Source organism: Mesorhizobium sp. LMG17149 (assembly GCF_024518695.1).
Classification (GTDB): Bacteria; Pseudomonadota; Alphaproteobacteria; order Rhizobiales; family Rhizobiaceae; genus Mesorhizobium.
The window spans coordinates 278514-336184 of the sequence record NZ_JANIFL010000006.1; the positions used below are offsets into that span (position 1 = coordinate 278514).

Annotated in this window: 48 protein-coding genes (2 of these 48 cut by a window edge); 23 read left to right on the forward strand and 25 right to left on the reverse strand. The window is 63.8% G+C overall.

The features are described from left to right. From NP945_RS16215 to NP945_RS16240, 6 genes are all read left to right on the forward strand, one after another. A protein-coding gene (locus NP945_RS16215) for an ABC transporter permease (protein WP_256746918.1) crosses the window boundary here: on the forward strand, positions 1-61 show its end. It extends 926 nt beyond the left edge of the window; the window shows 61 of its 987 coding nt (coding positions 927-987); the start codon falls outside the window, past its left edge; the stop codon is at positions 59-61. Between the two features lie 124 nt (positions 62-185). After that, positions 186-1211 carry a sugar ABC transporter substrate-binding protein gene (locus tag NP945_RS16220; protein WP_127271251.1) on the forward strand — a complete coding sequence of 342 codons (1026 nt, stop codon included), beginning with the start codon at positions 186-188 and terminating at the stop codon, positions 1209-1211. 82 nt (positions 1212-1293) lie between these two features. After that, entirely contained in the window at positions 1294-3417 is a 2124-nt protein-coding gene (locus tag NP945_RS16225; protein WP_256746919.1) for an SMP-30/gluconolactonase/LRE family protein, read from the forward strand. Then, positions 3414-4463 (forward strand): hypothetical protein, encoded by a 1050-nt coding sequence (locus NP945_RS16230; protein WP_256746920.1) that lies wholly within the window; start codon positions 3414-3416, stop codon positions 4461-4463. The genes NP945_RS16225 and NP945_RS16230 overlap by 4 nt, the downstream gene beginning before the upstream one ends. Next, a complete protein-coding gene (locus NP945_RS16235; RefSeq protein WP_256746921.1) occupies positions 4463-5959 on the forward strand; it encodes a sugar ABC transporter ATP-binding protein in 1497 nt (498 codons plus the stop codon). Before NP945_RS16230 ends, NP945_RS16235 begins: the two co-directional genes overlap by 1 nt. A 376-nt stretch (positions 5960-6335) precedes the next feature. Then, positions 6336-6743 (forward strand): carboxymuconolactone decarboxylase family protein, encoded by a 408-nt coding sequence (locus tag NP945_RS16240; protein WP_127321473.1) that lies wholly within the window; start codon positions 6336-6338, stop codon positions 6741-6743. Between the two features lie 4 nt (positions 6744-6747). Here the strand turns inward: NP945_RS16240 and NP945_RS16245 are convergent, their stop codons facing one another. The 12 genes from NP945_RS16245 to NP945_RS16300 all read right to left on the reverse strand — a co-directional run bounded on the left by NP945_RS16245 (position 6748) and on the right by NP945_RS16300 (position 17808). Continuing rightward, complete coding sequence (locus NP945_RS16245; protein WP_256746922.1) at positions 6748-7635, reverse strand: amidohydrolase; 888 nt, start codon at positions 7633-7635, stop codon at positions 6748-6750. After that, entirely contained in the window at positions 7635-8771 is a 1137-nt protein-coding gene (locus tag NP945_RS16250) for a VWA domain-containing protein (RefSeq protein WP_256746923.1), read from the reverse strand. Before NP945_RS16250 ends, NP945_RS16245 begins: the two co-directional genes overlap by 1 nt. A 199-nt stretch (positions 8772-8970) precedes the next feature. Further along, complete coding sequence (locus tag NP945_RS16255; RefSeq protein ID WP_256746924.1) at positions 8971-9852, reverse strand: MoxR family ATPase; 882 nt, start codon at positions 9850-9852, stop codon at positions 8971-8973. 8 nt (positions 9853-9860) lie between these two features. Continuing rightward, positions 9861-10865, reverse strand: a complete 1005-nt coding sequence (locus NP945_RS16260) for a xanthine dehydrogenase family protein molybdopterin-binding subunit (protein WP_023756899.1) — start codon at positions 10863-10865, stop codon at positions 9861-9863. 1 nt (position 10866) lies between these two features. Next, entirely contained in the window at positions 10867-12234 is a 1368-nt protein-coding gene (locus tag NP945_RS16265; protein WP_256746925.1) for a xanthine dehydrogenase family protein molybdopterin-binding subunit, read from the reverse strand. 13 nt (positions 12235-12247) lie between these two features. Beyond that, positions 12248-12730, reverse strand: coding sequence for a (2Fe-2S)-binding protein (locus tag NP945_RS16270; protein WP_256746926.1), 483 nt, complete (start codon positions 12728-12730; stop codon positions 12248-12250). Between the two features lie 60 nt (positions 12731-12790). Continuing rightward, on the reverse strand, positions 12791-13585 hold the full coding sequence (locus tag NP945_RS16275) for a xanthine dehydrogenase family protein subunit M (protein WP_127266793.1): 795 nt from the start codon (positions 13583-13585) through the stop codon (positions 12791-12793). 12 nt (positions 13586-13597) lie between these two features. Next, complete coding sequence (locus NP945_RS16280; RefSeq protein ID WP_127321791.1) at positions 13598-14041, reverse strand: SRPBCC family protein; 444 nt, start codon at positions 14039-14041, stop codon at positions 13598-13600. A gap of 130 nt (positions 14042-14171) precedes the next feature. Next, positions 14172-14999 (reverse strand): AraC family transcriptional regulator, encoded by an 828-nt coding sequence (locus NP945_RS16285; RefSeq protein ID WP_256746927.1) that lies wholly within the window; start codon positions 14997-14999, stop codon positions 14172-14174. Between the two features lie 175 nt (positions 15000-15174). Beyond that, a complete protein-coding gene (locus NP945_RS16290; protein ID WP_256746928.1) occupies positions 15175-15942 on the reverse strand; it encodes an SDR family oxidoreductase in 768 nt (255 codons plus the stop codon). Positions 15943-16029: 87 nt separating this feature from the next. Continuing rightward, positions 16030-17028, reverse strand: a complete 999-nt coding sequence (locus NP945_RS16295) for an ABC transporter permease (RefSeq protein ID WP_127266789.1) — start codon at positions 17026-17028, stop codon at positions 16030-16032. Between the two features lie 39 nt (positions 17029-17067). Then, the gene (locus NP945_RS16300) at positions 17068-17808 is read right to left on the reverse strand and encodes an ATP-binding cassette domain-containing protein (protein ID WP_013530854.1); all 741 of its coding nucleotides are present in this window, start codon (positions 17806-17808) and stop codon (positions 17068-17070) included. A 464-nt stretch (positions 17809-18272) separates the two neighbouring features. On the opposite strand from NP945_RS16300, the gene NP945_RS16305 reads away from it, so the two are divergent. Continuing rightward, complete coding sequence (locus NP945_RS16305) at positions 18273-19262, forward strand: sugar-binding protein (RefSeq protein ID WP_023813244.1); 990 nt, start codon at positions 18273-18275, stop codon at positions 19260-19262. Between the two features lie 198 nt (positions 19263-19460). Next, positions 19461-20243 (forward strand): FadR/GntR family transcriptional regulator, encoded by a 783-nt coding sequence (locus NP945_RS16310; protein WP_256746929.1) that lies wholly within the window; start codon positions 19461-19463, stop codon positions 20241-20243. 24 nt (positions 20244-20267) lie between these two features. Here the strand turns inward: NP945_RS16310 and NP945_RS16315 are convergent, their stop codons facing one another. Continuing rightward, on the reverse strand, positions 20268-21206 hold the full coding sequence (locus tag NP945_RS16315; RefSeq protein WP_127331723.1) for an NAD(P)-dependent oxidoreductase: 939 nt from the start codon (positions 21204-21206) through the stop codon (positions 20268-20270). Positions 21207-21325: 119 nt separating this feature from the next. Between NP945_RS16315 and NP945_RS16320 the strand changes: the two genes are divergently transcribed. Together NP945_RS16320 and NP945_RS16325 are read left to right on the forward strand one after the other, a co-directional pair. Then, complete coding sequence (locus NP945_RS16320) at positions 21326-22222, forward strand: NAD(P)-dependent oxidoreductase (protein WP_256746930.1); 897 nt, start codon at positions 21326-21328, stop codon at positions 22220-22222. 102 nt (positions 22223-22324) lie between these two features. Continuing rightward, the gene (locus NP945_RS16325) at positions 22325-23101 is read left to right on the forward strand and encodes a FadR/GntR family transcriptional regulator (RefSeq protein ID WP_127271478.1); all 777 of its coding nucleotides are present in this window, start codon (positions 22325-22327) and stop codon (positions 23099-23101) included. Positions 23102-23113: 12 nt separating this feature from the next. On the opposite strand, the gene NP945_RS16330 is transcribed toward NP945_RS16325, so the two are convergent. Continuing rightward, complete coding sequence (locus NP945_RS16330) at positions 23114-23404, reverse strand: DUF3175 domain-containing protein (protein ID WP_024501537.1); 291 nt, start codon at positions 23402-23404, stop codon at positions 23114-23116. Positions 23405-23575: 171 nt separating this feature from the next. Here NP945_RS16330 and NP945_RS16335 point away from each other — a divergent pair, with 171 nt between their 5' ends. The 7 genes from NP945_RS16335 to NP945_RS16365 all read left to right on the forward strand — a co-directional run bounded on the left by NP945_RS16335 (position 23576) and on the right by NP945_RS16365 (position 31576). Beyond that, the gene (locus tag NP945_RS16335) at positions 23576-24805 is read left to right on the forward strand and encodes an MFS transporter (protein ID WP_256746931.1); all 1230 of its coding nucleotides are present in this window, start codon (positions 23576-23578) and stop codon (positions 24803-24805) included. Positions 24806-24982: 177 nt separating this feature from the next. Then, the gene (locus NP945_RS16340) at positions 24983-26011 is read left to right on the forward strand and encodes a LacI family DNA-binding transcriptional regulator (RefSeq protein ID WP_128364006.1); all 1029 of its coding nucleotides are present in this window, start codon (positions 24983-24985) and stop codon (positions 26009-26011) included. A 302-nt stretch (positions 26012-26313) separates the two neighbouring features. Then, positions 26314-27441: a sugar ABC transporter substrate-binding protein gene (locus tag NP945_RS16345; RefSeq protein ID WP_127273383.1), complete on the forward strand. Its 1128-nt coding sequence runs from the start codon at positions 26314-26316 to the stop codon at positions 27439-27441. A gap of 79 nt (positions 27442-27520) precedes the next feature. Beyond that, positions 27521-29068: a sugar ABC transporter ATP-binding protein gene (locus NP945_RS16350; protein ID WP_256746932.1), complete on the forward strand. Its 1548-nt coding sequence runs from the start codon at positions 27521-27523 to the stop codon at positions 29066-29068. Then, complete coding sequence (locus tag NP945_RS16355) at positions 29065-30045, forward strand: ABC transporter permease (RefSeq protein WP_256746933.1); 981 nt, start codon at positions 29065-29067, stop codon at positions 30043-30045. Before NP945_RS16350 ends, NP945_RS16355 begins: the two co-directional genes overlap by 4 nt. Then, positions 30042-31028 carry an ABC transporter permease gene (locus tag NP945_RS16360; protein ID WP_127295464.1) on the forward strand — a complete coding sequence of 329 codons (987 nt, stop codon included), beginning with the start codon at positions 30042-30044 and terminating at the stop codon, positions 31026-31028. The genes NP945_RS16355 and NP945_RS16360 overlap by 4 nt, the downstream gene beginning before the upstream one ends. A gap of 2 nt (positions 31029-31030) precedes the next feature. Further along, a complete protein-coding gene (locus NP945_RS16365) occupies positions 31031-31576 on the forward strand; it encodes a gluconokinase (RefSeq protein ID WP_256746934.1) in 546 nt (181 codons plus the stop codon). Here the strand turns inward: NP945_RS16365 and NP945_RS16370 are convergent. Both NP945_RS16370 and NP945_RS16375 read right to left on the reverse strand, forming a co-directional pair. Further along, complete coding sequence (locus NP945_RS16370) at positions 31571-32722, reverse strand: hypothetical protein (protein WP_256746935.1); 1152 nt, start codon at positions 32720-32722, stop codon at positions 31571-31573. The two genes, NP945_RS16365 and NP945_RS16370, sit on opposite strands and share 6 nt — an antisense overlap. 172 nt (positions 32723-32894) lie before the next feature. Further along, on the reverse strand, positions 32895-33800 hold the full coding sequence (locus tag NP945_RS16375; RefSeq protein ID WP_256746936.1) for a LysR family transcriptional regulator: 906 nt from the start codon (positions 33798-33800) through the stop codon (positions 32895-32897). A 119-nt stretch (positions 33801-33919) separates the two neighbouring features. Between NP945_RS16375 and NP945_RS16380 the strand changes: the two genes are divergently transcribed. Continuing rightward, the gene (locus tag NP945_RS16380) at positions 33920-34342 is read left to right on the forward strand and encodes a DoxX family protein (protein ID WP_256746937.1); all 423 of its coding nucleotides are present in this window, start codon (positions 33920-33922) and stop codon (positions 34340-34342) included. A 43-nt stretch (positions 34343-34385) separates the two neighbouring features. Continuing rightward, the gene (locus tag NP945_RS16385) at positions 34386-35255 is read left to right on the forward strand and encodes an NmrA family NAD(P)-binding protein (RefSeq protein WP_256746938.1); all 870 of its coding nucleotides are present in this window, start codon (positions 34386-34388) and stop codon (positions 35253-35255) included. A gap of 116 nt (positions 35256-35371) precedes the next feature. On the opposite strand, the gene NP945_RS16390 is transcribed toward NP945_RS16385, so the two are convergent. Both NP945_RS16390 and NP945_RS16395 read right to left on the reverse strand, forming a co-directional pair. Next, positions 35372-35821, reverse strand: coding sequence for an Rrf2 family transcriptional regulator (locus NP945_RS16390; RefSeq protein ID WP_013530871.1), 450 nt, complete (start codon positions 35819-35821; stop codon positions 35372-35374). Positions 35822-36077: 256 nt separating this feature from the next. Then, the gene (locus NP945_RS16395; protein WP_127322203.1) at positions 36078-37064 is read right to left on the reverse strand and encodes a sulfate ABC transporter substrate-binding protein; all 987 of its coding nucleotides are present in this window, start codon (positions 37062-37064) and stop codon (positions 36078-36080) included. 228 nt (positions 37065-37292) lie between these two features. On the opposite strand from NP945_RS16395, the gene NP945_RS16400 reads away from it, so the two are divergent. Both NP945_RS16400 and NP945_RS16405 read left to right on the forward strand, forming a co-directional pair. Next, positions 37293-37565 carry an antitoxin gene (locus NP945_RS16400; RefSeq protein ID WP_127271402.1) on the forward strand — a complete coding sequence of 91 codons (273 nt, stop codon included), beginning with the start codon at positions 37293-37295 and terminating at the stop codon, positions 37563-37565. Further along, entirely contained in the window at positions 37566-37964 is a 399-nt protein-coding gene (locus tag NP945_RS16405; RefSeq protein WP_127271404.1) for a type II toxin-antitoxin system VapC family toxin, read from the forward strand. It abuts the gene before it with no gap. A 15-nt stretch (positions 37965-37979) separates the two neighbouring features. On the opposite strand, the gene NP945_RS16410 is transcribed toward NP945_RS16405, so the two are convergent. The 7 genes from NP945_RS16410 to NP945_RS16440 form a co-directional block, all read right to left on the reverse strand. Further along, positions 37980-39020 (reverse strand): sulfate/molybdate ABC transporter ATP-binding protein, encoded by a 1041-nt coding sequence (locus NP945_RS16410; protein ID WP_127331745.1) that lies wholly within the window; start codon positions 39018-39020, stop codon positions 37980-37982. Positions 39021-39033: 13 nt separating this feature from the next. Then, complete coding sequence (cysW, locus tag NP945_RS16415; protein ID WP_127270916.1) at positions 39034-39918, reverse strand: sulfate ABC transporter permease subunit CysW; 885 nt, start codon at positions 39916-39918, stop codon at positions 39034-39036. After that, positions 39911-40762, reverse strand: a complete 852-nt coding sequence (gene cysT / locus NP945_RS16420; RefSeq protein WP_013530875.1) for a sulfate ABC transporter permease subunit CysT — start codon at positions 40760-40762, stop codon at positions 39911-39913. The genes cysW and cysT overlap by 8 nt, the downstream gene beginning before the upstream one ends. 21 nt (positions 40763-40783) lie before the next feature. Then, positions 40784-41809 (reverse strand): sulfate ABC transporter substrate-binding protein, encoded by a 1026-nt coding sequence (locus NP945_RS16425; protein ID WP_127271865.1) that lies wholly within the window; start codon positions 41807-41809, stop codon positions 40784-40786. A 220-nt stretch (positions 41810-42029) separates the two neighbouring features. After that, complete coding sequence (locus tag NP945_RS16430; RefSeq protein WP_256747050.1) at positions 42030-42782, reverse strand: M15 family metallopeptidase; 753 nt, start codon at positions 42780-42782, stop codon at positions 42030-42032. 60 nt (positions 42783-42842) lie between these two features. After that, complete coding sequence (pbpC, locus tag NP945_RS16435; protein WP_256746939.1) at positions 42843-44933, reverse strand: penicillin-binding protein 1C; 2091 nt, start codon at positions 44931-44933, stop codon at positions 42843-42845. Positions 44934-45145: 212 nt separating this feature from the next. Beyond that, positions 45146-50644, reverse strand: coding sequence for an alpha-2-macroglobulin family protein (locus NP945_RS16440; RefSeq protein WP_256746940.1), 5499 nt, complete (start codon positions 50642-50644; stop codon positions 45146-45148). Positions 50645-50916: 272 nt separating this feature from the next. Between NP945_RS16440 and NP945_RS16445 the strand changes: the two genes are divergently transcribed. After that, entirely contained in the window at positions 50917-52845 is a 1929-nt protein-coding gene (locus NP945_RS16445) for an autotransporter assembly complex family protein (RefSeq protein ID WP_256746941.1), read from the forward strand. A gap of 3 nt (positions 52846-52848) precedes the next feature. Beyond that, positions 52849-57671, forward strand: the 5' portion of a protein-coding gene (locus NP945_RS16450; RefSeq protein WP_256746942.1) for a translocation/assembly module TamB domain-containing protein. The gene runs 1231 nt beyond the window's last position; only the first 4823 of its 6054 coding nucleotides appear in the window; its start codon is at positions 52849-52851; its stop codon lies beyond the right edge, outside the window.

Consider the following 57671-nt stretch of genomic DNA (forward strand, 5'->3'; position numbering starts at 1 on the left):
CATCGTCGACGGCATCATCAACCCACGTGACGAACAGACCGCCCAGCAGGGCGACATCTAGAGCATGATCCCGAAAAGTGGAAACCGGTTTTCGGAAAAGATCATGCTCAAACAAGAGAGTACCTGAACTGCGGCGGACGGTTGGGGCCGGCCGCTGATAACAAAACCAAACCAGAGGATGTGACATGAAACTGATCAGAACACTCATGGCAGCGGCCACGGCGCTTGCCGTTACCGCCTTCGTGGCGCCAACCTTTGCCGCCGACGATCCTGGCCCGGCGGCTTACGCACAGGCGCTCAAGGGCAAGCGCGTCATGCTGGTGCCGATGGCGATGGGTTTCGACCTGGCACAGGGCTGGACGCATTTCCTGAAGAAGGAAGTCGAAGCCTGGGGCGGCACCTTCGAGACACGCGATCCGAACTGGGTCGTCGACGCCGGCGCGCAAGCGATCACCGACGCGATCTCGTCGGACACCAGGCCGGATGTGCTGATCATCCATTCGCCGGACCTCAATTCCTATGCCAAGCTGATGAAGAAGGCGCAAGCCGCCGGCACCTATGTGATTTTGGTCGACAATCCGGCCAATTTCCCGGCCGACGCCTTTGTCGGCAGCGACTGGGACCGGCTCGGCCAGCTCGAGGCCGAAGCGGCGATCAAGGGCTGCGGCCCGAACTCCTCCAAGAAGCTCGGTTTGGTGCAAGGCGACCAGGCCAATTCGTCGAGCCTCTACCAATATGCCGGCATCATGAAGGTGCTGGACAAGAACCCCGACTTCAAGGTGGTGGCCAAGCCGGATTCCAACTGGGACGCGACCACCTCGCGCAACGTGACGACGACGATGCTGCAGCAGAATCCCGACATCTGCGCCATCATCGATTTCTGGGACGGCGATGCCACCGGCGCGGCTGCCGCGATCCGCGACGCCAAGCTCGACGGCAAGGTGTTCCTGGTCACCACGGGCGGTGGCGAGAAGGCGGCCGATTGCGACAAGCTGCAGGACGGCACCTATGGCGCTGTGGTGATGACCGATCTTGCCCGCCAGTCGGGCGACATGAACGCCATCATCAAGTTCCTGCTGCAGAGCGGCCAGCCGGCCGGCACCTCGCACACCTACATCTACACGCTGGAGAAGGCGACGACCAAGGCTGACCTGAAGCCCGATAGCTGCTGGGACTTGAAGGCCCTGCAGGCCGAAGCGGCGGCGAAGTAAGCCAAGCCTCTTCAATCGATATCGATGAGGTGGTCGGATTGCCTGGCCACCTCTTTGTCTTTTCTCTTGCAGCAGTGACCTGATGTCCTTTCGCGAACGCCTCCAGTCCTGGCGCTACAATCTCGTGCCCGACCATGTCGTCGGCGAGATCCTGACCAAGCGCTGGACCGACAACGCCATTCCGTTCCTGGCGCTGGTGGCGACGCTGGCAACCTTCGGCTCGCTCATCCCGGGCTTCTTCAAGCTGACGGCGCTGCAGGATTCGACCCGTCAGCTCGGCGAGTTCTCGCTGATCGTCACCGGCATGACGGTGGTCATGCTGGGCGGCGGCATCGACCTGTCGGTCGGTTCGATCTTCGCGCTCTCCTGTTTTTCCGCGGTCTATGTCTTCTTCATCCTCGATCAGTCCGTGTGGCTGGCGCTTGCCGCATCGATCGCCACAGGATTGCTGTTCGGTGCGATCAACGGCTATCTGGTCGGCTATTTGAGGCTGCGCGCCTTTCTCACCACGCTGGTCACCTTCATCTTCGGCCGCGCGCTGTTCGACATCCTGGTCACCACTTATGCCGCCGATGTGCAACTTTCCGGCGCCACCTCGGACGTGCTGGATTTCATCGGCGACGGCACCTTCTGGGGGCTGTCGGTCTCGGTGTGGCTGGCGATCATCCTGGCCATCGTCACCCATATCGCGCTGACCCGTTCACGGCCGGGCTGGCACGTGCTGGCGGTCGGCGGCTCCAGGCGCTCGGCCCACAATGCCGGCATCCGCGTGCGCCGCACGGTGTTCATGACCTATGTCTTCTCCGGCTTCTGCGCCTCGATCGGCGGCTTCCTCATCGCTTGCCGGCTGAGCGGGGCAGGGCCGGGCACGGGCCTCAACCTCGAGATCATGGCGCTGACGGCGGCGGTGGTCGGCGGCGTCAGCCTTGGCGGCGGCCGCGGCTCGGTGATCAAGGGGCTGATGGGCGCCATCATTGTGCTGACCATGACCAACGGGCTGATCCGGCTGGGCTATGGCACCGGCACCAACCAGATGGTGCTGGGCATCATGCTGGCGGTCGCGGTGACCATCGACATCCGCTGGCTGAAGAACCGCCACAAGGTGCTGAACGAGGTTTATGTCGCGCCGGTCTATCTCAAGATGGGCGAGACACAGTCGGCCGCACCTGGTTCGGGCACACCCTACGAGCTCGACAACCGGTTGTCCGCCGCCGACCATATCGGGCTTGGCGAGCTGGAGGGGCCAGAAGACGTCATCCTCGACCGCGACGACAATCTCTATTGCGGCACGCGTCATGGCGAGATCGTCCGTTTCTTCGCGCCAGACTATGTCAAATCGGAAGTGTTTGCCCATATAGGCGGCTTCCCGCTCGGTCTCGCCTTCGACAAATCGGGCAATCTGATCAGCTGCGTCGGCGCCATGGGGCTCTATTCGGTCTCGCCGGATCGGGAGGTCAAACGCCTGTCGGCGGAGACATCGCGTTCGTGGACCTCGATCGTCGACGATGCGCGTTTGCGTGACCCCAATGACTGCGACATCGCACCCGACGGGCGCATCTATTTCACCGACTCGACCAAGCGTTACGACGCACATGACTGGGCGCTGGATTCGATCGAGAACCGCGCCACCGGCCGGCTGCTGGTCTACGATCCGAAGGATGGTTCGACGAAGACGCTGCTCGACGGTTACCGCTACACCAACGGTGTGTGCATGGCGCATGACGGCAAGTCGCTGTTCTTCGCCGAAAGCTGGGCCTGCCGCGTGCATCGCTACTGGCTGGAGGGGCCGAAGGCCGGCACCGCCGAATGCGTCATCCGCGACATGCCGGGCTATCCCGACAACATCAACCGCGCCTCCGATGGCAATTACTGGATGGCGTGGCTCGGCATGCGCACGCCGAGTTTCGACCTGTCGCTGCGCCATCCCGACATGCGCAAGCGCATGACGCGCCGGCTGCCGCAGGATGAATGGCTGTTCCCCAACATCAACACCGGCGGCGTGGTCAAGTTCAACGAGAAGGGCGGCATTGTCGAGGCGATGGGCGACCTCACCGGTGGCGCGCACCCGATGGTCACCTCGATGCGCGAGCACAAGGGATATCTGTTCGTCGGCGGCATCCTCAACAACCGCATCGGCCGCTACAAGATCGCAGGCGCCGACCCGAACTGGACCAGTCCCGCGTCCTATTGGGGGGCGAAGCCATGATCCTCGATCCGGTGCTTGGCCTGTTTCGCGGCAAGGCGGTCACCATCCCGCCGCTCGACGGCGCTTTTCGCCCCAATACGCGGCTGGATGATGCGCCGGCTTTCGCCGAGATGACGGAACCGGACAATCTGCTCGTCGCCGGTGACAGGCTGCTGGCCTCCAGCGGCAACGCCATCCATTCGATTGCGGCTGGAGCGGAACCTGTCGTGGTCGAGACTTTTCCGTCTGCCGTCACCGCGCTGGCGCTGTCGCCATCCGGTGAACTGACGGTCGGGCTGGAAAGCGGAAAGCTGCTGATTGGCGGCAGCGACGTTTCGCTGCCGGCTGACCTCAGCTGCATCACCGCACTTGCCTATGCGGATGACGGCACGTTGTGGCTGGCCAATGGCTCGGCCGAGCACGCGCCGTCGCAATGGGCCGCCGATCTGATGAAGAAGGGTGCCTCCGGTTCGCTGTGGAAGCGAGACGCCGCGGACGGTGATTTCCGCAAAGTCGCCGGCGAGATTGCCTTTCCCTATGGCCTGCATCCAGTCGGCAGCGATGTGCTAGTCAGCGAAAGCTGGCGTCATCAGTTGGTGCGTTTCGATGGCGCGACGGGCAGCCGCTCGACGGTTCTGACGCATCTGCCCGGCTATCCCGCGCGGCTGTCGCCGTCCGCCGATGGTGGGGCGTGGCTGACCCTGTTTGCGCCGCGCAACCGGCTGATCGAATTCGTGCTGCAGGAAACGCATTACCGTCAGGACATGCTGAGCCAGGTGCCGCCTGCCTACTGGATCGCGCCAGCGCTGGCCTCCAGCCGCAGCTTCCTCGAGCCGCTGCAATGCGGCGGCATCCGCACCATGGGCATCCACAAGCCGTGGTCGCCGAGCCGCTCCTACGGGCTGGTGGTCAGGCTTGACCAGAAGATGCAGCCGCAATTCAGCCTGCACAGCCGCGCCAACGGCACGCGCCATGGCATCTGCAGCGTTACGGCAAAGGACGGTCTTCTGTTCATCGCCTCCAGGGGCGGCGACTGCATCCTTTCCGTCGCCACGGGAGGTTTCTGATGGAACCGATTGTCCGTCTGGAGAATGTCACCAAGAACTACCGCGGCGTGCCCGCGGTGAAGAATGTCAGCTTCGACCTGCGCAAAGGCGAAATCCACGCGCTGCTCGGTGAGAACGGCGCGGGAAAATCGACGCTGACCAAGATCATCGCCGGTGTGGTCGACGCCACCTCGGGCAAGATGTTCCACAAGGGGCAAGAGATCGCCTACGCCTCGCCGCATGCAGCGCTTGAAGCCGGCATCGCCATGGTGTTCCAGGAGACGAGCCTGGTGCCGTCGATGACTGTGGCGCAGAACCTCTATCTCGGCACCGAAAAGTTCCTCAACCGGCTGCGCGGCACGTATATTTCGGCGCAGCAATTCCTGCAATCGCTGAACTTTCCCGTCGACCCGAACGCGATGGTGGCGACGCTGGGTGCTGCCAAGCGGCAGATGGTCGAGATCGCGCGCGCGGTGCACCACAATGCCGAGATCATCATCTTCGACGAGCCGACGGCGACGCTGACGCCGGAAGAAAAGCGGCACTTCTTCGCGCTGATCCGGCGGCTGAAGGCGAGCGGCGTGTCGATCGTCTTCATCAGCCACGCGCTGGAAGAGGCGCTCGATATCGCCGACCGCATCACCATCCTGCGCGACGGCGAGCTGGTCATCACCGGCGACACCTCCGCTTTCGACCGCGACAGGATCGTTTCCGCCATGGTCGGGCGCACGCTGTCGGGACAGATCTACCGGCAGCGCGACGAAGCGAAGCTGCGCAAGGCGGGCAAGAAGGTGCTGTCGGTGCAGGACATCTCGATGAGCAATGTCGTGCGCAACAATTCCTTCTCGATCTTCGAGGGCCAGATCACCGGTGTGTTCGGGCTGATTGGCTCCGGCCGCACCGAAACCTTCAAGATCGTCTCCGGCATCTACAAGCGGGACTTTCTGCGCGGCGGCGCCATCGAGCTCGATGACAGGCCGGTGCGCTATCTCGTGCCGAGCGAGGCGGTGGCCGACGGCATCGTCTATGTCACCGAGGACCGCAAGAGCGAAGGCATCTTCGAGACGATGGGCATTGCCGAGAACCTGTTCGGCGGGCTGCTGGCGGCGGGGCGCGAAAAGGCCTGGGTGATCAACGCGCAGGAAATGCGCGCGCTGTCAGCCGAATGGACGAAGACGTTGAACATCAAGGCGATCAACGACAATGCGCGCGTCGTCGAACTGTCCGGCGGCAACCAGCAGAAGGTGGTGATCGGCAAGGGGCTGGTGCAGCAGCCGCGCATCGTCATCTTCGACGAGCCGACGCGCGGCGTCGATGTCGGCGCGATCGCCGAGATCCATCAGATCATCAACCGGCTGGCCGACGAGGGCCTGGCCGTCGTCGTCATCTCGTCCTACCTGCCGGAGATCATGAACCTGTCCGACCGCATCCTGGTCTGCCGCCAGGGCCGCATCGTCGAGGAGTTTTCGCCGGCCGAGGCCACGGAGGAGAAGATCATGTACGCGGCCGTGCATTAGGTTTTTGGCTGGTGGTCGGTGGTCCGCATACGTTGGTAATTGGGCGAAGGCCTCTACCTCTTCGTCATCCACGGGCGGAGCAAGGAGCGCAGCGACGCGGCGCAGACCCGAGGATCCATGCCGCGACTCGGAAGCGCCGCGACCGGGCAGAATTCTGCTCCGTTGCACTCCGCGGCTGACGTAACGGAATGGATCCTCGGGTCTCCGCGACGGCGCTTCGCGCCTGCTTCGCCCGTGGATGACGAAGTTTAGATGCCTCGGCTAATTTCCAACGCTATTGCGGGCCAAAAACTGAGTCAAAGAAGCCGGTTAGCCGCCTTTGCTCGAAACTTGATTCAACGAACCAGTTCATCGATCGAAGCGAAAGGACCACACCATGGCCACAGCAAGACTCCTGACCGATGCCGAGGTCGAAAAGATCCCCGCCGTGAAAGCCGTGTTCGACGACATCCGCGCGACGCGCAAATCTGATTTCGTCAACAATTTCTGGCGCGGGCTGGCCAATGATCCTCCGGCGCTGAAGCGGATCTGGGAACAGTTGAAGGTGGTGATGGTCGCCGACAGCGCCATCGATCCGCTGACCAAGGAGATGATCTACATTGCTGTCTCGACCGCCAATGGCTGCTCCTACTGCGTCCACTCGCACACGGCGGCGGCCCGCGCCAAAGGCATGACCGATGCGCAGCATGGCGAGCTGGTGTCGATCATCGGCCTCGCCGGCCAGACCAACCATCTGGTGACGGCGATGCAGATCCCGGTCGATCCGCAGTTCGAGGTTAAGTGAAGCGTCACACCGGCCGGTAAACCTTCTCCGCCGTGTGCCAGAAAATATCCGCCTCCGCCGCCGCACCATGCCTGGCCACCGCATCGCGGTGCGTCTTGATCAGCTCGGCGTGGCTGGTCCAAAGCTTCTCGATCGGAAAGTTCGAGCCGAACATCAGATGGTCGGCGCCCAATATGTCGATCGCATTGTCGACGATATAGGCGATCAGAGCCGGGTCGTTGCGGTGGACGAAGGTGCCGAGGCCGGAGAGCTTGGCGTAGAAGTTGGGGGCGGCTGCAAGCGTGCGCAGGCCTGCCTTCCAGGCTTCGGTGGTTTCCGGCTCCATGCCGGTCAGCATACCGGCATGGGTGAGGATGAAATTCGTCTCCGGGTTTTCGCCGACCAGCGTCAGGCCGTCCTTCATCTGAGCGGGGAAGAGCTGCAGGTCGAAGGAGAGGCCATAGTCCTTGAGCCGCGCCACATTGGCGCGCACCTTGGGGTCGATCACCTGGTCGGCGGAGGCGGCGAAGCGGAAGGCCGGGGTCTCGTGCCAATGCAGTTGCATGCGCACGCCGCGCAGCAGCTTGTATTTCATCAAGCGATCGATCTGCGGTCTGATATCCTCGACTGTCATGTCGGTGTAGCCGACAATGGCATGCGGCCAGCCGGTTTCGTCGGATGTCTTCTGCAGGAAGGCGACTTCCTTCTCGAAATCCTCCTTGGCCCAGTTGGTCTGGACATAGACGGCCTTTTCGACGCCTGAATCCCTCTGGTCCTCGAGAAATTCCTCGATCGGGTAGTCGCGCCGGATCGGCTCGTAGGGACCGAAGATGCGCGGCACCATCGGCCCGACCAGCCAGGGCTGGTCCTTTTGGCGCCAGATGTGGAAATGCGCGTCGATGGCTTTCTGCATCACGAAACCCTCTTCCAGATTGTCGCCGCCGCTGAAGCAGGGCGGGCGAGCGACAGGATGAAATCGGTGAGGCTTTTCACCGACGAGCCATCGACGAGGTCGTCCAGGTCAGGCAGGATGGCACGAAGTGCAGCCGTTGCCGGCCGGAAGCGCGGGTCGCCGGCTAGCGGTGTGGCCAGCGACAGCCGGAAAGCGCGGGCGCTCAGCCGTCGCATGGCTGTCTCCAACTCGCCATGATCGCCGCGCTCCAGCGCGTCGGACAGGATCACGACCGTGGCACCGCGTGCAAACGACGAAAAGCGCGGCACCGAGAGGAAGGCGAGCAGCGTCGGTCCCATGCGGGTGCCGCCGTCCCAGTCGTCGACCTGGGCAGCGGCGCGCGCCATCGCCTGGTCGCGGTCGCGGATGCGCAATGCCGTGGTGATGCGCGTCAGCCGCGTGCCGAAGGTGAATATCTCGGCGCGGTCGGCACCTTGCACGGCCGCATGTGCCAGCTTGAGATAGTCCGCTGTGTGCAGCTTCATCGAGCCGGAAACGTCGATCAGCAGCAGCAGCTTGCGCGGTACGGTCTGGCGGCGGCGCAGCAGCGGCGAGGGCACGTCGCCATCGGCGCTGACGATTTCCCTGAGCGATCGGCGCAGATCGAGCTTACCGCGCGAGTGGGTGCGTATCGTACGGAAGGAGCGCCGGGCTGGTAAAGCGGTCGAGAGTTTGCGACGAAAGGCGGTCAGCCTGTCATCGTCGCGCTGGAAGTCGCGGACACTCAACTGCTCCAGGGCCGAAGAGAGGTCGCCGCCCTCTTGGCTTTGTTCGGCCTCGAGCCGTTCGTCGTCGGCGCCACCATCATCCTTGATGCGAGTTTCCTCGTCGGCGTCGCCTTCGACCACGGCGGACGTATTGCCATAAAAATGGCTCTGGAAATGCGCCTCGAATTCGTCGCGGCGGTCGGGCGGCGGCGCCAGCGTGGCAAGGGCCGCCTCGCGGATGTCGGCCATCGAGCGCGGGCCGAGCAGGGTCACCGCCTGCATGAAGCCGGAGACCTGCTCGGGGGCGATGGCGAAACCATAGCGGCGCAGCAAGCGGCCGAAGCTGAGGAAGGGCGCAGCGGCGCGAGGCAAGCTTGTTTCCCGCATCATTGCGTGGCGCCCCCCTCTGTCCTGCCGGACATCTCCCCCTCAAGGGGGGAGATTGGCAGGTTCGACGCTTCGCTCTGTTCGGCGACGTGAGCGATTAGCGAAAGCGGGGATGACATCCGATCTCCCCCCTTGAGGGGGAGATGCCCGGCAGGGCAGAGGGGGGCGCTCTCCCGCCAGCATTGCAAAATGACCTCCCGCGTCACGCCAGCGCCTCCTCGACGATCCGGCCAAGCTCCGGTGCGATGTGGGAAAGGTCTTCCTCGTCCTTGATCAGCACGCCGATGGCGCGGCGAAAGGCTTCAGGCCACGGGCTGCCGCCTTTCTCCAAGATGGTCGCCGCGTTGGCCCATTCGACGGCCTCGGCGATGCCGGGCGGCTTGGCCAGCGGCCGGGCGCGAATGGTCTGCACGGCTGTCGCCACGGCGCGCGCCGTTGCTTCAGCCACATTGCCGGCGCGCAGCATGATGATGGCGGCCTCGCGCTCGGCGCCGGGATAGCCGATCCAATGATAGACGCATCGGCGGCGCAGCGCTTCGGCGAGCTCGCGGGTGCGGTTCGAGGTCAGGATGACGATCGGCTGCGCCGTGGCGCGGATGGTGCCGCGCTCGGGAATGCTGATCTGGAAATCGGACAGGAATTCCAAAAGCAGCGCTTCAAATTCGTGGTCGGAACGATCGATCTCGTCGACCAGCAGCACGCGTTGTTCCGGCGCCTTCAGCACCTGCAGCAGCGGCCGGGCGATCAGGAAACGGTCTTCATAGATGTCGATCTCATGCTCGCCGGCATGGCGGATGGCAAGCAATTGGCGCTGGTAGTTCCATTCGTAGAGCGCGTGCGCGGCGTCGATGCCTTCATAACATTGCAGCCGCACCAGATCGCGGCCCAGCAGCTCGGCGATCGCTTTGGCCGCCTCGGTCTTGCCGACGCCCGGTGCGCCTTCAAGCAGCAGCGGCTTGCCCAGCCGGATTGCCAGGAAGATGGCGGTCGAAAGGCTTTCATCGGCCAGATAGCGCGAGGCGGCCAGATGCTGCGCCACCGCCTCCGGCGAGGTCGCTGATGTCTCGGCGCTTGTCCCGGTCATTTCGGCCCTCAGTTCGCCGCTTGCGCCTTCAGCGCGCGCAGGATGCGCTCCGGCGTGATCGGCAGCGTGTCGATGCGCACGCCGACGGCGTCGAAGACGGCATTGGCGACCGCCGGGATCTGTGGGTTGGCGCACATTTCGCCCGGCCCTTTGGCGCCGTATGGTCCGTCCGCCGATGGCCGCTCCAGCACGATGATCTCGGTCTCGGCGAGGTCGCCGGGACCCGGCATCAGATACTGGTTGAAGTCGGTGCCGCCATGGTCGCGGTTGGGATAATAGGGCTCGGTCGTCTCGTAGAGCGCATGGCTAATGCCCATCCACGAACCGCCGACCAGCTGCTGTTCGACCATTTTCGGGTTCAGCGCGCGGCCGATCTCGAAGACGTTCTTCACCGTCAGTACGGTGACCTCGCCGGTTTCGTCGTCGACCTCGACCTCGGCCACGGTGCAGGCATGCGCGTAGCAGGTCGACGGCTTCATCGCGCCGGTTTCTTTCTCGGGATAAGAGCGCGGGATCAGGAACATGCCGCGGCCCGAGATCGAGCGGCCGCGCTTGAAATGCGCCGACAGCGCGACATCGAAGATCGAGATCGACTTTTGCGGCGCGCCCTTGACCAGTATGTTGCCCTGGCCGTCGGTCTCGAGGTCGGATGCATTCACCTCCAACTCCTCGGCCGCCACTTCCAGCATCACCTGGCGGGCTTCCCTTGCCGCCTGGATGACGGCGTTGCCGGCGCGGTGCGTGCCGCGCGAGGCGAAGGTGCCCATGCAGTGCGGGCCGGTGTCGGTGTCGGCGGTGTCGACGACGACACGGTCGGTCGGCACGCCGATCGTCTCGGCGCAGATCTGCGCCATGATCTGCTTCATGCCCTGGCCGAGATCGACCGATGACAGCGTCACCATGAAATTGCCTGTCGGCGTCGAATGCACCAGCGCCTGCGTCGGGTCGCCGCCGAGGTTCATGCCTGTGGGATAGTTGATGGCGGCAACGCCGCGTCCGCGCCTGATCGCCATCTCAAGCTCCCTTCACGTAGGACGACATCGCCATGTATTTATCCGCCACCGGCCAGTTGGCGGCGCGCGAGGCTTCCTGCATGCACTCGATCAGCGCCGCGCCCTCGGTCGGCTGGCGGTGCGCCTTCATGTCGCCGTCGCGATAGGCGTTGATGAAGCGGAATTCGAGCGGGTCCATGCCGATCAGCCGCGCCAGCTTGTCCATCTGCACCTCCAGCGCGAAATCGCCGATGGTGACGCCGAAGCCGCGCATGGCGGAGGAGGGCGTGCGGTTGGTGTAGACGCAGTAGGTGTCGATCCAGACGTTCGGGATGGTGTAGGGGCCGGGATAGTGCCCCGCGCCCTTCTGCGCGCCATAGGGCGAGTGGCGCGAATAGGCGCCGGCATCGGTGTAGCCAGTGACCTTGCGCGCGACGATGCGGCCGTCCTTCATGACACCGTCCTTGATGACGACCTTTTCAGCGGCGCGTGGCGACGAGATCTGCATCTCCTCCTCGCGGCTGTAGATAAAACAGACTGGTCGTCCTGTTAATTTTGCGCCGAGGATTGCGATCGGCTCGACGATGACGTCGACCTTGCCGCCAAAACCGCCGCCGACGGTGCCGCCGACGAAATGCAGTTTGCTGCCCGGCATCTGCAGGATGATCGAGGTGTTGTCGAGCGTGAAGAACATCGCCTGCGTGTTGGTGTAGCAGGTGAAGCGGTCATTGCCCTCGGGTGCCACCACGCAGCCGGTGGTCTCGGTCGGCGCATGTTCGATCGGCGAGGACTGGTAGCTCTCCTCCAATATGTGGTCGGCGCCGGCGAAGCCCGCCTCGACGTCGCCGAAGCGCACCTTGCGGCACTCGCCGCTGTCGTAGAGATAATAATTCTGGCCGTGATATTCGTTGACCAGCGGTGCGCCGGGCTTCAGCGCCTCTTCCATATCGAAGACGGCCGGCAGCACCTCATAGTCGACCTTGACCTTGGCTGCGGCCTCTTGCGCGGCACGCTCGGTTTCGGCCAGCACCGCCACTACGGCCTCGCCCTTCCAGCGCACCTTGCCGTCGGCAAGCACCGTCTCGTCCTCCGGCCCGACCTGGATCAGGATCAGGATGGTGTAGACATTGTGCGGCACATCCTTGGCGGTCAGAATTTTCACCACACCCGGATGCTTTTCCGCTTCCGAGGTGTCGATCGAGCGGATGCGGGCATGGTGATGCGGGCTGCGCACCATCTTCAGGTGCAGCATGCCGGGGAAATTGCGGTCGGCGAAAAAGGCGGTCTTGCCGGTGACATGGCCGGGTGAATCGGAGCGCGGCCGAGGTTGGCCGATCTCGTGCAGATCATCTTTGCGGACATCGGCGAAGTAGTTCTTGCGCAGTTCCATTCTTTTGGACCCCTCAGGCCGCGTTCTGCGAATTGGCGCGGGCGGCAGTCAGCACCGCCTTGATGATCGGTTCGTAGCCGGTGCAACGGCAGATGTTGCCCGATAGCGCCTCGACCACCTCGTCGCGGCTGGGGTTGGGCGTATGATCGAGCAGCACCTTGGCCGCCATGATCATGCCCGGCGTGCAGAAGCCGCATTGCGTGGCGAAGGTGTCGAGGAAGGCGCGCTGCAGCGGGTGCAGCACGCCGCTTTCCGAAAGCCCTGAAGTCGTGCTGATGACGGCGCCATCACAGGTCTCGGCCAGCGTCAGGCAGGAGAGCCTGAGTTCGCCGTCTATGATCACCGAACAGGCGCCGCAGGTGCCTTGATGGCAGCCGCCTTTCGGCGAGGTGTCGCCGATCTTGTCGCGCAGGGCGTGCAGCAGCGTTGTGCCGCTGTCGATGAATTCGGCCTTTTCCGAGCCGTTGAGCGTGAATTGAACCGGAACTTTTGCCATGTTTTCCTCCCAGCGCGCCTGCCCGAACCGGCGGACAGACGCGCGCCCCCGAACGAAATATTATGCGAGCAGCAACCGGCCGAGATGAACCGGCAGGACTTCGGCGCGATACCAGGCGCTGGCGATCGGGTCGGTGATGGGCGAGATGCCATCACCGGCCGCGGCCAAGGCCGGCGCGATGCCGTCAGCGGTCAGCGTTCGGCCGATCAGCGCTTTTTCCGCCGCCCTGGCGCGCATTGGCCGATCCGCCATGCAGCCGAGCGCGATCCGCGCCGAGGTCACGGTGCCATCCGACGACAGTTCCAGAACAGCGGCTATGCTGAGCACAGAGACGCCCTTGGGCTTGACCCTCGACACTTTCAGGAAGCGGAAACTGTCGGCCTTCGGAAGCGTGAAGCTTACGGAAGTGACGACGGCGCGGCTGCCGTCCCGATTGGCCAGAAAAGTCTCGATCGGCGTTTGCCCGTCATCGGTGCCGACCGTCGCATCGAGCGCCAGCAGGGCAACGGCGAAATCGCCATAGGGGGCCGGGGCAAAAAGATTGCCGCCGATGGTCGCCATGTTGCGGATGGCCGGGCCGCCGACGGCGCGAGCGGCCTTGGCGAGCGTGCCGAGCTCCGGATGACTGGCGATCGCCGCCATTGTCACCGAAGCGCCGATGCGGACTTTGCCGCCGGCAACAGCGATGGTGGACAAAGACGGCTCGGTCGACCTGACAAGGCCGGAAACCGAAACATCGCCTTCATTGGCCGCGCGGACGACCAGCGTGCCGCCGCCGAGATAGCGTGTGCCCTGGGCTTTCAGTGCCGCGTTCGCGTCTTTCACCGTTGCAAAGGTCTGCAGTGCCAGCGCCATGGTTGGCTCCTGTCAGCTCTGGCCGGCGAAATGGCTTTTCAGGGCGTTGAAGCCGCCCTGAAAGACATTCGCGCCCATGCCCTCGGCCAGCTTGTCTGCCTCCTCGGGCGCGGCGTCGAAGCTGGCGGTCCATTCGGCGTAGGTGCGGTCGCCATCGGTCACACGCCGCAGCTGCAGGGTCGCCTTGTGATTGGTCAGCGGTTGCGGCGTCTCGAGGATGGAGTAGCTGACCAGGAAATTCTGATCGGAGAAGTCGAGCAGCTTTTCGCGCAGGCGGGCGCCGCTGGCGAGCTGGAAATTGCGCACGCAGCCGATCGTGGTGGCATCCTTGCCGTCTTCAATGTGGCTTTCCACCATGCGCGGATGCCAGCCCGGCAGCCCGTTGAAGTCGCGTATGCGCGCCCAGACCTTTTCGACCGGCGCGTCGATGACGCTGGAGATGGTGACTTTGGCCATTTAAATGTTCCCTTGCAAAAGCGATCCGGTGCAAGGGTAGGGCGGCCATTTCAGCGGCGCTTATCAATGCGTCTTGAGCGTGTATCAAGGAGTCTGAAAAACAGTCGACCTTGACTAAACGAGGACAGGCTCAGGCAATCGCCCGCGCGGCCTCGCGGTAGAGCGTCGGCGGCACGCCGACATGGTCGCGGAAAAAACGCGAGAAATTGCCCTGCGTGGTGAAGCCGAGATTGCAGGCGACCGAGATCAGCGGCTCCCGCGACCATTGCAGCTGCCGCACCGCTTCCTCCATGCGCAGCGTGTTCCAGTAGACATTGGGCGTCAGATTGGTCTGTTCCTTGAACAAAGCGAAGAAATGCGGTCGCGACAGGCCGACGCTGCGCGCCACGTCGTCGAAGCAGATGCGCTCGCAGACATTGGCCTTCATCAGCTGGATTGCCTTGCGAACACGGAAATCCTGCATGGTGTTGATGCGGACACGGGCCTCCTGCGGCGCCGAGGCGTCGGCGGCGTCGAGCACGCTATCGATGAAACGCTCGATCTCGTAGTTGGCGATATCGTCGACGCTCTCATTGTCGCTGAGGTGGTCGAGCAGATTGGCGGCGGCCTGATGCAGCCACGGTTCCAGCGTGATCGCGGCTTGTGAAAACAGCGGTGCCGACGAAGGCAGGTCGCGGCGGCGCCGCGCCCAGTCGGGATCGATGTAGAAGGCGAGAAACAGACCGGGCGTCCCGTTTTGCGACAGAACATGGCTGTGCGGCTGGAAGGAGTTGATGCCGGCGGCCGTTCCAGGTCCAAGCCGGACGGTCTCGCGGCCGATGGTCATTTCGCCGGCCGTACCTTCCAGCCAGATGATCAGATGGGCCTCGATATGGGCATGGGTGACGAAGTCGCTTGCGACATTCAGGATAGATACATGTCCGAACCGGCCCCAGTAGAGCCTGATCGCTTCCGTCATGGGTATATCCTCCCGCAGACGACTAGCCTCCCTTCGTCTGCAACAGGGATTGTGCGGCTGAGTTCGGGGCCGCGTCAAGACGCGCGGGGGCGGCGAGGGCGAATGACGGCCGATGCGGCCGGATTTTCAGACTGAGCGATAGGTTTCCTCTCCTCCCACAAGGGAAGAACGCCCCTCAAACCGAAGCCGTCATGCCGCCATCGACATACAGTGTATGGCCGTTGACGAAAGACGATGCGTCGGACGCAAGGAACACGGCGGCGCCGATCAGCTCGTCGACAGCGCCCCAGCGTCCGGCGGGCGTGCGCTTTTCCAGCCAGGCGGAGAATTCCGGATTGTCGACCAGCGCCTGGTTCATCTCGGTGCGGAAATAGCCGGGCGCGATCGCATTGATCTGCAGGCCGTATCTCGCCCAGTCGGCGCACATGCCCCTTGTCAGGTTGCGGATCGCGCCCTTGGTCGCGGTGTATGGTGCGATGTTCGGCCTTGCCAGTTCGCTCTGCACCGAGCCGATGTTGATGATCTTGCCCTTGCCGCGCGGGATCATGTGGCGGGCGACCGCCTTGCCGGCATGGAAGGCGCCCGACACATTGGTCTTGAACAGGCGCTCCCATTGCTCCTCGGGAAAGTCCTCGAGCGGGGCGCGGAACTGCACGCCGGCATTGTTGATGAGGATATCGACGGCGCCGATCTCGGCCTCGATCCTGTCAATGTCCGCCGCGACGGCGCGAGAGTCGGTGACGTCGAAGGTCGAGGCATGCGCCTTGAAGCCGGCATTGCGCAGCTTTTCGACGGCGCTGTCGATCCTGGCAGCGTCGCGGCCGTTCAGCACCACGCTTGCCCCATGTTCAGCCATGCCCCGAGCCAGCGCGAAGCCGATGCCCTGGCCGGAGCCAGTCACCAGCGCCAGCCGCCCCTCGAGGCTGAACAGGGAGTTGGCCATCAAACCGTCTTTTGTTTGACCATGATCTCCGGATAAACGGTTCCGTTTGTCCGAGAAAACCGGTTTCCACTTTTCGGGATCATGGTTCTAGTCACTGCGGCGGAAATTGCGGATGCGGTCGAACAGCACCGCCAGCAGGATGGCGCCGCCGATGAACACACCTTGCCAGAAGGCATTGATGCCGAGCAGGCCGAGACTGTTGCGGATCACTTCGATCAGGGCCGCACCGACGATGGCGCCAAAGGCGGTGCCGACGCCGCCAGCCAGATTGGCGCCGCCGATGACGGTTGCGGCGATCACCTGCAGCTCCATGCCGGTGCCGAGATTGGTGGTGACGGCGCCCAGCCAGCCGGTCTGGATGATGCCGGCAATGCCGGCCGACAGCGCCGAGATCATGTAGACGGCAACCTTGATCTGGCGCACCGGAACGCCGGTCAGCGTTGCCGCGTGCTCGTTGCCGCCAATAGCGAAGATGTGGCGGCCGAACTTCGTCCAGCGCAGGATAAAGCCGGTGATCAGCGCCAGAAGGATCATGTAAAGCACCGGATTGGCGATGCCGAACACCCAGGCGCCGCCGCCCAATGACAGAAGCTTGGCGTGGTCCGGCCCGAACTGGAAGACGACCGTGTTGTTGGAGGCGACCATGGCGAGGCTGCGGGCGATCGACAACATGCCGAGCGTCACCACAAAGGGTGGAAAGCCGAGATAGGCGATCAGCACGCCGTTAAAGGCGCCAATGGCGAGCGCGGTGGCAATGGAGGCCAGGATGCCGACCTCGATCGAGTAGCCGGCATGCATGGTGACGGCCAGCACCATTGACGACAGGCACAGCACCGAGCCAACCGACAGGTCGATGCCGCCGGTGATGATGACGAAAGTCATGCCGAGCGCGATAATGGCGACGAAGGTGATGTTGCGGGTGATGTTGTAGAGGTTCTTCGACGTGGCAAACGCGTCGGTGGCAAACGACAGGAACACGCAGGCGAGGATGACCGCGATCACCACCCAGAAGGTCTGGCTGGCAAACACTCTCGCGGCCAAGGATTGCTGCTTGTGTTCGATCGGCTGGTCAATTGTCAGTGCCATCGTCGACCTTCATCTGCTGCGTGGTGAAATTCGCTGAAATCAAACCTGTTCGATGGCGCCGGTGATCAGCCCGGTGACTTCCTCGGGCGAGCTCGACGCAATCGTCTTGTCGGCGACCTTGCGGCCGCGCCGCATGACGATGACGCGGTCGGCGACGGTGAAGACGTCAGGCATTCGGTGGCTGATCAGCACGACGGCGATGCCCTGATCGCGCAAATGGCGGATCAGGTTCAGCACTTCGGCGACCTGGCGCACCGAGATCGCCGCCGTCGGTTCGTCCATCAGCACGATCTTGGCCTGCGACAGCATGGTGCGGGCGATCGCCACCGCCTGGCGCTGGCCACCCGACATCTGCTTGACGAGGTCGCGCGGACGGGTTTCGGACTTCAATTCGGCAAAGAGCTGGCCGGCACGCTTGTACATCGAGGCATAGTCGAGGATGCGGAACGGCCCGACGCCGCGCCGCAGCTCGCGGCCGAGATAGACGTTGGCGGCGGCAGTCAGATTGTTGCAGAGCGCAAGGTCCTGGTGGACGATCTCGATGCCGTGCTGGCGGGCTTCCGCCGGCTTGTGCAGGATCAATTCCTTGCCGTCCATGTGCATGGTGCCATGGCTCGGGCGGAAATTGCCGGCGATCATCTTGACCAGCGTCGACTTGCCGGCGCCGTTGTCACCCATGAGGCCGACCACCTGTCCGGGCTCGATCGACAGCGAAACGTCGTTGACAGCCTGGATGGCGCCGAAATGCCTAGAGATGTTGGTGAGTTCGAGAACCGCCACCAGCCTTTGCCTCCCCGTGATTTGCGACCTGCCGCTGTTCCCGGCGTGGATGCCGACGCTGCTTAGGCCTCGCTCTCCCCGGCTCCTCCCGAAGACGGCGTTAGCGTTCTTTTACGCAAAAGCCGGCGCACGTCAATCAATTGTCGGACGAATTGGGCCAGGACTATTTTAAAAATCCGTTTTGTAGGACAAATAGCATTGACGTTGGCGCCAAGCCGATATTAGCTAAGCGTCGGAGGAGATTATGCCGATCCCCGCTGGCGGTTCGCCGGCCGGAATCGGCGGAGGTTTGACGGCCCAGCATCCGGCGACACCTGTGTGTGAGCTGATCTGAAGCCGAATCTGGAAATGCTTATCGATCTGTCCTGGCGACACGAGCGCTCGAAACGACCCTCGGTCATCACGCATCCGGTCGATCTGTATGGCGGGCACGCCGTGTCCGTTTGTTTCAAGGGAGGACTGACATGAGGAAGACACTTTTGCTCGCCGCCGTCGCCGCAATGGCGTTGGGTGCCGGGCCGGCTTTGGCCAAGAAACAGCTCGTCATTGTCGTGAAAGGTCTCGACAATCCGTTCTTCGAGGCCATCCACCAGGGCTGCGAGAAATGGAACAAGGAAAACGCCAGCTCGGAATATGAATGCTTCTACACCGGTCCGGCGTCGACTTCGGACGAGGCCGGCGAGGCGCAGATCGTCCAGGACATGCTGAGCAAAGCCGACACGGTGGCGATGGCCATCTCGCCGTCCAACGCGCCGCTGATCGCGCAGACGATCAAGAGCGCCAATCCGACGATCCCGATCATGACGGTCGATGCCGATCTCAGCAAGGAAGACGCAGGTCTTCGCAAGACCTATCTCGGTACCGACAATTACCTGATGGGCAAGAAGATCGGCGAGTACATCAAGAAGGGCAAGCCGAATGGCGGCACGATCTGCACCATCGAAGGCAACCCGGCAGCCGACAACATCCTGCGCCGTGCGCAAGGCATGCGTGACGCACTGTCGGGCAAGGAAGGCCTTGCCGCACTTGCCGGTGAAGGTGGCTGGACCGAAGTTCCCGGCTGCCCGGTGTTCACCAATGACGATGGCGCCAAGGGCGTGCAGGCGATGACCGACATCCTCGCCGCCAACCCCAAGCTGGACGCTTTCGGCATCATGGGCGGCTGGCCGCTGTTCGGGGCGCCGCAGCCCTATCGCGATCTGTTCGGACCGCTCAAGGACCGGATCGCCAGCAACGACTTCGTCATCGGCGCCGCCGACACGATCGGCGACGAAGTGGCGATCGCTCGTGACGGCCTCGTGACGGCTCTGGTCGGTCAGCGGCCGTTCGAAATGGGCTACAAGGCACCGTCGGTGATGATCGACCTGATCGAAGGCAAGGCAGTCGCCGATCCGGTGTTCACCGGCCTCGACGAGTGCACCAAGGATACGGTCGACACCTGCATCCAGAAGTAGGTTCTCGATTTCGGGGCGCCCGGTTGCGGGCGCCCCGTCATTCCTGAACGGAAGCGATAATTCCCGAACGGACGCAATGGTTGGGGCAACCGGCTCCGGCTTTGCCGTGCCCGTGATCTGGATTTTTCGGCAACGAGATCGGCGCCCGTGCGGTTCGGCTCAATCCGGACGACAGACGGTCGACGCATTGGAACGTGGATGCCGGACGAGAAATCAAGCAAGCGAACCGACCCGGCCAAGCCACAAGCCAGCCGCAGCCCGGCTGTCATGCGGAAGGCCGGTGCCGCGCATTTTGCGGGAGCGAGCGTCCATGTTTCGCTGGCCGGCGAGATTGGCCTGCGGATCGTGCGTGGCGACTATCCGCCCGGCACCATCCTGCCCAACGAGTCCAGATGGGCCGAGATATTCAATGTCAGCCGTTCGGCGGTGCGCGAAGCAATCAAGATGCTGATGGCGAAAAGCCTGTTGGCCTCACGCCCCAAGATCGGCAGTTGGGTCGAGCCGAGGGAGCGCTGGAACCTGCTCGACCGCGACGTTCTGGCCTGGTACGCGACGGCGCCCGACCGCGAGGCGTTCCTGCGAACCGTGCAGGAGTTTCGTCATATCATCGAACCGGAAGCGTCGGCCTTTGCCGCCATACGGCGCAGCGACGAGCAAATGGCGGAAATCAGCCAGGCCTGCCGCGAGATGGGCGAGGCCTTGAGCCTGCAGGAGCGTATCCGCGCCGACACGCGCTTTCATCTGGCCATCCTGCGCGCTTCCGGCAACGACCTCCTGGTGCCGCTCGGCGTGCTGATCGAGTCGGCGCTCGACCATCTCTTCGCATTCACGACGCAGCAGGTCGCCGATCAACGCCAGGCGCAGAAGCTGCATGAGGCGATCGAAAAGAACATCCGCCTGCAGCGCCCAGCCGCCGCGCGCAACGCCGTGCACAAGCTGCTTGCAGATACCGACGATGGGATAGGGCGGTGGAGGCGGTGATCGGCGCCAGCCTTGAGCGATCGGTTAAATGGTCTGCTTCTTCCCATCCTTCATCGGCATCAGGTCGACCCCGTTCACCCCAGCGATATGCGTCGCCAGCATCGGTACGAATTGCTCGGCCGGGCCGGTTGCATGGGCACCGGCGAAGGAGTTCTTGGTGGCGTTGCCGAGCGGGTTGGCAATGCCGGCCGCACCCGCCATCGATTCCAGATAGGTCAGGTCCTTGAAGGCATTGGCGATGGTGAATTTGTGCGCGTCGCGGTCGCCTTCGAGCGTCCAGCGCATGAAGGTCTGGTAGAAGCCGCAATCCATGCGGCCATTGCGAATAACGCTGTCGAAGCGCGGCGGCGAGATGCCGACCTTCTCAGCCAGCGCCAGCGCCTCGGAATAGATCGCTGCGTAGCCGAGCGAGATGAAATTGTTGAGCAGCTTCATGCGATGGCCGTCGCCGGTGTCGCCGATATGGACGATGCGGCCGGCCCAGGTTTCGATCACCGGCTTCACCCTGGCAAAGAGGGCGTCCGGCGCGCCGACCATGGCGTCGAGCGTGCCTTCCCAGGCTTCCTTCGGCGTGCGGCTGAGCGGCGCGTCGACAAAATCGATGCCGAGCGCCTTAAGTTCCGCTGCCAGCGCCACCGTCGAGACCGGATCGGAGGTCGAGCAGTCGACGACGACCGAGCCCTTTTTCAAGCCCTCCTTGAGGCCGCCGGGGCCGCGAATGATGGCTTCGACCTCGCGCGAACCGGTGACGCAGATGAAGACGATATCAGATGCCGCCGCCACATCGCGCGACGTCGATGCTTCCGTGGCGCCGCGGCCAAGCAGGTCTTCCGCCGGTTTGCGGTTCTTGCGGCCGAGGAAGGTCAGGCTGTAGCCCTTGTCGACGATGTTTTTGGCGATCCCGTGGCCCATCAGCCCAAGCCCGATGAAGCCGATCTTTTCGCTCGCGGCAGTCGTGTTCATGTCTTCAAGTCCTGTTGCAATGATTGATGTCAGGCGCTGCCGTTTTGCAGGCAAGGGTGGTTGCGGATGGCGATATTGTCTGACAATACACATAAATTCCTGAGGATGTGGAGAGCAAAATGACGAAACGGATCATGTTCACCGGCGGCAGCGGCAAGGCCGGACGCCATGTCGTCCAGTATCTGGTCGAGCAGGGCTGTCAGGTGCTCAACATCGACACCAGGCCGCTCGACAATCCCAAGGTGCGCACGCTGATCACCGACATCACCGACAGCGGGCAGGTGTTCAACGCGCTGTCGAGCTATATGGGCCTGCATGAATTCGACCCCTCGCTGCGCCCGCAGCCGGTCGATGCGGTGGTGCATTTCGCTGCCATCCCGCGCATCATGATCACCACCGACAACGAGGTGTTCCGCATCAATGCGCTCGGCACCTACAATGTCATCGAGGCGGCGGTGAAGCTCGGTATCCGCAAAATTATCATCGCCTCCAGCGAGACGACTTATGGGCTTGTGTTCGCCAACGAGCCGCGCGATCCCAAATATTTCCCGCTCGACGAGGAGTATGACGTCGATCCGATGGACAGCTATGCTTTGTCCAAGGTCGTCAACGAGAAAACGGCGCGCGCCTTCGCGCAGCGCAACGGCGCCGACATTTATGCCCTGCGCATCGGCAACGTCATCGAGCCGCACGAATATTCGCTGTTTCCGAAATGGTTCGCCGATCCGGGTTTCCGCAAGCGCATCGCCTGGAGCTATGTCGACGCGCGCGACCTTGGCCAGATCACGCTGCGCGCCATCGAGAAGGACGGCCTCGGCTATCAGGTGTTCAACGCGGCCAATGACGACACCTCGTCCGACCTGCCGACTGCCGAACTCCTGAAGCGGTTCTACCCCGGCGTGCCGGTCAAGGCCGAACTCGGCGAATACGAGACGCTGCTCTCCAACCGCAAGGCGCGCGACGTGCTGGGCTTCCGCCCGGAGCATAGCTGGCGCAAATACGTCAAGCAGGACTGATCCGCGAAGCAATCGGGGCTGATCTGTGCACAGCGGGCGGCTTTGCGGTGCAAGCCGCTTGCCGCGCTTGACAGCCTGCTTAATACGGACTTTCTGGAACCCATGCGGGACGCGAAGCCGAACAAGGAAAAATCGTTGGGGAAAGCGGTCTCCGGGGACCGTCCGGGCGGCGTTCGCCGCGCCGACGCCGCGCGTATCCCAGGCTCCAGCGTCCACGCCTCGCTGGCCAGCGAAATCGGCCTCAGGATCGTGCGCGGCGACTATCCGCCCGGCACCATCCTGCCCAATGAAGCGAAATGGTCGGAGACCTTCAGCGTCAGCCGCTCGGCGGTGCGCGAAGCCATCAAGATGCTGATGGCCAAGAGCCTTTTGGCCTCACGTCCCAAGATTGGCAGCTGGGTCGAGCCCAAGGAACGCTGGAACCTGCTCGATCGCGATGTGCTTGCCTGGTACGCGACGTCGCCGGATCGCGAGGTGTTCCTCAAGACCGTGCAGGAATTCCGCCACATCATCGAGCCGGAAGCGACCGCGTTCGCCGCCATGCGAAGAACCGACGAGCAGATGGCCGAGATCAGCCTGGCCTGCCGTGAGATGGGAGAGGCGACGAGCCTGCAGGAGCGGACCCGCGCCGACACGCGCTTCCATCTTGCCATCCTGCGGGCTTCGGGCAACGACCTTCTGGTGCCGCTCGGCGTACTGATCGAGTCCGCCTTCGATCACCTCTTTGCCTATACGACGCGGGAGATCGACGATCTCAACCACGCGCAGAAGCTGCACGAGGCGATCGAGAAGAACATCCGCCTGCAGCGCCCCGACGCCGCGCGCAATGCCGTGCGCAAACTGCTCGCCAACACAGACGGCGTCATCCGCGCCCGGTAGGGCCGGCCGCCGCTAATCATCCTTGTCACGTCCGAAGGCGCTGCGCAGTTCGTCCTTGGCGTCCTCAAGCACTTTTTTGCGCGCGGCAGGCAAGTTCTTGCCGGCGCGGTTGATGTAAAAATTCAGCATCGACATGGCGGATTGGAAAGGCTCGGCCTTGCGCCTGTGGCTGTGTTCGGCGGATCGTTTCAGCGAGGCGGCGATCTTCCTGGCGTCGTCGGATTCGAAGACGTGATCCTCAAGATCCATTGCGTTGCTGTGCTCGGTCACCTCGGCCGACCATTTTTTCCTGGTGGCGGTCATCGCTGGACTCCTTTGCAGGGTGGGTTGCCGGGAAAACTCTGCACATCGGCATCGGTTCCGGCCTGGCTCTGGAGCCACGGATTTGCCCGCTGTGGCGCTGCTGCGGCCTGAGAATGCGCCGATAGTGGCGCAAACGGCAGCCGATCTCCGAGACCGCCGACAGGAAACGCCTTGACTCGAACCGACAGCATCCAGCCCGGCCCCGGCATCGACAGCTCCTATGCCTGGATGCGGCTTGCCATCTCGATGCTGCTGGCGACGATCGGCGCCGTGGGCATGTGGGCTGTCGTCGTCGTGCTGCCCGCGGTGCAGGCCGAGTTCGGCGTCGACCGCGCCGCGGCGTCCATGCCTTACACCGCGACCATGGTCGGTTTCGCCGCCGGCAACGTGCTGGTCGGCCGCGCCATCGACCGGATGGGTTACTGGATCCCGGCGCTGATCTCTTCGATTGCGCTTTCCGCCGGGCTGCTGCTCGCGGCGCTGTCGACCTCGATCCTGCAGTTCACGCTTGCCCAAGGAGTGCTGATCGGTGTCGGCACGTCGGTGATCTTCGGGCCGCTGATCGCCGATATCTCGCACTGGTTCAACCGTCGTCGCGGTGTCGCGGTCACGGCGGCGGCGGCCGGCAATTACCTTGCCGGAGCGTTGTGGCCGACCATCATGCCGACGCTGATGAAGGCGGAGGGCTGGCGCTTCACCTATGCGGCAATCGGCATCTTCTGCCTGGTGACAATGGTGCCGCTGGTGCTGATGCTGCGGCGCGGTGCCCCGGCGGCGGCCGTCGCGGGTTCGCCCGGAAGCCGGTCGGTGCAGCCGATCTCGCTGTCGCCGGCGGCCTTGCAGGTGCTGCTGGTCGTCGCCGGGCTCGGCTGCTGCGTGGCGATGTCGATGCCGCAAGTGCATATCGTCGCCTATTGCATGGACCTCGGCTACGGCGTCGCACATGGCGCCGACATGCTGTCGATCATGATGGCGGGCGGCGTCGTCAGCCGGCTGGCGTCCGGCTTCCTGGCCGACCGTATCGGCGCGGTGTGGACATTGATGATCGGCTCGGTTCTGCAGTGCCTGTCGCTGCTGTTCTATATTCCGTTCGACGGGCTTGCCTCGCTCTATGTGGTGTCGCTGGTGTTCGGCCTGTCGCAGGGCGGCATCGTGCCTTGCTACGCGATCATCGTGCGCGACTACATGCCGGCCAGGGAGGCCGGCCAGCGTATCGGCATCGTCATGATGGCGACCATCTTCGGCATGGCGATCGGCGGCTGGATGTCGGGCTGGATCTACGATTTGACCGGTTCCTATGCCGCTGCATTCCTCAACGGCATCGCCTGGAATTTGCTGAACCTGGTGGCGATCGGGCTGCTGTTCTGGAAGGCACGGCGCAGCACAGCCGTGATGGCCTGAGCTCACCGTGCCCAATGGTCCGGGAGCTGCGCGGCTTGACATCCACCCAAGGCTGGGCGACGCCGGAAGGCGGATGGGTGCGGCAACAGGCCGGTTTGGCATGACGACGGTGGCAAAGACCCTGAATATGGTTCCAAAGGCGCTTGGCTGCACAAGCCCGTCGCCAGGAGTGCGCCCTTGACCAAGCCGCGCTCGCGCCGGGGCGGCGGCCGCCCGACCATCGCGGATGTCGCGCGCAAGGCCGGCGTCGGCGCCATCACCGTGTCGCGCGCCCTGCGCGAGCCGGAGCGTGTGTCCGAAGAATTGCGCCGCCAGATCCAGGCCGCCGTCGACGAACTGGGCTACGTGCCGGACCCGAATGCGCGGGCGCTGGCCTCGGCGCGCGCCGAGGTGTTCGGCGTGCTGGTGCCGTCGCTCACCAACAACGTCTTCGCCGAGGTGGTGCGCGGCATCTATGACAGCCTGTCGGCCAGCCCGTTCCGCATCCAGCTTGGCAACACCCACTATTCCGGCCTTGAGGAAGAGCGGCTGCTGCAGCTGTTCGGTTCGCAACGGCCAGCCGCGCTGATCGTCGCCGGCATCGATCAGACGCCGGCTTCGCGAAAGCTGCTGGAAAGTGCCGGCTGCCCCGTGGTGCAGGTCATGGAAACCGGCCCAGATCCCGTCGACATGATGGTCGGCTTCTCGCATCTCGATGGCGGCAGGGCAGCGACCGAGCATCTGATCGAGGCGGGCTATCGCCGCATCGGCTTCATCGGCGCGCGCATGGATCCGCGTTCGCAGCGGCGCCTTGCCGGCTATCGCGCGGCGATGGAGGCCGCGGGCCTGTTCGACCCGCGCCTCGTCACCACCACGCCGGTGCTGTCCAGCGTGTCGCTCGGCCGCGAGATGTTCCGCGACGCCCTGGCCAAGGTGCCGACACTCGACGGTGTCTTCTGCAACAATGACGATATCGCCCTCGGCGTCTTGTTCGAATGCCATCGCGCCTCGATCGCGGTGCCGAAGACAATCGGCATCGTCGGTTTCAACGATCTCGACATGATGCAGGTGGCGTTTCCTTCGGTCACCAGCATCCGCACCCCTCGTTATGAGATCGGCCGGCGTGCCGTCGCCATGGCGCTGGCGGCGATCGCCGGCAACAGACCGGAGCAACGGATCGTCGACCTCGGTTTCGAGCTCAAGCGCCGCGAGAGCACGGCGCGTTGAAACGCACAGGAGCGACTGTGCGAATGCCGGTTTACACGCCAATTTGGTAGCGCTACCATCTTTTACAAGCAGGTGCATGAACGACAGGTCGCACCTGTTTATTATACATAAGCGACAACTAATACTTGTTTATTATGGATAATATGATAGTTTTCGCCCCGCTGGCGGCGACAAGGGAGGAACCGGGTCGGCCACCACGGGCGGCCAAGGAAGCGCATGGCGAGGCGGGAGGTGCCGGTCCATCGCGCGAAAAATTCGCATTGCGAAACGAACAATCAGAACTGCAATCGGGAGGATTATCGATGATCAAGTCACTTGTTGGTGGCGTCGTTGCCGCCACTGCATTCGTCATGCTCAATTCGGCCGCCATGGCCGCCGGACCCGAAATCGTATCGGGTCCTGCCGCTCAGGCGGACTGTTTCGCGCCGTGGAGCGCGGAGACCAAATTCTTCAAATATCCGAAGAAGGAAGGGCCGTTCCGCATCGCCTTTGCCAATGGCTATATCGCAAACACCTGGCGCATCCAGATGGTGCAGACGGCCAAGGCCTACGCCGCACAACCTGAAGTCAAAGCCAAGATCAAGGAATTCAAAGTCGTCTCGACGGGTGAGGACGTGCCGGCGCAGATCTCGGCGATCAACAATTTCATCGATTCCGGCTATGACGCCATCGTCACCGACGCCCAGAACCCGACGGCCTTCGGTCCGGTCATCAAGCGCGCCAAGGAAGCCGGCATCGTTCTGGTCGCCTTCGACAACATCCTCGACACCAAGGATGCCATCAACGTCAATGTCGATCAGAAGGGCCTTGGCGAATTGTGGGCCAAGTGGCTGGTCGCCAAGATACCGAATGGCGGCAAGATCCTGGAAGTGCGCGGCGTCGCCGGCACCTCCGTCGACACCGACCGCCACAACGGCATCCACGAGGTCTTCGCTGCGTCCGGCAAGAAGTGGGACGTCACCGAAGTCGCCGGCAAATGGGATGACGGCGTGGCACAGAAAGTTACCGCCGATGCGATCGCCACCAACGGTCCGTTCGACGGCATCACCGGCCAGGGCGGCGATACCGGCATCGTGCAGGCGATGATCGACGCCAAGCATCCGTTCGTGCCGTTTGGCGGCGAGACCGAGAACGGCTTCCGCAAGTTCTGCGCCGCGCATTCGGCCGACGGGCTGAAGTGCTCGTCCGCGGGCTCGGGTCCGGCTCAGGTCGCCGTCGCCATCAAGACCGCGATCGCCGCACTCGAAGGCGAGGTGGTGCCACAAGAGGTGAAGCTGCCGCTGGCGATCGCCGAAGACCCGAACTTGAAGGAAGGCACGGATTACTTCCCCAAGGAATCCGATAATTTCTTCGTCGGCAATTCCTTCCCGACCTGCGGCATCAATTTCAGCGCCCAGGAAATCATGGGTCAGACCAAGGAAAACCAGTAAATCATCACTGGCTGTCACCTGGCGCCGCGGCTTGAGCCGCGGCGCTTGTCTCAATCCCACAATCGCCCTGGGAGGGCCGATGGACGGTGCGGCTCCGCTCTTTCGTATGGAAGGCATATCCAAGCGCTATGGCGGTGTACGCGCGCTGGAGAAGGCCGAGCTTGTCGTCGAAGCCGGCAGCATCCACGCCATTCTCGGTGAAAACGGCGCCGGCAAGTCGACGTTGATCAAGGTCATGGCAGGTGTCGTGGCGCCCGATGAGGGCCGCATGACGCTGGACGGGCGCGAGGCGACCTTCGCTTCTCCGGGGGCCGCCAACAAGGCCGGCATCGTCTGCATCTTCCAGGAACTGTCGCTGGTCCCCGAGCTCAGCGTTGCCGACAACATCGTCATTTCCGACCCGCCCAAACGCTTCGGCATGATCGACCGCAAGGCGCAGCGCCGCATCGCCGAAGAAGCACTTGCTCGTGCCGGCGCCGCCGACATCCACCCGCTGGCGCTGGTCAAGGACCTACCGCTGTCGCGCCGGCAGATGGTCGAGATCGCCAAGGCATTGGCACGCAAGCCGCGCATTCTCATCCTCGACGAAGCGACCTCGGCGCTGACGGCAGCGGATGTCTCGAAGATCTTCGCAGTGCTCAAGCGGCTGCGCTCGGAAGGGCTGGCGCTGCTTTACATCTCGCACCGCATGAACGAGATCGCCGAACTGGCGGATCAGTGCACGGTGTTCCGCAACGGCCGCAATGTCGCCAGCTATCCAGCCGGCTCGAAGAGCGACAATGAGGTGGTCGAACTGATGATCGGCCGCGAATACAGCCATATCTTTCCGCCCAAGCCGGCGGCCATGACTGCCGCCGCGGCCCCCAGGCTCGAGGCCCGCAAGCTTTCATGGGCCGACCGGCTGCACGACATCTCGCTGACCGTCAGGGCAGGTGAGGTGGTCGGCCTTGGCGGCCTCGACGGCCAGGGCCAGCGCGAATTGCTGCTCGCCTTCTTCGGCGTGCTGCGGGGCCTCAGCGGCCAGATCCTGATCGACGGCAAGTCGGTCTCGATCACCAGCCCATCCGTTGCGCGCGACGACGGCATCGGCATGGCGCTGATTCCCGAGGACCGCAAGACCGAAGGGCTGATGCTGCCGATGACGGTGCGCGAGAACCTGTCCTTCGCGGCGCTCGACCGGCTGTCGAAAGCCGGCATCATCGACCGTGCCGCCGAGCAGCGGCTGATCGACGACATGGTCGGCCTCCTGGCGATCAAGACGGCAGGCCTCGACATTCCGGTCGGCGCGCTTTCGGGCGGCAACCAGCAGAAAGTGGTCATCGCCAAATGGCTGATGCGCCAGCCACGCATCATCCTGCTCAACGATCCGACGCGCGGCATCGACGTCGGCACCAAGCAGGAGCTGTACCAGCTGATGCGCAAACTGGCCGACGCGGGTGCTGCGATCCTGTTCTACTCGACCGACTATGATGAACTGATCGGCTGCTGCGATCGCGTGCTGGTGCTCTATGACGGGGCGGTCAAGCGCGAGTTGGTTGGTGCCGAGATCACCGAGCGGGCGCTGATATCAAGCGCGCTCAACATCCATGGCGAGGAGAGCCCGGTGGGCCTGGGAGCGGACGCGTGAAGGATTGGCGCTACTGGCTGGCCGAACAGCGCGGAACGCTGCTGGCATTCGGCATCTTCATCGTCATGTTCGTCATATACACCTCGAACCATCCGGCGGGCTTCACCGCCAATGTCGTGCAGACGGCGTCGAACAAGGGCGTGCTGCTCGCCTTTGTCGCCATGGCGCAGACGCTGGTGGTGATCACCGCCGGCATCGACTTGTCCGTCGGTATGATCTTCCTGCTCACCAACTGCCTCGCCTCCTGGCTGGTGGTCGGCACGCCGATGCAGACGACGCTCGGTGTCATCGCCGTGCTGGCGGTGGGGCTGTTGTGCGGCGCGATCAACGGCGCCATCGTCATCTATGGCCGGCTGCAGCCGATTGTCGCCACCATTGCCACTGGCGCCGTCTATTACGGCATCGGCCTTTTGCTGCGGCCATTCCCGGGCGGCTCGGTCAATGAGGATCTGGCCGATGCGCTGACCGGCCGTGTGTTCGGCGTGGTGCCGGCGAGCCTGGTCGTCCTGCTGGCCATCGTGCTGGTGATCTGGGTGCCGTTCAGCCGCTCGGTGCTCGGCCGCGCCGCCTACGCGGCCGGCTCGTCGGAGACGGCGGCCTACATGTCCGGCGTGCCGATCCGGCGCGGCAAGTTCGCCGCCTACACGCTGGCCGGCCTGCTGGCGGCGATCGGCGGACTGTTCCTGACTTTCTTCACCTATACGGGCGAGGCGGCCTATGCCAGCGGCAACTCCTACACGCTGTTTTCGATCGCAGCCGTGGTGCTCGGCGGCGTCTCGCTGTTCGGCGGCAAGGGCAGCGCCATCGGCGCCATCTTCGGCGCGCTGGCCTTCCGCACCATCGGCGACCTGTTGTTCGTCTTCGATTTCGATCCGCTCTGGCAGCCGCTGTTCCAGGGCGTTATCCTGCTGGTCGCCGTCAGCCTCGGCGCCTTCGCCCTTTTTCGGGTCCGTAACCGGCTGGAGTGGTTCCTGTGAGCGAAACGACGCTTGGCGGTATTGCCGGCCGCATGCCCAGATTCATCCGCCGTGCCGATCCGGCGGTGCTGACGGCCTTTGCCTGCATCGTTCTCTTGCTGTTCCTGGGCAGCCTCTATTCCAGAAGCTTCCTGTCGCCTGAATATCTTCTGCAGCAGCTCAAGGTGGCTTCGTTCCTCGGCGTCATCGCAACCGGCATGATGCTGGTCATCCTGCTCGGCCAGATCGACCTGTCGGTGCCATGGGCGGTGGCGGCGGGCGCCATGATGGCCTGCGCTGCGGCGGCGTACGGCCCAGTCGGCGTGGCGCTGGCCATTCCGTTCGGTATTTTCTGCGGCATGCTGATCGGCGTCGTCAACGGCATCGGCGTCGCCTATCTGCGCATCCCCTCGATGATCATCACATTGGCCACCAACGCTGTCGCGCAAGGGCTGATGGTGGTCTACACCGGCGGGTTCTCGCCGCAGGATTCGGCAACGGGCGCGATGCGCTACCTGGCGACCGGCTTCGCCATTCCGGGCGTGCCCAACGCGGTCATCATCTGGGCGCTGATCGGAGCCGCGATGGTGTTCGTGCTGACCCGTACCAGCTTCGGCCGCACCGTCTACGGCATCGGCAACCGCGAACGCGCGGCGTATCTCTCCGGCATCGATACGCGGCGCGTGGTGATGATCGCCTTCGCCGTCTCCGGCGGGCTCTCGGCTTTCGGCGGCGTGCTTCTGGCTGGCTATGCCTCCAAGGCGGCGCAGTCGATGGGCGACGCTTATCTGCTGCCGTCGATCGCCGCAGTGGTGCTTGGCGGCACCTCGATCCTGGGTGGGCGCGGCTCCTATCTCGGCACGGTCGCCGGTGTCATCCTCATCACCCTGCTGCAGTCCATCCTCTCCGTCATGCAGATGCCGGAGGCGGGGCGGCAGATCATCTATGGCGTCGTCATTGTCGCCATGCTGCTGCTCTACGGCCGCGCGCCGGCAAGCCGCTGACCGTGGACGGAGCGGCAGCACAGGCGCCGACGAGCGCCCCCGGCTCGGTGCCGGCCATCGTGGTTATGGGCGTCGCCGGCTGCGGCAAGTCGGCGGTGGGCATCGGGCTTGCCGCCGCTCTGGGCGTTGCCTTTATCGAGGGCGACAAGCTGCATCCGCCGGAAAACGTCGCACGCATGGCAAGCGGCGAACCGCTTACCGATCAACTGCGCGAAGGCTGGCTCGACGCGATCGGCGAGCGCATCGCGGAGTCGGTGGGCAGCGGACAGGGCGTGATTGCCGCCTGCTCGGCACTGAAGCGCAGCTACCGCGACCGGCTGAGCAGCTTCTGCCCGGAAATCGTCTTCCTCTATTTGAAGATCGACCCTGCCACGGCCAGGCAGCGTGTCGGTAATCGCAAGGGCCATTTCATGCCGGCAAGCCTGGTCGACAGCCAGTTCGCCATCCTCGAGCCGCCGGCTGCGGAAGAGCGCGCCTCGACACTCGATGCCACACGCCCGGTCGGTGAGCTCGTCGCTGCCGCGGTCCGCCTGATACGCCGGTCATGAGCCTTCATCCATTCCGATGCCGGTGCTGTCCGGCGCCTCGGTCAGCCGCTGCCGGCGGGACCACGTCAGCATCTGCTCGGGGTAGAGCCTCAGCGCTTCCAGCAGGCGGTCGCGCTTGAGCAGGATGTAGTGCGCCTGCACAGCCATGTTCTTGGCGCCATCCCTGGCGGTGTCCTTTGCCGGGGTGACAGACGCCTCCGGCGTCAACTCGGGGCTGAGCACGGCCTGGTACTCAATGAAGGGAACCACTTCGAAGGTCGACATGGCAAACAGGGCGGTTCGGCCCCTGGCGGCAAAATTCGCCGGCGCCGAGGCGAGATGCGTCCAGCCGCTTTCGCCCATGGCTGCCTCGGTGAAAGTCGTGCCGGCATGGACGGTGTTGGTCATCGTCACCACGCCATTCTGCTTCAGGATCTTCTGGATGCGGATGGTGACCTGATAGGCGTCGTCGCGATCAAAGACGACCCGGCTTTTCAGGAACCGGTTTTCGACATTGACTAGCGGCGGGTTGAGGAAACGCAGGCCGAACGCGCTTTCGGAAATACCGTGGGTGTTGACGCTCACCTGATGCGCCTCGACACCGGCCTCGTATAGCGCGCGCTTGCCGATGATGGTCTGGGCGGTGAATTGATCGCACCAGAGGATGGCGCCGTGGCCGCGCTGCAAGGCCGACCGCAGCCCCTCCAGTCCCTCCAGCCGGATCGTCGGCGACCAGCGGCCAGCCACCAGATGTGCGGCAAGTTGCAGGCGGCGCCGATGGCGCGCCGCCAGCAATCCCTCGAACAGCTTGCGTGTATCGATGCCATCGCCAAGCACCGCGCGTGTCGCGGCCGCGTAGGCCGGGAATTCCTTGCGCATATGGCGCTTGAGGCGAAACCTCGATATGCGGCCGCAGATCGGCGCCCACCAGCGCACCGGCAGCGCCGCTGCCACCACGAGATAGAAGACGGACAGCAGGCCTTCCCGAAGGTCCTTGTTGGAAAAGCGGCGAAGCCGGCCGGGGTGAACCAGCTTGCGGCTGAAGAAGCGGACGTCCTCCGCCCGTTCCGGGACGAAGACGTCGGCGATGATTTCAGTGCGGAAACTGGCTGCCGATGGCAGCTTGCGGGCGGCCTTGCGGGATTTTGCGAACCACCACAGCCTCATCGGTCCAGCCCGTTCTTCGACCCCCGCTTTACTGCGTCGGCTTGGGACGTGCAAGGTCATGTCCGCGCTCAAGACTTCTGCAAATTTCGCTTGCCCTCTACCTGGGGGACAGGCGCGTGCAACGCGAGCTGGCGCCCGCGACGCCGGACCGCTGATCGCTGACCGGCAGTCGCTATTCCATATACGGCGTCAGCACATCTTCGATCCATTTCATGAATGCGCGGACTCGGCGCGACAGATTGCTCCGATGTGCGACGACGAGGGATACGGCGAGCGCCCGTCGACGAAAATCGGGTATGATCTCGATAAGCGCTCCACTCTCCAAGTATCGGCCAATGCCCAAAAGTGGCGCCTGAATCACACCAAGGCCGGCGAGGGCGGCGGCTTCGTAGGTCTGCGCGCTGTTGACGTGCAGCGCACCTGGCAACTGAAGCGTCGCGTAGCTGTCGCCGTCCGGATATTCCCATCCATAGGGTCTCGCGACCAGCACCGTCGAAAAGTGAATTGTCCTATGTTCCTGACGCTGGAGATCTTCCAGCGACCGAGGGACGCCATGGCGCGCCAGATAGGCGGGGCTGGCAGCGTTGGCCATGCGCAACAGGCCCAACGGGCGGGCAATCAGCGTCTCGTCGCGAATGGGTCCAAGCCGCAATACACAATCGAACCCCTCTTGAACCAGATCGACTTGCCGATCCGTACTCGACACCTCCAGCTCCAATTGGGGGTGCGCCGCCATGAAATCCGGCAAGGCCGGCACGATCGTTGTGCGCGCCACTTCGGTCGGAAGGTCGACTCGCAAACGCCCGCGAAGTGCCACGCGATCGCCTGCGAACATCGAGTGCAGATCATCGACTTCAGCGAGCAGATCGCGGGCACGGGCATGAAATGCGCGTCCGTCTTCCGTCAACCGCACGCTGCGCGTCGTCCGGTGCAGGAGCCTGACACCGAGATCTTCTTCCAGCTTCCGGACCGCCGTTGAGGCTCTCCCCTTTTGGATGCCCAGGCTGTCGGCTGCGCGGGTGAAGCTCCCCATTTCCGCTACCGTTATGAAAATGAGGATGGGTTCGAGATTTTGCATTTTCGTGCCCCGGTATTGTTCCCCAAAAAGAGAACAGTCGGTTCATTTCCTCGGTGTTTATCACACCTGAGGGGCACAGTAAGCTTCGAATATGGGATCTCCCCATCGGAGAATGACAAGTGTCCGAAACTGTGAACCCGCATCAGACACCGGGAACTATGACCTTGCATCGCGCCCTGTGGGCCGGCCGGATAATGAGCGCGTTTGTCGTTATCGCTTTGATGGCAGACGGCACTGTTCAGCTTTTCGCGCCGGCACAGATCGCGAGCATGTTGCAGGAAACCGGGTTCGCGATGGACCTGACGCGCGTCGTGGGTCCGATCATCCTCGCCTGCGCCATCCTCTACGCCATCCCGGTCACCGCCGTCCTCGGCGCGATCCTGGTGACGGGCTTTTTGGGAGGTGCCATCTGCGCCCATCTCCGCATCGGTGAGTTGGGCTCGCCGCCGGAAATCATTTCCCTGCTTCTGGGCGCGATGACCTGGGGCGGCCTCTATCTGCGCGATCCCCGTATCCGGGCCATTCTGCCGCTCATCCATTGAACCAACAGGGGCAGTTCTGTCCCTCAACATCAGGAGAAAACATATGTTCTTAGTAATGGGAATCACCGGAAACGTGGGCGGCGCGACGGCAAGGCATTTGCTAGCGCAAGGCAAAAAGGTGCGCGCGCTGGTCCGCGACCGCGAGAAGGCGTTGAGCTGGGCGAACCGGGGCGTGGAGCTGGTTGACGGCGATTGGAATGATTCGGCAGCCATCGAGCGGGCGCTCGAAGGCGTCGAAGGCGCGTTCGTCATGCTGCCTCCTGTTTGGGCGCCTTCGCCCGATTACAAGGAAGCAAAGAGCGTGATTGCAAGCTATGTCGAGGCGCTCACCAAGGCAGCGCCGCCGCGAGTGGTTGCGCTTTCGTCGATGGGCGCGAACAGAACCAGCGGGCACGGGGTGATCGCGGCCTTGTCCCTTCTGGAGCAAGGTTTTCGCGACCTGAGATCGCCAGTTGCTTTTGTGCGCGCAGGCGGATTCTTCGAGAATTTTCTTTTCGGGTTGCAGGTCGCGCAGGGCGGAACGCTGCCGGCTTTCTACAATCCGACAAACCGGAAATCGACCATGGTCGCGACGAACGACATCGGCGCGGAATTCGCAACGCTTCTGACCGGGCCAACGTGGTCAGGGCAGCGCATCGTCGAGCTTGGTTCGATGGTCAGCGCGGATGAAGTCGCGGAGCAGTTGGGTGAAGTCCTGAACCTCGACGTGAAAGCCTTTGCAATCCCGCGTGCAGGGTGGGCGGAAGCGCTCGAACAATTCGGCATCCCGAGGGGCCACAGCGGACCTGCCGAAGAAATGTACGAGGCCGTGAATGCAGGATGGATGGACCTCGGTGTGGCGGGTACGGAGCATGTAGCGGGTACGACGTCCGCACGCGCTGTATTCGAGGCTGCGTCAAATGTGAACGGGTAGGCCAAAACTGCATGGGGTTCTCCGTGATTTCGAGCTTCGAAACCCGAGATTCGGAGAACTCCCTCCTTCAACGCACGAATCTCACATCTGTCTGAGCGCGGTCAGCTTGCAGTGGTTTATATCTGCGACGTCAGTTCAACCGGGAAATCGTCATTGTCGGCGTCGCGCATGGCGGCAAGGCTGCGATTGTCCAGCACTTCGGCGATCGCCTGCCGCACCTCCAGCATCATGTGGCGGACCTGGCAGGTCGCCTCGTCGCAATCCTCGCAGCGCTGATACTGCGTGCGGCTGGCGCAAGGGATCGGCGCCAGCGGCCCATCAAGCACGCGCACGACATGGCCGATCTTGATTTCGGAGGCCGGCCGGGCGAGGCGGTAGCCGCCTTCCTTGCCTTTGCGGCTCTGAACGAAACCGGCGTTGCGCAACTCGCCCAGAATGGCATCGAGGAATTTCTTCGGGATGTTGTTGGCCACCGCGATGTCATTGACGAAAGCCAATTGGCCGGCCGGCAGGCCGGACAGATGCACGAGGGCCTTGAGGCCGTATTTGCCTTTTTTCGTCAGCATGCCCAGATCAACCCATTGAAGCCCAACCACTCGCATCTGGCGACTGTTTGTGTGCAAATAATGACGTTTTCGCCGCGCGATGATGTTTCGCGAAAACAAGCCGCCGGATTGCAGTTAGGCACAAACGCGTTGATTCTTTGTAACGTTTTGCACTGAGAAGGCGGATATTCCGCTGATGACCAGGTTTTCGGCGTTCAAAACGAAAAAAGCCGGCAGGGCGCCGGCTTTTCCGTCTGCTGCGCAGATATCGCGGGCTTCAGCGGCTGCCGTAGGTCTGGTCGAGCAGGCCGCCAGCGGCGAAATGCTCTTTCTGCACTTTGTCCCAGCCGCCGAAGACGTCTTCCACCGTCAGCAGCCGGATATCGGGGAAATCGGCCTTGTATTTCGTCGCCACAGCGGCGTCGCGGGCTCTGAGGCCGTTGCGGGCGGCGATGTCCTGGCCCTCCGGCGTGTAGAGGAAGTCGAGATAGGTCTTGGCCAGATCGCGCGTGCCGTGCTCGTCGGCAACCTTGTCGACGATCGCGACGGGGAATTCGGCCAGCAGGCTGACCGTCGGAGTGACCTGCTCGAACTTGCCGTCGCCATACTCCTTGCGGATGCCGCGCGTCTCCGACTCGAAGGTGATCAGCACATCACCGATCTCGCGCTGCACGAAGGTGGTGGTCGCGGCGCGGCCGCCGGTGTCGAAAATCGGCACGTTGTTGAACAGCTTGGTGATGAACTCCTTCACCTTGGCCTCGTCGCCCTTGAAGGCTTCCTTGGCGTAGGCGGTGGCCGCCAGATAGGTGTAGCGCGCATTGCCGGAGGTTTTCGGATTGGGGAAAATCACCTGCACGTCGTCGCGCACGAGATCGTTCCAGTCCTTGATATGCTTGGGATTGCCAGCGCGTACCAGGAAGGACGGCAGCGAATAGAAGGGCGAGGCGTTGTCGGGAAAATCCTTCTGCCAGTCGGCCGAGACGAGATCCTTCTTGACCAGGAAGTCGATGTCGGTGACCTGGTTGAAGGTAACGACATCGGCGCCAAGGCCCTCGGCGATGGCACGCGCCTGCGCCGAAGTGCCGGCATGCGACTGATCGACCGTGACGCCCGGATGCTGCGCGATGAAGGCCTTGTTCACCTGCACGAACAGTTCGCGGCCGACGTCATAGGACGCATTGAGCAGTTTGTCGGCCGACCAGGCTTGGGAGGATGCAAGGAACAGGCCTGCGACGGTGGCAAGCCCGAGGAAAAATCGTCTCATGAAAACAGGCTCCGATGCAATTTATGGTGGGACCATAGCCGGGGTGCGTGGTGTGCGACGAGGCATGCGCCGTAGGTTCGTGGCCTCATCGTAGGAAAATACGTCGCCTAAGTCGATGAATGTTGGAATTCTGTTCCAGGAGAATGCTACCTTCGTCGGAGTTTTTCTGCGCCTTGTTTTGCGGTGCTGCATGGCATATACAAAAGGCATATACAAAAGAGCTGCAACATGCCCCAGAGCCGACATTCAACAACGCCGCCCAAGGAGGCGAAGCTGTTTCGCAACAACCGCAGCCAGGCGGTGCGCATTCCTGTCGAGTTCGAGCTTCCCGGCGAAAAAGTCCTGATCAGCCGGGAAGGCGATCGTCTTGTCATCGAGCCGGTTCGCAAACCTGGCCTCACCGCGTTGCTCGCCCAGTGGGCGAAAGAGCCGCCGCTCGATCCTGAAGACGACTTCCCCGAGATCTACGACACGCCAGTCAAATCCGAGGACATTTTCTAGATGCGGTTCATGCTGGATACGAACATTATCAGCGACATGATCCGAAACCCGGCTGGCAAGGCCGCGAGGGCAATGTCGCGCGAGGGAGATGACGCCGTTTGCACCAGCATCGTGGTCGCCTCGGAATTGCGATATGGCTGCGCCAAGAAGGGATCGGCCAAGCTGCTCAAGAAGGTTGAAGACTTGCTGGCCGAGATTCCTGTCTTGCCGCTCGATGTGCCGGTGGATGCCGAGTATGGCGGACTTCGCGCCGAGCTTGAAGCCGCGGGCCAGACCATTGGCCACAACGATCTTTTTATCGCCGCTCATGCCTGTGCATTGGGCACCACGCTGGTGACCGCCAACACGGGAGAGTTCAACCGGATCAGGGGCCTGAAGGTCGAGAACTGGCTGGCGTAGCCATAGACCAGAGGATCAAGCCGCCGGAAAAAGCTTCCAGCGTCCGGGGCGGAACGCCACCCGGCTTTTCTGCGCCGCGGGGTGATCGACCGGCAGTTCGATTTCGACCCGCTGGCGCTCTCCGCCGATCTCAAGCTCGACCCGGCGCGTGCCGGCGACGCGCCGGCTGGCGGCGACCGTGCCGGCGATGCAGCCGCTGCAGCCGTCCAGCAATTCGACATCGTGCGGGCGGAAGTAGAGCGTCGCATCGCCCGAGGGCTCGTTGGGCGCGGCAAGCCCGATCGGACGGTCGGCGAGCCAGATTTCGCCATTCTCGACCTTGACGGGAAGCGAGCTCGATTCACCGATGAAGCCGTAGACGAAGGGCGAGTTCGGCGTGTCGTAGATATCGTCGGCGGTGCCGACCTGCTCGATGCGGCCCTGGCTCATCACCACGACGCGGTCGGCAAGCTCCAGCGCCTCTTCCTGGTCGTGGGTGACGAAGACGGTGGTGTGGCCGGTGGCGTCATGGATTTCGCGCAGCCAGCGGCGCAATTCCCGGCGCACTTGCGCGTCAAGCGCGCCGAACGGCTCGTCGAGCAGCAGCACCTTGGGCTCGATCGCCATGGCGCGCGCCAGCGCCACGCGCTGCCTCTGGCCGCCGGAGAGCTGCGCCGGATAGCGCTTTTCGAGCCCTGAAAGCTGGACGAGGTCCAGAAGCTCGGAGGCGCGACGGCGGATCTCCTGCGCCGGCGGGCGCAACGGTCCGTGCCGGACCTTCAGGCCGAAGCCGATATTGTCCGCCACCGTCATGTGCCGGAACAGCGCATAGTGCTGGAAGACAAAGCCGACATTGCGCTCCTGGATGGACTTGTGCGAGGCGTCCTCGTCGCCGAAGAATATCTTTCCCCGTGTCGGCCGCTCCAGCCCGGCGATCAGCCTGAGCAGCGTCGTCTTGCCGGAACCGGACGGTCCCAGCAACGCGATCAGTTCGCCCGACTTGATGTCGAGCGACACGTCGTGAAGCGCCGGAAACCGGTCAAACTCCTTGCGCACGTTGGCAACGCGAACTTCCATAGTGGTCCCTTTGTCAGTGCCCGCGTGTCGCGGCGATCTCGGCGCCGTAGCGCATCTCGAGAAGTGTTTTCAAGACCAGCGTGACGAGCGCTAGGCCCGCAAGCAATGAAGCGACGGCGAAGGCACCGACGGCGTTGTACTCGTTGTAGAGGATTTCGACATGCAGCGGCATGGTGTTGGTCAGGCCGCGTATGTGGCCCGACACCACCGATACCGCGCCGAACTCGCCCATGGCACGCGCATTGCACAGGAGCACGCCGTAGAGCAGCCCCCATTTGACGTTGGGCAAGGTCACGTACCAGAAGGTCTGCCAGCCATTGGCGCCGAGCGAAAGCGCTGCCTCCTCGTCGCCATTGCCTTGTTCCTGCATCAGCGGGATCAACTCGCGGGCGACGAAGGGGAAGGTGACGAAGATTGTGGCCAGCACGATGCCCGGCACGGCAAACAGGATGACGATGCCATGCGCTTTCAGCCATGTGCCGAGCAGCCCCTGGGCGCCGAACAGAAGCACATAGACGAGGCCCGATATGACCGGCGAGACCGAGAAGGGGAGGTCGATCAGCGTGGTCAGGAAGGCCTTGCCCTTGAACTCGAACTTGGCGATCGCCCAGGCGGCGGAGATGCCGAAGACGATGTTGAGCGGCACCGAGATCGCCGCCACCAGCAGCGTCAGCCGGATCGCCGAGCGCGTGTCGGCACTGCCCAGCGCTTCGGTGTAGGCACCGATGCCCTTGGCGAAGGCTTCGTTGAAGACGATGATCAGCGGCAAGAGCAGGAAAATGCCGAGGAAGGCGAAGGCGACGGCCATCAGAGCAAGGCGCGCAGGGCGGCTTTCAGTGACCGCCGCCGACTGGCTTTCATGATGCGGTTCGTAGGATTTGATCTCCGGGTCAGCCATAGCGCTTGCGGCTCCATGACTGTGCGAGATTGACGACCAAAAGCATGATGAACGACAGAGCGAGCATGATCGCCGCGATCGCTGTCGCCGCCGGATAATTGTATTCCTCCAACCGAATGACGATCAGCAGCGGTGCGATTTCTGATTTGTAGGGCAAGTTGCCGGCGATGAAGATGACCGAGCCGTATTCGCCGACGCCACGCGCGAAGGCGAGGGCGAAGCCGGTGACGATGGCCGGCGCCAGGCCCGGAAACAGGATGCGGGTGATGATCTGGAAGCGATTGGCGCCAAGCGTGGCGGCGGCTTCCTCCACTTCCTTGTCGATCTCCTCCATGATCGGCTGCACGGTGCGCACGACGAAGGGCAGCCCGATGAAGATCAGCGCGATGACGATACCGAGCGGCGTATAGGCGACCTTGATGCCGAGCGGCATCAGCAATTTGCCGATCCAGCCGTTTGGCGCGTAGAGCGTGGTCAGCGCGATGCCGGCCACAGCCGTCGGCAGGGCGAAGGGCAGGTCGACCATGGCATCGACGATGCGGCGGCCGGGGAAGCGGTAGCGCACCAGCACCCATGCGACCAGCGTGCCGAAGACGACGTTGACCGCAGCCGCGACGAAGGCGGTGCCGAAGCTGATTCTCAGCGCATTGATGGTGCGGCGATCGGTGGCGATCGCCCAGAATTCAGGCCAGCCAAGGGCGGCCGAGCGCCAGAGCAGCCCGGATAGCGGGATGAGGATGATGAGGGTGAGGTAGGCAAGCGAGAAGCCGAGCGTCAATCCGAAACCCGGAATGACGCTCGGCTGCCTGAATCGCCACCCCGCCTGGGCGGGTGCTGTGGTCATGTCGTCCTGAATATCGACTGCTTACTGGGGCTTGTAGATCTGGTCGAATATACCACCATCGCCGAAATGATAAGGCTGTGCTTTTTTCCAGCCACCAAACTGTGGATCGTCGATGGTTACGAGCTTGATCGGCGGCAGCTTGGCGAGGTCCTCGGCCGGCACCAGATCGGGCTTGGCAGGACGATAATGGTTCTTGGCGATGATCGTCTGCGCTTCTTTGGAATAGAGCCAGCTCAGATAGGCTTCGGCGACCTTGCGCGTGCCCTTGGCATCGACATTGGCGTCGACCACCGCCACCGGCGGTTCTGCCAGGATGGAGGTCGGCGGGTAGACGATGTCGAAATTGTCGGCACCGAACTCGTCGAGCGCCAGATAGGCCTCGTTTTCCCAGGCGATAAGCACATCGCCAAGACCCTTTTGCGCGAAGGTCACGGTCGAGCCGCGCGCGCCGGTGTCGAGCACCGGAGCATTGGCGTAGAGCTTGCCGACGAACTCCTTGGTCTTGGCCTCGTCGCCGCCGTCATTGGCGTTGGCGTAGGCCCAGGCGGCGAGATAGTTCCAGCGCGCGCCGCCGGAGGTTTTGGGATTGGGCGTAATCACCTGGACACCGTCCTTGACGAGGTCGCTCCAGTCGTGAATGCCCTTGGGATTGCCCTTGCGGACGAGGAAGATGATGGTCGAGGTGTAAGGCGCTGAATTGTTTTCGAATTTGGTGCGCCAGTCCGGATTGATCTTCTTCGCCTTCGAGACGATGGCGTTGATGTCGCCTTCAAGTGCCAGCGTCACCACATCGGCGTCGAGGCCGTCGATCACGGCGCGGGCCTGGGCGCCCGATCCGCCATGCGACTGCTGGACGGTGACGGTCTCTCCGGTCTCGGCCTTCCAATGCGCGACGAAAGCTTCGTCATAGGCCTTGTAGAGCTCGCGTGTCGGATCGTAGGACACGTTGAGAATGGTGGTATCGGCAAACGCGAAACCGAGCGTGCCGAACTGGACAGATGTGGCGACCAGTGCGCCGAGCAGTTTCCTGAAATGAGGTTTGGTCATTTCTGCCTCCGTTGAACCCGCGCCAAATCTACCGAATTGGTAGAAATTAGATGCATTCAATGTTGCCTTTTTTGCCCCTCTTGAGAAAATGTTCGACGCTATTTCGCCGTTAGGAGAAATATTTTCCTCTTGCGGCCTAAGGAAGAATCCATGGCCCGGCCACTCAGCCTATCTAGCAAGGGGCGGTGCCGAGGCAAGGTGTGGAATTTGGTCGGGTGCATCAATCTGCGGTGATGGGAAAGTCGAAACGCTGTCTGGCGAACGGTTCGCTTTTCAGCGTGAAGTGCCACCATTCCCTTGCATAGTTCTTGAAGCCGCCGGCGCGCATGGCGTCGACAAGCATCTTGCGGTTTGCCGCCGCTTCACTGGCAAGGCCGCGGTGGGCGGTTTCGCTCATCGGATCAAAGCAGTCGAAGCCGGTGCCGAAATCGAGCGTGTCGGCATCGCCCGCGCCGCAGGCCGGGTTTGGGCTGGACTTGCGGTCCGTCCGGGCGATGGCGACATCGACGGTCGAGCCACGTGAATGGGTCGATAGTTCTCCGACATAACCCTTGGCGATCAGCTCACTGCGCCTGACCTTCGGATACCATTGCGGATCGGGCGACCCGCTCTCGCGCGTCCATTCATTCATGTCGGCGACGGCGCGGGCAGGGCGGTAGCAATCGAACAACACCAGGGTCAGGCCTTTGGCGGCGATCGCTTTCTGGACGGCGGACAGTGCCTTTGCCGCCTGCTCGGTGAGGATGCAGGCGGGTGCGTCGTAGCCATTCACCTTGCGGTGCAGAAAATTATCCGATCCGGCGTAGCGTATGTCCTGGCGGATCGAGGGGTCGACATCGGCGAGCCGGACAAAGCCGGTGGGGAGGGCATCGGCCAAAGCGGGGAGGGTGGTTGCCGTGACAAGGATTGTTGCTGCCAGTGCTGAGGCTGCCGACAAGAACGGATTGCGCGAGGGGTGCCTTGGAACAACCATGGGCAAGTGTCTGCTATCCTCTGCCTTGGAAAGCTAAGCCTATGAATCGCTTGCAGCCGTCTATTCGACAAACACCTTCACACTCGCCGCACGCCCTGCGGCGTCGATGACGGTCAGCGTCGAATAGCCGGCGCCGTCGGGCTGCCAGGTCGCGGTGCGGCGACGATCGATGCCTGCCAGCGGCTTGCCGTTGGCGAGCCAGCGGAACGGCGCACGGCCGCCTTGCAGCTTCAGCACCAGTTGCGAGGCGTCGGCCGAATTGGTGCCGAGATCGACGCGGGCGCCGTCGGGCGGGAAGATGATGGTCGGTGCGGGTTCGCTCACCGTCGCCTGCACCAGGCCGTCCGACCCGGCGCCGAAGCGGGCGAGCGTCACCGGCAGGTCCTCGCGTCTGGGGCTGAACATGCCGGGCGGTTTGCCCGGCAAGGGGACGGTGGCGAGGCCCGAGCGGACAAAACCCTCGAACAGAATGGGAGCGGCCGAGACATAGCCGGAAAGGCCGGGCACCGCGCCGGCATCCGGGCGACCTACCCATACGCCCAGCACATAGCGGCCGTCGAAGCCGACCGACCAGGCGTCGCGGTATCCATAGGACGTTCCGGTCTTGTAGGCGATGCCGCGCTGCAAGGCCCCCTCGGGCGGCTTGACGCCTGACAATATGTCGATGATCTGCCAGTTGGCCTGACCGTCGAGGATGGTGGCGCTGGTGCGCTCGGCATCGGCAGGCTCGGTGCCGTCATGCAGCGTGTGCGTCTTGCCGCCATTGGCGAGCCCTGTGTAGAGCTGGACGAGGTCGCGCAATGTCACCCCGACGCCGCCAAGACCGATGGCCAGGCCCGGGGCTTCGTTGACCGGCAGTATGGGGCTGACGCCGGCCTGGCGGAAGCGCGCCATCAGCCGCGTTGGCCCGACCGCGTCGAGCACGCGGATCGCCGGCACATTGAGCGACAATTGTAGCGCTTGCCGGATGCTGACATCGCCCTGGTAGCCCATGTCGAAATTCTTCGGCCGGTAGCCGGAGAAATCGACGGGGCTGTCGTCGATCAGCGTTTCCTGCGCCACCAGGCCCTGTTCGAAGGCCAAACCGTAGATGAAGGGCTTTAGCGTCGAGCCTGGCGAGCGGACGATCTTTGTCATGTCGATCCAGCCGGAGCGGCTTGCGTCGAAGAAATTGGCCGAGCCGACTTCGCCAAGGATGTCGCCGGTGCGGGAGTCGGCCAGCACCATAGCGACCGACAGGCGGGGGCCGAGCTTGGTGGCCGCGTCCCTCGCCACCTGTTCCAGCCCCTCCTGGACGCTCTTGCGGATCGTCAGCTGCAAGGGCTGGCCGGGGACGGCCTTGGGCAACATCGCATAGGCGGCGTGCGCGGCGAGCGCCGGCAGCGTGCGGCGCAGGTCCGAGACATCGTCGAGGGAGGCCCGTGCGGCCTCGCGCTCGCCGAGCAGGCGGGAGGAGACCATTCGGGTCAGCACCCGGTCGCGGGCGGCGTGGGCGATCTTCAAATTGCGGTCGGGCCGGCGCTTTTCCGGCAGTTGCGGCAGAGCGACGAGCAGGGCGGCCTCGGAAACGGTGAGCCGTTTCGGCTCCTTGCCGAAATAGGCGAGCGAGGCGGCGCGCACGCCTTCCAGATTGCCGCCATAAGGCGCCAGCGTCAGGTAGCGTTCGAGGATCTCGCGTTTCGACAGCCGCCGCTCTATCTGGATGGCGCGCAGCATCTGCTTGACCTTGGAGCCGAGGCTGCGGCTTTCGCGCGGCTCGATCAGCCGGGCAAGCTGCATCGAAAGCGTCGAGCCGCCGGAGACGATGCGGCCGCTGGTGGCGAACTGGCCGGCGGCGCGGGCCAGCGCCAGCACGTCGACACCTTCATGGTCCCAGAAACGCTTGTCTTCGTAGGTGACCAGCATGTCGACGAACTGCTTGTCGACCTGGTCGAGGCGGGTTTCGAGCCGCCAGTAGCCGTCCGGCGTGGCGAAGGCGCGCAACAATTCGCCGTCGCGGTCCTGGACTTCGGTGGAGACCGTGAGTTCGGCTGGAAGCGGGGGTGGGAAGGCACGGTCGAGCGCCCAGAGGGTGGTGGCGGCAATTGCGGTGAGTCCAATGAGGGAGGCTCCTGCAACGGCCGTGCGACGAAGGAACTTCTTGGAAAGCATGGCGCCGCCCCTCATCCGGCTGCCGCCACCTTCTCCCGGTATAGTGACGGGGAGAAGGGTGCTGTCATGGCCGTTGGCGCTTTTCCCGCAACGTTCAAAGTTGGCGAAAGCTTTGTTGCAGGCCTCTTTCTCCCCGTCACTATACGGGGAGAAATGCCCGGCAGGGCAATGAGGGGCAGCACAAGCCTCACTTTCATGTTCGCCAAGGCGCCTTACGGCGCCTTGACCTCCATCATGCCGGTGGCGGTGCGGGCCGAATATTGCGGCCGGTACATGTCCTCCACCGTTGCCGCCGGGTGCGCATAGGTACCAGGCGTCACCGCGCGCACGACATAGGCGAGCGTCAGATTGTGGTCATGATCGCCGTCGGCCGGGTTGAACGCCGCGACGAAACGGTCGTCGCGGAATTCGAGATGAGCCGCATCGGTCTGCGCCAGCCACGAGAAGTTCGTCAACTGGGCACTGGACACCAGGCCGGGATTGTCGATCTCGAAGCCGGCCGGCAACAGGTCGGTGACCAGCAGGCGCGACGGCCATTTGTTCTGCTCGTTGACCTTGAGCACGACGACATAGCGTTCGTTCTGCGTCGCCTCGGTGACATTGGCCTCGGTGCCGTCGAGCTTGTAGTAGGTGCGGCTGATGGTGAAGCCGTCGCCGCCGGCCGGCAAGGGCTGGACCGGCGACGCCACGGTGGTGACGACGGCCTGCAGCGGGGTCTTGCCGGTGTTGGCGATGGTCAGCGGGCTGTCGGCCAGGTCAGAGCCTTCCACCTGGTTGGAGTAGCCGCCGGAATGCGCCGCGCCATTGACGGCCAGCGTGATCGTATCATTGCCCTCCTTCAGCGCGCGGGCCGCCAGCAGCATCCAGGATTCGTCCTGGGTGCTGGTCCAGCGGGCTTCCGCGCGTTCCCTGGTCACCAGCTTGATCAGTTCCGGCACGATTGTCGGCACCGGCTTGGATTCCGCCGCCAGCGCCAGCATCGCTGCGCCATCACGCAGCCGCGAACCGTAGTCGGAGCGGTAGTAGTCGTAGTCGGTGGTGGACTTTGCCAACTGCAAGGCGGTCTTGAAGGTGGCTTCGGCGCGCGGTGTATCGCCGTAGAGCGCCAGGCTTGCCGCCAGCTGGGCAACGGCCATCGGGCTTGAGAAAGCTTCGAGTTGGGTATCCGCATAGTAGCGCAGGTCGCCGATCGAGGCCTTCTTGTTGCGGGCCAGAACGTAGAGGGCGTAGGCGATCTCGCTGCCACGGTCCTGCACGCTCTGGTCGTAGCCGAGCGAGTTCTGCAAATTGCTCAGCGCCTGGTTCATGGCCAGGCTCGGCACGTCGTATTTCTGCTCGCGCGCCCTGGTCAGGAAGTCGGTGACATAGGAATCAAGCCACAGATCGCCGGAGCCCGGACCCCACAGGCCGAAGCTGCCGCCCGAGGCCTGATAGCTCAGAACCTTATAGATGGCGTCCTGGATGCGGCCATGGATATCGGGATCGCTGGCCATGCCGACGCCGGAAGCCAACTCATTGACGTAGAGAAGCGGCATGGCGCGGCTGGTGGTCTGCTCGGCGCAACCATAGGGGTAGCGGTCGAGCGTCATCAGCAGCGACGGCACGTCGAAGGCGGCGGCCTGCGAAACGCCGACACTGACGGAGGCGCCGTTGAGCAGGCTGGCTGCCAGCAGTTCCTTGTCGACGCGCAGCGCGCCGCCATTGCCCTTGAGGTCGACCACCAGCCGGGTGGTCACCGGCAATTGCGCCGGGCGCACCGGCACATAGAGCGTCTGCTCGACCTTGGTGCCGTCGGCATGGGCAAGCTTGACGGTGAGCGAGGCATTGCCGGCCGTCTGAGCGATCAGCGGCACGGTCAGCGTCTGGCGCTTGCCCTGGGCGAGCGTCAGCTTCTGGGGCAGGGGCTTGTCGCCGGTCGACAGGTCACCCGTCGTTTCGATCGAGAACGCATAGTCGCCGGCCGGACCATCGGTGTCGGCGACGTCGAGGCGCATGACGGCGGCGTCACCAGGCGCCAGGAAGCGTGGCAGGCCAGCGGTGATCACGATGGGATCGCGCACGATGACATCGGACTGGGCGTGGCCGACCGCATCCTTGGTCCAGGCGACGGCCATGACGCGCACGGTGCCGTTGAACTGCGGGATGTCGAAGTCGACCCGCGCCTTGCCGCCGGCATCGAGTTCGACGACACCGGAGAAGAAGGCGACCAGTTTTTCGGTCGGCGGGTTGCCTTGCGCCTGCATGTTGGCGCCGTCGCCGCCGGTCCGGAGCTTGCCGGTATTGCCGAGCGAGCCGTCGATCAGGCGGCCGTATATGTCGCGGATTTCCATGCCCAGCATGCGCTGGCCGAAGAACCAGTTCTCCGGATCCGGCGCCTTGTAGTTGGTCAGGTTGAGGATGCCGACATCGACGGCGGCAACCATGACGTAGGCATTGCTTCCCGGCTGCACGCCGGCGACCGAAACCGGGATCGACAGCTGCTGGCGCGGCATGGTCTTGTCCGGCGGCGTCAAGGTGATGGCGAGCTTCTTCGAGCCCGGATCGACCTTCAGCCATTTCACGCCGATGGCGCGGGCCGGCATGCGCGTTTCCTGCGCATCGCCCGGCCGGAAAAGCGTTGCCGTGACATAGGCACCGGCACCCCAATCGTCGCCGACCGGTATGTCGACCGTGCTGCCGCCGGCCGGCACGGATGCCGTGACGGTCTTCAACAGTTTGTCGGAACCGATGTTGATCAGAAGTTCGCCGGCAAAGTGCGGCGAGACTTTCAGCTTGGCCACTTCGCCGGCGGCATAATTGTCCTTGTCGAGGGCGATTTCGAGACCGTCGGGCGTTTCGGTGGTGGTCGAGGAGACATACCAGCCGGCATCGAACTCGTAGCTTGTCGCCGGTCCCTCGGGATCCGATGTCTCGACCTCGAGGCGGTACTGACCCCAATCGACCGGCACGGAGACCGTCGCGTCGCCGTCGGCGCCAAGGTCGACCTGGCCGTTGGCGATCGACTTGGTGAAGGTGACAGGTTCGTAGTTCCAGGAATTGTTGGAGCGGTACCACTGGTAATTGCGTTCGACCTTGACCAGCGTCCACTGCGCGCCTTTCAGCGCCTCACGCTTGCCGTCGGGATCGACGGCGATCAGGCTGAACTTGGCGGTGCCGCCCTGGGGCACTTCATTGTCGGCGAAATCCGGACGAATGCCGATCATATGGCCTTGCGGGCGGATGCCGATGTTGAGCGAACGCTCGATGGCGCGGCCGCCGGTTTCGCGCATCCTCACCGTCACCTTGGCGTCGACCAGCTTGGTGGTCGAGGGCAGTTGGTCGACGGAGACCGGGAAGGTCACCTTGCCGTCATCGCCGACCACCGGCAGATCGGCGAGGGGAGTGACCGTGGGTTCGGCCGACTGCTCGTCGGCGAGACCGAAGGAAAAGCCCTGGAAGCGGTCCCAGTCGCGCGACGTCGACAGCGTCAGTTCGCCTTCCAGCGCCAGGCCCGCCGCCGGCGCGCCATAGAGGAAGCGGCCGTCAATGTCGATGTTGGCGGTTTCGCCCTGGGCGATTTCCTGCTTGTCGGCCTTCATGTCGAATTCGATGCGATCCGGCACGAAATCCTCGACCAGGAACATGTGGCTGGCCACGGCCGGCTGCTTGGGATCGGTGTATATCGACACCGACCAGGTGCCTCGCATGGCGTTGGGTTCGAGCGGCAGGTCGACGGCATGGCCACCGGCCGAAGCGCCGTCACTGACGATGCGGCGGCTTTCGACACCGTCGGGGCGCGAGAAGACGAAGGTCAACGGCAGGTTCTCGACCGCCTTGGCGGCGCCGTCGCGGGCAAGCGCCGCGACATGAACATCTTCGCCGGCGCGGTAGATGCCGCGTTCGGTCCAGGCATAGACGTCCAGCGCACCTGGCGCCGCGCGCCCGGTGACGCCGCGGTCGGACAGGTCGAAGCCGGCCCGGCCCATATCTAGAAAGACGAAATCATTGTCGCCCTGCTTGGCCATCAGCACGGCCGGCACCATGCCGCCGTCGCCGCGCGTCAGGCCGGGGTTGAAGACGGCATGGCCGTCGGCATCCGATGTCGCCGTGCCGAGAACCTCATTGTTCCTGGCAACCAGCGTCAGTTCGGCGCCGGCTATCGGCTTGGCGCTGCCCAGTGAACGCGCAAAGACGTTGAGCCCGTCCTGCCCCGTATAGGTCGACAGGCCGATGTCGGAGACGACGAACCATTGCGTGGCCATCGAATTGTAGTTGTCGCTCTTGTCGTTGACGGCCTGCGCGGTCAGCACGTAGACGCCGGGCTTGCGCTGCGGCACCGCCTCGTCGACCGGGAAGGAGGTGGTGACCTCCTTGTTGAGATCATTGGCGATGTCGAGCTGGCCTTGCCAGACCGGCGCGCCCATCTGCTCGGAAATGTTGGAGATGTCGTAGCCGTCGAGCTGGTGCAGGAACTGGTAGCCCGACAGAAGCTGGGCCAGCGAACGATCGCCGACGCGGTAGAGCTTCATTTCGGCGGCGTTCATGTTGACGGTAACGATCGGAATGCCGCGGCGCGCGCCGGCCGGCAGCACGAAGCTGTCACCGGTGAAGCGGGCCGACGGTGCGCGGTCCTGGACATAGATCGACAGCACCACGGGGGCCGCGGTCACTTCGCCGATTGCCGCCGGCAGGCCGGCGCGGAAGGTGACGTCGTAATGCTGACCATGCTCCAGCCCTTCGACGCAGATTTGCTTGTCCTTGGCCTCGACGCCCTTGGGTGGCGCGTTGTCGACGGTGACGAATTGCGCGTAATCGACGCCGGTCTTGACCAGATCCTCGGAGAATTGCGCGCAGATGCGCGGCGCGCTGGTGTCGGCGTCGATGGTGTGGTCGACAACGCGGAAACCCTTGCGCGCCTTGAGATCGGCATAGTCGGCCTGGACCGCCGGCGAAGGGTTCAGCGCAAGGCTGGCCTCATAGGCCTGCAGCGCCGGCCGGTAGAGATCGCGCTTGTCGAGCCCGTTGCCGAGCAGCGCCAGCACTTCGGCGCGCGTCTTGGTGGTGCGCAGCAATTTATAGGCATTGAAAGCGGCCGACGTGCCGTTCGCCGGCAAAGTGGAGGCTTCGGAGGTGCTGGCGGCGGGCTGAACGGCCAGCGTTTCACGCGCCAGGTTGAGCCAGAGCTGGCCATCATCGGGCAGCACCGAGACCGCGGCCTCGTATTTCAGCATGGCGGAGCGGTGATCCCCGGTCAGCACGGCCTGTTCGGCGGCGTTCAGCAAGGCAGCCATGCCTTCGGTCGGCTCGTCATAGGCCGGGCCGAGCAGCTTGTTGCGGTATTGCTGGGCCTGATCGGCCATCCAGTTGGGGAAGAAAGTGAGTTCCGGCGGCGCGCCGATATCAGGATCGCCGTCGATGTTGACGACCTTGCCCGCGACCGCGCCGTTGAAAGTTTTCAGCTGGTTGTAGTCGGATTTGAGGAAGCACCATTTGGCTTTTTTGTTGTAGGTGAAGGCGCGGCAGGCCGGGTCTCCCAGACATGTCGTCTTGCACTGGTCGATTGTCACATTCTGGTCGGACCTGAGATCAAAGCCGAAATAATCGGAATTGTCCGTTGTCGCGATCCGCCGGGCCTCGGCCGCTTGCGCGGCGCTGCTCCAGGCCAGGACATTGGCCCAGGCGAAAAACAGAAGAATCAGGATAGACAGACCACGAGCCGCGCGCATTGCCATAACACCCCTCCAGACACAGCTGACGTCCGGGCATGATCAAGCTTCAGTCAGGCTTGTCAACACGAGGACGCGGCAGGGTTCCGCCTGCCAACGGTTTCCTTTCCGGCCGATGACCGGTAGTACCTCCATAGGACAGGGGATCACGCTTTCTTGCGGCGACGCAAAAGGTGTGAATTCCAAGCCCGCCCTATTTCAGACAATTGGATTGTGGCCCCTTTACGAGCGCTTCAGAACTTCATTCCAATTTTAGTTTTGTAATCTAGGTTGTCTTAATGCCGGCGCATGAAGAGCAGATGTCAGGAGGTCGCGCGCCAGGGCGTGCGCTTCCGCGCGCCCTGCTGCTGGCCATGATGTGCTCGACCGTGCTCGTGGCCGAATCGCGGCCGGCGGCCGCTTTCGAGCTTTTCGGCATCAAGCTGTGGGGATCGTCCAGCGACGAGGATGCCGATATCGTCGATCCCCTGCGCTACGCCGTTACCATTTCCGTCCCCGACGCCGACAAGGATCTGGTCAAGAAGCTCGAAAATGCCTCGGCGCTGAAGAGTGACGAGGAGCGTCCGGTTTCCGGCTCGCTCGGGCTGATGGCCAAGGCGCGCAGCGACCGCGAACAGCTTGTCGCCGCGCTCTATGCCGATGCCCGCTACGAAGGCGTCGTCACCGTCACCATCGACGGCAAGCCGCTCGACGATTTGCCGCCGGATGCCGAATTCAAGGGGCCGCAGCCGGTTCCCGTGGTCATCGACATCGCCAGCGGGCCGAAATTCACCTTGGGCAATATCCACCTTGAGGGCGACGCGGCAGGGCTGATGAGCGCCGATTACGGCTTGATATCAGGCGGCGATGCGGGATCCGGCGCTGTGCTCAAGGCCGAGGCGCTGATCGTGCGGACGCTGAAGGAGCAAGGCAGGCCGCTGGCAGAGGTGACGGACCGGCGGATCGTCGCCGACCACGCTACTTCGACGCTGGACGTGACGCTGACGGTCGCCGCTGGGCCGGTCGCCGGCTATGGCGACACAACGGTGGAAGGCACCGAAAAGGTCGACCGCGACTTCACCGAATACATGACCGGCCTCAAGCGCGGCCGGCAGTACTCGCCGCAAGAGATCGATGACGCGCGCGACCGGCTGCTGGCGCTCGAGGTCTTCAACAGCGTGACGTTCAAGGAAGCCGACACGCTCGATGCCGACGGCAACATTCCGATCGGCGTCCAGGTCAGCGAGCGCAAGCCACGCTATTTCGGCGTCGGCGGCACCTTCTCCAACACCGAGGGGCTGGGCCTGGAAGGTTATTGGGGCCACCGAAATTTGTTCGGCCGGGCCGAGAAGCTGCGCATCGACGGCAAGATCAGTGGCATCGGCAGCAATGATCTCGGCGAGCTCAACTACAATGCCGGCATCATGTTCGAAAAGCCGGGCGTGATCGGGCCGGCATCGAAGTTCTTCGCCGGCGTCAAGACGGTACTCGAACATCCTGACGCCTATGACCATTTCTCGGTCAAGGGCAGCACCGGGCTGTCCTACGAGCTGACCAAGAAGCAGACGGTTTCCGCCGAGGTGGCGCTCGATTATTCCCGCATCCACGACGCTTTCGGCAAGCACAAATACCTGATCGCCAGCATTCCGCTGCAATATGTCTATGACAACCGGGACAACCGGCTGAACCCGACAAGCGGCTTCCGGGTGCTGGCCTATGCCGAGCCCAGCTACGACATTTTGAGCGGTGCGGCGTTCCTGAAGCTGAGGGGCGAAGGGTCGGCCTATCAGTCGCTGGATTCGGCTTCGAAGTTCGTGCTGGCCGAACGTGTCGCCATCGGTTCGATCGTCGGCACCAGCCTCGAACATGTGCCAGCCGACCGGCGCTTTTATTCCGGGGGCGGCGGTTCGGTGCGCGGCTATGCCTATCAGGGCATCGGACCCAAGGACTTCACCGGCCAGCCGATCGGCGGCCTGTCCTTCTTCGAAACCTCGGTCGAGATGCGCATCGCCATCACCGATACGATCGGCATCGTGCCGTTCGTCGACGCCGGCACCGTATCGACCAAATCAGCTCCCGATTTCTCCGATGTCAAGGTCGGCGCCGGCGTCGGGCTGCGCTATGTCACGCCGTTCGGGCCACTGCGCATCGATGCCGCCGTGCCGCTCAACCGTGATCCGGGTGACCCGCATTTCGGCATCTATGCCGGCATCGGACAGGCATTCTGAGCGATGAAAACAGTCTGGCGCATCCTCCGCATTGTTTTCTACACGCTGCTGATCGTGGTCGCTGGCGCCATCGGGGCGCTCGTGGTGCTGACCAAGACCGAGCGCGGCCGCGACAATCTCGCCGGCATCATTTCGCGGCTGGCTTCGAACGATGACCGCAAGATCACGGTCAGCGGCATAGACGGCATCTGGTCCGGAGCGCTCAGCGTCGACCATGTCGTGCTGGAGGACCGCGAGGGCGCCTGGCTGGTGGCGCGCAAGGTCGCCGTCGACTGGTCGCCGCTGGCGCTGCTGTCGAAAAACTTCAGCGCCGACCGTATCGCTGCCGAGCGTATTGAGCTGGCGCGATTGCCGGTGGCCAGCACGCAGCCAGCGCCGAGCGGGGGCACGACGACGCTGCCGGTTTCCATCGACATCAAGCAGATCGACCTGCCCGAGATCGCGCTTGGCCAGCAACTGGCCGGCAGCGGCATCGCCGAGCTTGCGGCCAAGGGATCGGTCAAGGCCGATGCCGCGCCACTGGCGGTCGAGACGGTGCTCAACATCACCCGTCATGACGGCAAGCAAGGGAATGTCGACGCCAAGATCCACTTTGCGCCGGCGGACAACCGGCTCGACCTCGACCTCAAGGCCTCGGAGCCGGCAGGCGGCATCATCGCCAACCTGCTCAAGCTGCCCGACACGCCGCCGGTCGACATAAATGTCTCGGGCACGGGGCCACTCGCCAATTGGAACGGCATCGGCACGTTCTCGGTCGACGGCAAGATCGTCACCCAGCTGACGGGTCGCCACCAACTGACCGACAAGGGCAATCATATCGAGGCCAAGGGCGACGGCGATTTCGCTCGCTTCCTGCCTGAGAATCTCAAGCCGCTGTTTGCCGGCAAGACCAGTTTCGACATTGCCGGCACCGCCACATCGGCCGGTGGCGTCAGTGTCGACCGCGCCAACATCGACAGCGATGCGGTCCACGGCACCGCGACCGGCATTGTCGATCCTGCCGGCGCCAGCGACCTCTCGGTCGAATTCGCCGCCAAGGGTCCACCCGTGGTGATCAGTGTCGGCAGCAAGGCGCAGCCGATCACGCTGGCGATCAGCAATGCCACCGCCCGGGCCTTCGGCGACGGCAAGGCGCCGATCATCGACATCGGCGCCTCCTTCGTCTCCATCGTCGCCGGTGGCACGCGGCTGGACGATCTGGCGGCCCAGATCCATTCCGACGGTTTTGACATTCAGAACCGCGCCGGGCCGGTCACCGTCAAGCTGCAGGCGGGCGGCCTCAAGACCGACGTGGCGACGCTGGCGCCGCTGATCACCGGCAAGATCGATGTCGATCTGGCCGGGTCGGTCAGCAAGGATGCCATTGCCATCGACCAGGGCACGCTGCGTTCCGACGCGCTCAACGCTTCGCTGACCGCGACGGTGGCGCTTGCCGACCTGTCGATGCAGCTGAAGATGAACGCGGATGCCGTGGCGACGGCCTTTCCGCCGCAGATCGCCTCGGTGCTCGGCGCTAGGGTGAAATTCTCGGCCAGCGCGGCCCGCGATCCGCAGGGATCCTTCGCCGCCAATTCGATCGAATTCACCTCCGGCACGCTCAGCGCCGCCGGCACGGCCAGCATGCAAGGCACCGACATCCAGGCCGACATCAAGGGCAAACTGGGCGACGTCTCGGTGCTGTCGCCGACGGTCGGCGTGCCGGTTGCCGGCGGTATCGACTTCGCGCTGTCGGCAAGCGGCGCTATGACGGCGCCGGATTTCACTGTTACCGCCGATAGCGACAGCCTGACGGCATCGGGCCGCACGGTGAAGAGCATCAAGCTGACGGCTAGCGGCAAGGCCGATATCACCAGTCCCGCCGCCAATGTCTCGCTGACCGGCTCCGTCGACGACCAGCCGCTCGATATCAAGGCAGCACTGGTGACGAGCGAAGGCAAGCGTTCGATCAACGGATTCCTGGTCTCGCTGGGCGACAACAAGGTCTCGGGCGATCTTGCGCTGGACGACAAGTATATGCCGCTGGGCACGCTGACGCTCGACGCGCCCGCCATCGACCAGTTGGCCGCACTGGCCGGCCAGGCGGTGACGGGCGACATCGACGGCATTATCCGCTTTGCCAAGGAGGGCGACGCGCCCTCCGTCGCGATCGATGCCAAGAGCACGTCGATCGCGCGTGGCGACGTGACGGCCAAGGCCATCACCGTCAATGCACTGATCGCCAATTATCTCAAGGCGCCGGCGATCGCGGGTTCAATCAAGGCCGACAGTGTCACCTCCGGAACCACCGAAATCGGCGGCATCGCCGTCGACCTGAAGCGCGACGGCGACTGGACCAATTTTACCGGTGGCGCGACCATAGCGGGCATTCCGGCGACCGCTGCCGGCCGGGTGAAGATCGCCGACGGCACGACGAGTGTCGAGATTGCCTCGGGCGAGGCGACGGTTCGCGGCATCAAGGCGGCAATCGCTCAGGCGTCGACACTGAGCATCGCCAACGGCACGGCCAGCATCGAGAAACTGGCGCTCGATGTCGGCGGCGGTTCGGTGACGCTGTCGGGCACTGCCGGTCAGACGCTCGACCTCGCGGCGGAATTTTCGGCACTGCCGGCGGCGCTCGCCAATGAATTTTCGCCCGGCCTCGATGCCGTGGGCACGCTCAGCGGCACGGCTGGTGTGACCGGACCGCCGGCCGCGCCCGATGTCCGCTTCAATGCGCAACTGGCCGGTATCGAAACCAGCCAGACCCGGCAGGCCGGGCTCGGGCCGCTCGCCGTCGATGCGGCCGGCAGCTACACCTTGGCCGGCGGCGTGATGCTCGATCAGGCGACGCTGATCGGCGACAAGATTTCCGGCAAGGCGACCGGCACCCTCAATCCGAACGGCGCCAGCGATTTTGCGCTCGATCTCATATCATCCGGCCCCAGCCTGCCCCTGACTGTCGGCAGCGCCGAGAGCCCGGTTAAAATCGAGATCCAGTCCTTGTCGGCAAAGGTGGCGGGCGAGAGCACGCGGGCCCGCCTGGATATCTCCGCGATCCTGCCCTCGATCGTCACCAGTCCGGCGAGGGTGGAGGGGCTTGCCCTGGCGTTGCACTCGGATGCGTTCGACCTCAAGAACCGTGCAGGGCCGGTTTCCGGCACAGTGTCGGTGGACAAGGTCGGTCTCGACAATCCGGTGATCGCGCCGCTGATCGCCGGCAAGGTCACGGCAGCGCTCAGCGGTCGGCTGACAGCCGATGCGGTTGCCATAGACAGCGGCTCGCTCAAGAGCGATGCGCTGAACAGCCAGGTCGCCGGCCAGGTCTCGCTGCGTGACGGTGCCATCGACCTCAATCTGAAGGCGGACGCCCCATCATCGGCCTTGCCGGCGGCGGCGCGCGGCATGCTTGGCGAGCGCGCTGAGATCAGCGCCACGCTGAAGCGCGACCCCAATGGCAGTATCAACATAGGCGGATTGAAGCTGACCTCGGGCGCGCTGACCGCCGACGGGCAAGCCAGCCTTGCCGACAACAAGGTCGCCGCCGACATCAAGGGCGCGCTGAGCGACATCTCGCTGCTGTCGAAAGACGCCAAGGGCGCCATCGCCTTTGCGTTGAACGCGCAGGGCCCGGCCGCGGCGCCCGACCTGTCGCTGACCATCGACAGCGACCGCCTTCTCGTGGCGTCGCGCGAGATCACCGGGCTGAAGCTGACCGCCACCGGCAAGGCCGATGCCGCCAATCCGGCGGCGAATGTGCAGCTGACCGGCAATGTCGCCGGCCAGGCGCTGCAAGGCAGCGCGGTGCTGGCGACGGCTGACGGCAAGAGCGCCATCAACGGCCTGCTGCTGTCGCTCGGCAAGAACAGGATTTCAGGCGATCTGGCGCTGGACGAGAAGTTCGTGCCGGTCGGCACCATCGCGCTCGAACTGCCCGATATCGGCCCGCTGGCGGCACTTGCCCTGGAGAAGGCCGAAGGCGACGTACGCGGCACGATCGCCTTTTCGAAGAACGGCAACGCGCCGCAGGTCGCCATCAAGGCGGCAACCGCGTCGATTACGCGGGGCGACCTGCAGGCGAAAGCCGTCTCGATCGATGCGCTTGTCGCCAACTATCTGGCGGCGCCCGTGATCTCCGGAAAGATCCGCGCCGACACCGTCATTTCGGGCGGCACCGTGATCAGCGGCATCGATGTCGACTTAAAGCGCGACGGCGACTGGACCGGTTTCTCTGGCGGCGCAACCGTCAAGGGCATTCCCGCACAGGCCGCTGGCCGCGTGAAAGTGGCCAACGGCACGACGACCATCGAGCTTGCCTCCGGCCAGGCGACCGTCCAGGGCATCAAGGCGGCCATCGCCCAAGCCTCGACCGTCAGCATCGCCAATGGCACGACGACGCTGGACAGGCTGGTGCTCAACCTTGGCGGTGGCACGGCGACGGTGACCGGCAAGGTCGGCACAGCGCTCGACATCAATGCAACGCTGGCGCGGGTGCCGATGTCGCTGGCCAACAGTTTCTCGCCGGGGCTCGACGCCGCCGGCTCGATTTCGGGCACGGTCAAGGTGACGGGCGCGCCGGCAAATCCCGCCATTGCCTTCAATCTCGACGCCGCCGGCGTGCAGACCTCACAGACCCGCGGTGCCGGTGTCGGTGCGGTCAGTATCTCCTCGTCGGGCACCTTCGGCGCCAACAAGCTGACCTTCAATGCCAATGTCGGCGATGGCGCCGGCCTTGGCCTCAAGGGTGGCGGCAGCGTGACGACGGCCGGCACGCCGGCACTGGCGCTCGACATCAATGGCGTTGTGCCGTTCGGCCTGCTCAGCCAGAAGCTTGCCGCGCAGGGCCTGTC

What these genes read in the sequence shown, in the direction of transcription:
- NP945_RS16220 (WP_127271251.1), top strand. Translation starts at nt 186, where the DNA reads ATGAAACTGATCAGAACACTCATGGCAGCGGCCACGGCGCTTGCCGTT.
- NP945_RS16225 (WP_256746919.1), top strand. Translation starts at nt 1,294, where the DNA reads ATGTCCTTTCGCGAACGCCTCCAGTCCTGGCGCTACAATCTCGTGCCC.
- NP945_RS16230 (WP_256746920.1), top strand. Translation starts at nt 3,414, where the DNA reads ATGATCCTCGATCCGGTGCTTGGCCTGTTTCGCGGCAAGGCGGTCACC.
- NP945_RS16235 (WP_256746921.1), top strand. Translation starts at nt 4,463, where the DNA reads ATGGAACCGATTGTCCGTCTGGAGAATGTCACCAAGAACTACCGCGGC.
- NP945_RS16240 (WP_127321473.1), top strand. Translation starts at nt 6,336, where the DNA reads ATGGCCACAGCAAGACTCCTGACCGATGCCGAGGTCGAAAAGATCCCC.
- NP945_RS16245 (WP_256746922.1), bottom strand. Translation starts at nt 7,635, where the DNA reads ATGCAGAAAGCCATCGACGCGCATTTCCACATCTGGCGCCAAAAGGAC.
- NP945_RS16250 (WP_256746923.1), bottom strand. Translation starts at nt 8,771, where the DNA reads ATGATGCGGGAAACAAGCTTGCCTCGCGCCGCTGCGCCCTTCCTCAGC.
- NP945_RS16255 (WP_256746924.1), bottom strand. Translation starts at nt 9,852, where the DNA reads ATGACCGGGACAAGCGCCGAGACATCAGCGACCTCGCCGGAGGCGGTG.
- NP945_RS16260 (WP_023756899.1), bottom strand. Translation starts at nt 10,865, where the DNA reads ATGGCGATCAGGCGCGGACGCGGCGTTGCCGCCATCAACTATCCCACA.
- NP945_RS16265 (WP_256746925.1), bottom strand. Translation starts at nt 12,234, where the DNA reads ATGGAACTGCGCAAGAACTACTTCGCCGATGTCCGCAAAGATGATCTG.
- NP945_RS16270 (WP_256746926.1), bottom strand. Translation starts at nt 12,730, where the DNA reads ATGGCAAAAGTTCCGGTTCAATTCACGCTCAACGGCTCGGAAAAGGCC.
- NP945_RS16275 (WP_127266793.1), bottom strand. Translation starts at nt 13,585, where the DNA reads ATGGCGCTGGCACTGCAGACCTTTGCAACGGTGAAAGACGCGAACGCG.
- NP945_RS16280 (WP_127321791.1), bottom strand. Translation starts at nt 14,041, where the DNA reads ATGGCCAAAGTCACCATCTCCAGCGTCATCGACGCGCCGGTCGAAAAG.
- NP945_RS16285 (WP_256746927.1), bottom strand. Translation starts at nt 14,999, where the DNA reads ATGACGGAAGCGATCAGGCTCTACTGGGGCCGGTTCGGACATGTATCT.
- NP945_RS16290 (WP_256746928.1), bottom strand. Translation starts at nt 15,942, where the DNA reads ATGGCCAACTCCCTGTTCAGCCTCGAGGGGCGGCTGGCGCTGGTGACT.
- NP945_RS16295 (WP_127266789.1), bottom strand. Translation starts at nt 17,028, where the DNA reads ATGGCACTGACAATTGACCAGCCGATCGAACACAAGCAGCAATCCTTG.
- NP945_RS16305 (WP_023813244.1), top strand. Translation starts at nt 18,273, where the DNA reads ATGAGGAAGACACTTTTGCTCGCCGCCGTCGCCGCAATGGCGTTGGGT.
- NP945_RS16310 (WP_256746929.1), top strand. Translation starts at nt 19,461, where the DNA reads ATGCCGGACGAGAAATCAAGCAAGCGAACCGACCCGGCCAAGCCACAA.
- NP945_RS16315 (WP_127331723.1), bottom strand. Translation starts at nt 21,206, where the DNA reads ATGAACACGACTGCCGCGAGCGAAAAGATCGGCTTCATCGGGCTTGGG.
- NP945_RS16320 (WP_256746930.1), top strand. Translation starts at nt 21,326, where the DNA reads ATGACGAAACGGATCATGTTCACCGGCGGCAGCGGCAAGGCCGGACGC.
- NP945_RS16325 (WP_127271478.1), top strand. Translation starts at nt 22,325, where the DNA reads ATGCGGGACGCGAAGCCGAACAAGGAAAAATCGTTGGGGAAAGCGGTC.
- NP945_RS16330 (WP_024501537.1), bottom strand. Translation starts at nt 23,404, where the DNA reads ATGACCGCCACCAGGAAAAAATGGTCGGCCGAGGTGACCGAGCACAGC.
- NP945_RS16345 (WP_127273383.1), top strand. Translation starts at nt 26,314, where the DNA reads ATGATCAAGTCACTTGTTGGTGGCGTCGTTGCCGCCACTGCATTCGTC.
- NP945_RS16350 (WP_256746932.1), top strand. Translation starts at nt 27,521, where the DNA reads ATGGACGGTGCGGCTCCGCTCTTTCGTATGGAAGGCATATCCAAGCGC.
- NP945_RS16370 (WP_256746935.1), bottom strand. Translation starts at nt 32,722, where the DNA reads ATGAGGCTGTGGTGGTTCGCAAAATCCCGCAAGGCCGCCCGCAAGCTG.
- NP945_RS16375 (WP_256746936.1), bottom strand. Translation starts at nt 33,800, where the DNA reads ATGCAAAATCTCGAACCCATCCTCATTTTCATAACGGTAGCGGAAATG.
- NP945_RS16385 (WP_256746938.1), top strand. Translation starts at nt 34,386, where the DNA reads ATGTTCTTAGTAATGGGAATCACCGGAAACGTGGGCGGCGCGACGGCA.
- NP945_RS16390 (WP_013530871.1), bottom strand. Translation starts at nt 35,821, where the DNA reads ATGCTGACGAAAAAAGGCAAATACGGCCTCAAGGCCCTCGTGCATCTG.
- NP945_RS16395 (WP_127322203.1), bottom strand. Translation starts at nt 37,064, where the DNA reads ATGAGACGATTTTTCCTCGGGCTTGCCACCGTCGCAGGCCTGTTCCTT.
- NP945_RS16400 (WP_127271402.1), top strand. Translation starts at nt 37,293, where the DNA reads ATGCCCCAGAGCCGACATTCAACAACGCCGCCCAAGGAGGCGAAGCTG.
- NP945_RS16405 (WP_127271404.1), top strand. Translation starts at nt 37,566, where the DNA reads ATGCGGTTCATGCTGGATACGAACATTATCAGCGACATGATCCGAAAC.
- NP945_RS16410 (WP_127331745.1), bottom strand. Translation starts at nt 39,020, where the DNA reads ATGGAAGTTCGCGTTGCCAACGTGCGCAAGGAGTTTGACCGGTTTCCG.
- cysW (WP_127270916.1), bottom strand. Translation starts at nt 39,918, where the DNA reads ATGGCTGACCCGGAGATCAAATCCTACGAACCGCATCATGAAAGCCAG.
- cysT (WP_013530875.1), bottom strand. Translation starts at nt 40,762, where the DNA reads ATGACCACAGCACCCGCCCAGGCGGGGTGGCGATTCAGGCAGCCGAGC.
- NP945_RS16425 (WP_127271865.1), bottom strand. Translation starts at nt 41,809, where the DNA reads ATGACCAAACCTCATTTCAGGAAACTGCTCGGCGCACTGGTCGCCACA.
- NP945_RS16430 (WP_256747050.1), bottom strand. Translation starts at nt 42,782, where the DNA reads ATGGTTGTTCCAAGGCACCCCTCGCGCAATCCGTTCTTGTCGGCAGCC.
- pbpC (WP_256746939.1), bottom strand. Translation starts at nt 44,933, where the DNA reads ATGCTTTCCAAGAAGTTCCTTCGTCGCACGGCCGTTGCAGGAGCCTCC.
- NP945_RS16440 (WP_256746940.1), bottom strand. Translation starts at nt 50,644, where the DNA reads ATGGCAATGCGCGCGGCTCGTGGTCTGTCTATCCTGATTCTTCTGTTT.
- NP945_RS16445 (WP_256746941.1), top strand. Translation starts at nt 50,917, where the DNA reads ATGCCGGCGCATGAAGAGCAGATGTCAGGAGGTCGCGCGCCAGGGCGT.